The following is a 43,206-nucleotide window of genomic DNA, read 5'->3' as shown; positions in this document are numbered from 1 at the left end:
TCGCCCTTTGCCATCGCCTTTGCGACCATCTGCGCCATCTCGTAACGCGTGATGTTGCGGTCGCCGCGGAACGTGCCATCGCCGTAGCCCTCAACAACGCCGTCGGCGGCGAGCTGGGTCACAGCGTCGTATGCCCAGTGATCACGAGGTACATCGGAGAACGGGTTTGCAGCAGCGAACGTCGTGCTTGCTGCGCCGACAACAAGAGCCGTTGCCAGTGCGGATACGAGAGTCTTCTTCATGAGAAACTCCTCCTTCTGATCCATAGAATCTGATCGTGTTCCAAAATGATTACAGGTCAGCGGCAGTGTCCTTATTTCCCTATCGCGAACCATTCTCATCCTCTTGGAATGTTTTCATCATAGCACGTGAATTAATAAATTGCAAGCATTTCTATGTAAAAAATTTTATACCAGACTATAATTTTCACCTTATTTTCAGTTGAATGTGACTCTGTGTCCGTCAACAGACAGCAAAAATCCCCCTCCCTAAGGAGGGGGATGGATTTTGCGATATCCGCTCCGACCGGTGCCGGATGCGGGTTAGAACATGAACTGTACGCGGCCGAAAAGCTTCTGCACCTTGTCATTCTGCTGTGCTTCAATGGTCTTGCCGTTGAAGTACTTCGCAGAAAGTACAACGTTCTTGAACGGCGTATAGTTCGTACCGATCTCAAGCCCCTTCGAGCCAATGAGCGCGCCGTCGTCCGTTGCAAAGATTGACGCGCCGCCGAGGTAGCGATACGCTGCGTATGCGCCCCACGAGCCTTTATCCGCAGCATCGGCACCCTTGTACTCATAGCCGAACTGATAGGACTTCTTGTTCTTGCTGCCGTCAATATCGTTGTTGTTGGCATATGCACCGGAGAGCATACTGTTCTTGTCAAAGCGATAGCCAAGGTTCGCCGCCCAGATATTCATCTTATCCTTGCCGTTCTTCGTCACAGCAGTGAAATTGTCCGATCCGAGACGGTAGTACGCGGCACCCGCCATGAGACCGCCCTTGTTGTACTGGAGTTCCGCACCCTGATAGTTCGCGGTATCGCTGCTCCCGAGCTGATTCGTTTTAACGCCGTCATACGCGCCGTCGAGGTTCAGGCGGCCTGCCTGAAGTTTCAGCTTGACATCTCCGCCAAAGCTCGCCTCTGCACCGGAGAACTCTTTATCAAATACAAGGGCACCCGGAGCCGCATAGCCCTCTGCAGAATAGAGCTCCATTTTACCGAGCTTGACGTCGAAGTTGTCATAGGCACCCTCTGCCCATGCGCGCTTGAGTTTGACATTGCTGTCGCTGTTGTTGCCGGACGCGTCGTCTTTCATATTCGTAGAGGCATCAAGACGTGCGTTCACGTGCCAGTGGTCATTGATCTCAGCGGACGGGTCGAGACGGAACAAGAGGTTGTTGTCGTTCTTGCGATCCTGTCCCTCAAGGCGATTGCTGGTGTAGGTATAGCGGAGCTGTCCTCTCCACTGCACCATGTCGGCATTGCGCTCGAGGTTGGAGACACGGACGCCGAGGTTGTTGAGTTCATCGGCGAACTCAGCGGCAAGGCGGTCAACGAGCGCGCGATCCGACGCGGACATATCGCTCTTTGCCATCGCCTTTGCGACCATCTGTGCCATCTCGTAACGGGTGATGTTGCGGTCACCGCGGAATGTACCGTCGCCGTACCCCTCGACAACGCCGTCAGCGGCAAGTTTGGTTACGGCATCGTATGCCCAGTGGTCACGGGGCACATCGGAGAACGGATTGGACGCGGCGAACGTTGTGCTTGCTGCACCGACAACGAGTGCCGCTGCAAGTGCGGATACGAGAGTCTTTTTCATGATAAACTCCTCCTTTTGATCCATAGAATCTGATCGTGTTCCAAAAGGATTGCCGGCCGCGAAAGTGTCCTTGTTTCCTTTTCGCACCTTGTGCTTTCCTCTTGGATTGTCTTTATCATACCCCGTGATGTTTGGAAATACAATGTTAATCGGATTAGATTTTTAGTACTAGGTAATAATTTTTCTGTTATTTTCAAGAGAAGATGCTCACGCCTGTTTTATATGAACAAATGTTTTTCAAACCACAAAAAGTAAAAACCTCCGCCGCACCTTGTATTCTCTAGGTGCAGCAGAGGTTAAAAGCGGATGCGCGCGGTCAGAAGGCAGTGGTTATCCGCGGAGGCATATTAGGTGAACGCACTATCATGCGAGCAGCACAACAGGAGGCATCTTCTACGCAGAAGTTCTGAACTTCGCACTAGTCTTGCAGCATTGCGGCATACTTCGACCGGTCACCGGCAGGAATTTTCAACACGACCATAGCTTTTTCCAAGGTCAGGTTTAGTCCCTCCATGATATTGCGAAGCGCATTTATCTGCCCTTCTTCACGCCCTTCAGCAATTCCCTCTGTGCGCTCTCTTTTCATTTCTTTTTTCAGTTCCAAGAAGAATGACATATACTCTCGCCTCATTTCTTTGGTTGCACACGCATAGATTGAAGGAGGACACGAAGGAAGTCGTAGTTAAGAGCTACGGTCCTTCGCAGTGTCCGACGATATGACACGGCAATGCGCGTCCCCCCCCCCCGCATCCTCCTAAAGCCGTAACCTGAGTGACGCGGAAGTTTCGATGCATAGCTAGGAATTGAGGTGAACGCGAGGAAGGCGTAGCCAAAAACCTACGTCGACGAAGCGTTCGCCGAAAATGACGACGCTAGGCGCGAAAATCCCGCGTCACACTAAAGAAACGGGGGACGGCACACGCACTCCTAGGCTGTTCGTAAATATCTCCACCCGCACGCCGAATACGTCCGCGATCCGTTCCTCTGTGAGGACGTCGGCGGGCGCCCCTGTAGCGACGATCTCACCTTTGCGCATGAGCACGATGTCGTCGGCGTACTGCATGGCGTGCGCCATGTCGTGCAGTACCATGAGGATGGTGATGCCGCTGTCCCGGTTGAGGTTCGTGATGATCTCCATGACGCGCAGCTGATGCGCGACGTCGAGATAGGTGGTCGGCTCGTCGAGCAGGAGCAGGCGCGGCCGCTGACTGAGCGCCATGGCGAGGTAGACGCGCTGCCGCTCGCCGCCCGAGAGGGTATGCACCTCGCGCTCTGCAAAGGCATCAACATGTGCGGTCTCCATCGCCCACGCGACCGCCGCGCGGTCTTCCGCTCCGTCACGCGCCTGAAAAACACTGCGATGAGAGAACCGTCCATAGGAGACGAGCTGCTCTACCGTCAGCCCCTGCGCCGCGCCGCGCTCCTGCGGCAGGATGGCGCGCACGCGTGCGAGTTCTTTTTCCGAGTAGCTCCCCAGCTCTTTGCCGCCCAGCATGATCTCTCCGGTATAGCGTGCGTTCAGCCCCGAGAGGGCGCGCAGGAGCGTCGTTTTCCCCGCGCCGTTGGGGCCGATGATGGCGGTGCGCCGTCCCGGTGCGACGGAGACATTCAGTCCGTGCAGGATCTCTTTGCCCGCGATCCTGACGGAGAGGCTGCGCGCCGTAACCCCCGCGCTCATAGCTGCCTCCGGAGGAGATACAGGAAGAACGGCGCGCCAAGCGCCGCCATGATGATGCCGACAGGCAGCTCCATGGGCGAAAAGAGCAGCCGTGCCACGGTGTCGCTGAGGGTCAGCGTCGTCACGCCGAGCAGCGCCGCCGCAGGCAGGAGGAACCGATAGTCCGAGCCAATCATGAGACGCGCGGCGTGCGGAACGATGAGCCCGACAAAGCCGAGCAGTCCGACGACCGAGACCGCGCTCGCGGCAAGCAGGGCGGCAAGGGCGGTCAGGAGGATGCGCGTGCGCTCCACGGCAAGCCCGATGCCGCGCGCCATATCATCCCCGAGCTGGAGGATGTTCAGACGCTGTGCGGCACAGAGGGTGAGCAGTCCCGCCCCAACGGTATACGGCAGAAGCATGTCGACATGCGGCCATGTGCGCGCGGAGAGCCCGCCGACCATCCACATGAGTGCGCCCTGCACGCGGTCGCTGTAGAGGATCATCATCGCCGAGATGCCCGCGCCGAGGAACGCCGAGACCGCAACGCCCGCGAGGATGATGCGGGTCGGGCGAATCCCGTCCTTCCACGCAAGGATATAGATGAGCGCGGCGGCGATCATCGCCCCCACGAATGCGCCCGGCGTGATGAGCAGCGCCGCCCCCGGCAGGACGAGCATGATAAAGATGCCCGCAAGTCCCGCCCCCGAGGAGATGCCGATGATGTGCGGATCGGCGAGCGGGTTGCGCAGGATCGCCTGCAGGATCGCGCCCGAGAGCGAGAGGTTGATGCCGACGAGCGCGGCGACGATCGTGCGCGGCAGGCGGATGTTCCAGAGGATCTGCGCGTGCGCCGTATCGCGCGTGCCGCCGAGGATGGCAAAGATTTCCTCAAAGGGAATATCCGCCGTCCCCTTTGCCGTCGAGATCAGGATCGAGACTCCCGCGAGCACGGCAAAGAGGACGAGGAGTGCGAGACGCTTCTTCATGGGTAAACGAGATGCGCCATGTAGCGCACTGCCGCGGGGAAATCAATGCCGGGGCTGAAGAGGAAGAGCGCCTGCGGCAGGTAGTACACCTTATTCTCGCGCACGGCGGCGACGCTCTGCCACGCAGGGCTTTCATTGAACATCGCCTCCATCGACGCGCGGATCTCCGCCTCTTCGCCCATGCTCGTGACGAAGATGATGTCGGGGTTCTGCGCGACCAGCGCCTCCATGCTGTAGGGGGCGGCATCGGGGTTCTTGTCGAGCGCCGTCATCCCGCTCGCCGTGTTCTCCCACCCGAGCATGTTCGCGATCGAGCCCGCGATGCTGCCGTCGAGCTGGACGGAAAGCCCCTGTCCCGTGCTGTGGATGATGGTGATGCGCTTCTTCTCGTGCGGGATGCTGTTCTTGACGTCCTCAATATCCGCATCCATCTTTGCGATGAGTTCCGCGCCTTTATCCGGATGGCCTGTAAGCGTGGCAAACGTAGTCAGTGTGCGCTTCACGTCGTCATAGCTCTTCATGTCTATGACGATGCTCTTAATCCCGTTCGCATCGAGCGTGTCGATGAGCTTTTCGTTGATGCCCTTGATGATCATGACGAGATCAGGTTTGAGCGAAATGACCTTTTCCATATCGATCTGATAGACGGGACCGATCTCTGCAGCACTTGCCGCCTCAGCAAGTACCTTCGCCTTCGTCGTGGGGCGCCCGACCACCTCGCCGCCGACGGCATAGAACGGCGCGAGATAGGAGGCGGACGTAACGACGACGCGCTGCGGTTTCTCCGCAAAGGTCACCGTCCGCCCATTATCGTCCGTGATGGTCGCAAATGCGGCGTTTTCCGCCGCCGTTGCCGCCGGTTTCTCGTTCGGTGCGCCGCACGCGGAGAAGAGAAGAGTGGATGCCGCGAGGAATGCGGCTGCGCATTGTTTGAACATGATTTAACTCCTTCGTGTCAAGATAGTGGAAAGGTAGTTCAGTTTCTCATCTGCATGTTCTTCCAGGTTCTCAATGATGCGTTCGTCGTCCAGCCCCGCACGGCTGACGAGCACCGCCTGCTCTGTCATGTTGTTGCGGTGCAGGAGATCGACGATCTCGGGGTAGTTGCGGTAGACCTTCATAATGACGGCGCTGGATGCGGCCTTCATAATCTCCTCGAGCCGCTCCTTCGGCGCGGTCGCCGGGATGATGGCGAGCACGTCGTTGCCCTCGACGATGGGGCGCCCGATGCGGCTGCCGATCGCCGCAAACGCCGGCACCCCCGGGATGGTCACGATGTCGATGTCCTCATGCTCGAGCAGACGGAACACATAGATATAGGTGCTGAAAAACATCGGATCGCCGAGTGTCAGGAACGCGACGTTCTTGCCTGCATTCAGGAGCGCCAGGATTTCCTCCTTGTTCGCCTCCCACGCGTCCGTGTTCTCGGCGAAATCCTTGACCATCGGAAACACCTGATAGACGATCTCTATGTGTTCCTTGAGGTAGGGGCGTGCGATCTCGAGCGCGACGCTCCCCTCCTTCTTCTCCGTCTTGGGCGCGATGAGGACGTCCACCTTCTCGATCGCCTTGATCGCCTTGACCGTTAAAAGTTCCGGATCCCCCGGTCCGACGCCAATGCCAAAAAAAGTTCCGCGCATATATTTCCTTCCTTCCAAACCAATGATGTGCCTGCCGGATGCGCTGCCCCATGGCGCAAAAACACCGGAGGAATCAAAAATCTTCCTCCATATTAGCCGTGAAGCGTTTTTTTGTCAACCTTACGGAAAAGGAGATATGCCGCCATATGGAGTTACAGGGCACGGCGGCGTGAACCGCCTGTCTCCGGTGATACATTACGCCGCATAAAGAGCCACAGGGCGCAGCAGCGCGCCTGCATATTTTCAATATTCCCATGCCATCAAAAAAGGGACTCCGTACTTCGTACGAAATCCCTTAATCAGCAATGTATGCCGAATTACATCAGCATTGCAAGCATCGTGCCCGCTGCAACAGCGGTACCGATAACACCGGCAACGTTCGGTCCCATGGCGTGCATGAGGAGGTAGTTGCCCGGCTTTGCCTTGATGCCGACGATCTGGCTGACGCGCGCCGCCATCGGAACGGCGGAAACGCCCGCGGAGCCGATGAGCGGGTTGATCTTCCAGCCCGTCGCACGGCACATGATCTTGCCGAGCCAGACACCTGCAGCGGTACCGAAGATGAATGCGACAAGACCAAGGAAGATGATCTCAAGCGTCTCTTTGACAAGGAAGCTCTCGGCGCTCATCGTGAGACCTGTGCCGAGTGCAAGGAAGATCGTGACCGTGTTGATCAGCGAGTTCTGCGCCGTGTCGGAGAGACGATCCGTCACACCGCTCTCACGGAAGAGGTTGCCCAGCATGAGCATACCGAGCAGGGCTGCGATAGACGGGAGGAGAAGGCTGATGAAGATCGTCGAAACGATCGGGAACGCAATGCGCTCGAACTTCGTAACTTCGCGTGCCTGCTCCATCACGACTTCGCGCTCTTTCTTGCTCGTGAAGAACTTCATAACGGGCGGCTGAATCAGCGGAACGAGCGCCATGTAGGTGTACGCTGCCACCGCGATCGCGCCGAGCAACTCCGGCGCCATCTTAGAAGCGAGGTAGATGGAGGTCGGGCCGTCCGCACCGCCGATGATCCCGATCGCACCCGCCTGCTGTGCGGTGAAGCCGAGCACCATCGCACCGAGCAGCGCAATGAACACGCCGAACTGCGCGGCAGCGCCCATGAGCAGGCTCGAGGGACGGGCAATCAGCGGACCGAAGTCCGTCATCGCGCCGACGCCAAGGAAGATGAGCGGCGGGAAGATTTCATACTTGATACCGAATCCGATGGCGGACATGACGCCCATCTCATCGTAGAATCCCGTGAGAGGGATGTTTGCGAGAATACAGCCGAATGCGATCGGACTGAGAAGCAGCGGCTCGAAGTCCTTTGCAAATGCGAGATAAAGGAGCACGAGACCAACAATGATCATAATCAGGTTGCCGCCGGTGAACGCCGAAAATCCGCTGCTCTCAGCGATTGCCTGCAGCGAGACAGAAAACGCGCTAAAAAAGTCCATTGTGTCAATACCTCCCCGTCATCACGAGCGCATGCCGCTGACGCGACCAAAGCCCGTCCATGCAGGCTGCTCAGCGGGACGAATCGCCTGAATCTGGTCTGCGCTGCATCCGCACGCACTGACAGCTGCCGCAATGACGGCGACCGTCTCTGCGTTCAGACCGCCGGTCTTAGCAGCGGGCGCAGCCGGAGCGGCGGGAGCCGCACCGCCTACGGGCTGTGCCGCAGGAGGATCCGATTTCTTCTTGGTCGGGTCGATCATGTGCGTGATCTCAATCAGTCCCCATACTGCAGTGAGCACGGCGAAGACGATGACCATGTTGATGAACATGATAACTAGTGGGTCATTGGTTACCGGTTGATGCATAAACTCACCTCATCCTTAGATTTTAGGAACTCTCAGATTTATTTGATAGTTCCTCCTATACATGCTCTCTCCACGGAGCAATATGCTTAATATTATGCTTTATTTCAGACGATTTTACAAGTAGTTTTTTCATTTTTCTTTCATGAAAAATATGCATAATTTTTATGCATAAAAGTTTTAGCTCTTTGTTATGGCGTCAAAAGCAACACGTACCGCCGCGAGAATCGTCTCATAGTCGTGTCCCGGCTGCGCTTCGTAGTATTTTTCGCCGCCGACGAAGAGGCTCGGAACGTAGTAGTACATGCCGGCATACGGCTTCGTGCGCTCGGGCTCGGCGTTCTCGTCAATGTATTCGACAGGGACATCCGCATAGGCGCCGCCCTCCGCCTGCAGCGCCTGTATGGCGCGCCGGGCGTTCGCGCAGTACGGACAGCCCGCCATCTCGATCATGGTTAGTGTTTTCATATGGATACCTCTTTCTGTAATTCGTGTATCGGCACCGTTCGGAGACTGCCTTGCCAAAAAAAGCGGGGCTTAAAAATGGCTGCGGCAGGCATCCGAACGGCACAAAGAAAAAGCGTCTTGCAGACGCGAAAATCCTGCGTCGCTGTGACGCAGAAGTTTCGATGCATAGCGAAGCATTCGACGATATGACAAAGCTAGGCGCCAAGATCGTGCGTCCCAATCATAGCATATTTTTTTATGCTACGACAACAAAAATTCCGCAAACACCTCGTTCCCATATTTCATACCAAGAGGTGTGAGTGCGGTGAACCCGTCCGCGCGTTTCAGCAATCCCTTTTCAATAAGGCGCGGCAGGACTGTGCCGTAGACTTCCTCGAACGGCACGCCCCATGTGCGGTGAAAATCCGTCTCGTCGATGCCCGCAGCGGTGCGCAGGGCGAGGAACGCATACTCCTCCATCGCCGCCGTCCGCGTGCGTTCTCCATCCTCTGCGCGGCGCACATCCTCCCCCGCCATCACCCTGCGGATATAGGCGGCGGTGTCGCGCTCGTTCTCCCAACGGACATTATCGACGTATCCGTGCGCCGCCGCGCCGACGCCGAGATACGGAACGCTTCGCCAGTAACCGAGATTGTGACGGCTCTCAAAGCCTCGCCGCGCAAAATTCGAAATCTCATAGCGCAGATAGCCGCGCGCAGGCAGCTCCGCCATGAGATAGTCGTACATCTCCTCCGCCGTCTCCTCCGGCGGCAGGTCGAGCCGTCCCGCCGCCTGTGCCGCGGCAAAGGGCGTCCCCTCCTCGACGGTCAGCCCGTAGACCGATATGTGTTCGGGCACGAGCGCAATCACAGCGCGGACACTCTCCTGCAGATCGTGCAGCGTCTGCCCCGGCAGTCCGTACATAAGGTCAATGCTGATATTCGTAAAGCCCGCGGCGCGCGCCGCACGAAACGCCGCGCGTGCTTCCTCCGCCGTGTGGATGCGTCCGATGCGCCCGAGGAGCGCGTCGTCAAAGCTCTGCACGCCGAGACTGATGCGGTTCACGTCTGCCGCACGAAGCTGCGCAAAATATTCCTCGTCTACCGTCCCCGGGTTCGCCTCAACGGTCAGCTCTGCGGGCGTTCCTGCCGCCGCGCGCAAGGTCTCAATGAGTCCGACAAGCAGATGCGCGGGCAGAGCGGTCGGCGTGCCGCCGCCGAAGTAAACGGTCGCCGCGTCTCCGAAGCGCGCGAAAAGCGGCGGCGCCGTGCGCAAAATCTCCGCGCGCAGCGCCGCCGCATATTGTTCCTGTTCGCGCGCTGTGTCCCCCCCCATCGACGTGGAAGCAAAGTCACAATACGCGCATTTTTTCACACAATAGGGAATGTAGACGTAGACGCCCCACGCCCTTTTTTTATTCGTCAATTTTCAGCACCGCCATGAACGCTTCCTGCGGGAGCTCGACGCTGCCGACCGCCTTCATGCGCTTCTTGCCCTCTTTTTGCTTTTCGAGGAGTTTGCGCTTGCGCGTGATGTCGCCGCCGTAGCATTTTGCAAGGACGTCCTTGCGGCGGGCGCGCACGTTCTCGCGCGCGATGATCTTGCTCCCGATCGCGGCTTGGATGGGGATCTCGAACATCTGCTGCGGGATGATGCCCTTGAGCTTCACGGCGAGCTGACGCCCGCGCGCCACGGCGCGGTCCCGGTGGACAATGGTCGAGAGCGCGTCTACGGGGTCGCCGTTGAGGAGAATGTCGAGCTTCACGAGACTGCCCGTCCGATAGTCGATGAGTTCGTAGTCGAGCGAGGCATAGCCGCGCGTGGTGGATTTCAGCCGGTCGAAATAGTCGTAAAGGATCTCGTTGAGCGGGATTTCGTAGATGATCATGACGCGCGTCGCGTCGAGGTAGTCCATGGTCTTAAAGATGCCGCGCTTTTCCTGCGAAATCTCCATGACCGCGCCGACGTAGTCCTTCGGCACGATGACAGTCGCCTTGACATACGGCTCCTCAATGTGATCAATCTCGGTCTGCGGCGGCAGGTCTGCGGGGTTGCTGACCTCGCGCATGGTGCCGTCCGTGCGGTAGACGTGGTAGACGACGGACGGCGCGGTCATGATGAGTCCGAGGTTGTACTCGCGCTCAAGCCGCTCCTGTATGACGTCCATGTGCAGGAGTCCGAGAAATCCGCAGCGGAAGCCGAAGCCGAGCGCGATGGAAGTCTCGGGTTCAAAGATGAGTGCGGCATCGTTGAGTTGGAGCTTTTCGAGTGCTTCACGCAGATTGTCATAGTCCTTGCTGTCCTCGGGGTAAAGCCCGCAAAAGACCATCGGCGTCACGCCGCGGTAGCCGGGCAGAGCCTCGGCGGCGGGGCGCTCCGCGCTCGTCACGGTGTCGCCGACGCGCACGTCGCGCACGTCCTTGAGTGCGCCCGCGATGAAGCCGACTTCGCCCGTGCCGAGCGCCCCCGTATCCACGGGCTGCGGACGGAAACACCCGACGTCCGTCACCTCAAAGGTTTTGCCCGTCGCCATGAGCTTTAGCTTCATGCCCTTTTTAATGACGCCCTCTTTCACGCGGACGTTCGCGATGACGCCCTTGTACGAGTCAAAGTAGGAGTCGAAGATGAGCGCGCGCAGGGGCGCGTCCGCGTCGCCCTCGGGCGCGGGGACGTAAGCGACAATGGCGTCGAGGATCTCCTTGATGCCGACGCCGGTCTTTGCCGAGGCGAACACCGCCGTGCTCGTATCGAGCCCGATGGTATCCTCGATCTCATGCGCGACGCGCTCGGGTTCGGCGCTCGGCAGGTCGATTTTGTTGATGACGGGGAGGATTTCGAGGTCGTGTTCGAGTGCGAGATAGACGTTCGCGAGCGTCTGCGCCTCCACGCCCTGCGCCGCGTCCACGACGAGGAGTGCGCCCTCGCACGCAGCAAGGCTGCGCGAGACCTCATAGTTAAAGTCAACGTGCCCCGGCGTGTCGATGAGGTTCAGCTCGTACATCTCGCCGTCGGCGCCGCGGTAGTCGAGCCGGACGGTCTGCGCCTTGATGGTGATGCCGCGCTCCCGCTCAAGCTCCATGCTGTCAAGCACCTGCGCCTCCATCTCGCGCTCGCTGAGCGTGCCCGTGTACTCGATGAGACGGTCGGCGATGGTCGATTTGCCGTGATCAATATGGGCGATGATGGAAAAATTGCGGATATGCGTCCGGTTCATGGAACTCCCCTTCTCCTCTGCGATAGCTTTTCGTGATCGTTTCTTACTATATTATGTAATCACTTGAAAGACGTCCTGCTGTCTGTTTGTGATAAAAATCTCAATCTCCTCGTGCTCGTTCTCAAGTTCCGCGCGCAGATGCCCCGCGAGAACGGAGACGACGGGAAACTCCGTGCCAAAATGCCCGGCATCGATAATGTGCATCCCCTGCTCAACGGCGCGCTGGGCATCGTGGTACTTCACATCCCCCGTGACGTAGACGTCCGCGCCGCGGATCACCGCCTTGTCGATGAACTCCGCGCCCGCGCCGCCGCAGACCGCGACGCGCCGCACGGGACGGTCGGGAACGGCGGCAAGGCGCACATGGGAGACATGGAGCGCATTTTTTACATGGTCGGCAAATTCCTCGATGGAGACGGGCGCGGGCAGTGTGCCGATGCGCCCGAGGCTGTCCACCTCGCCGTCCAATTCTCCTGTCACGACGAACGCGGCGAGTTTTTCGAGTCCGAGGTGCGCCGCGAGAACGTCGTTGACCCCGCCGCGCGTGATGTCGAGATTCGTATGCGCGGCGGCGACGGCGACGTTATGCGTCACGAGTTTCGCGAGGCGCCGCCCGAGCGGGAGGTCGGTGCGCAGATGTTTCATGCCGCGAAAGATCGCGGGATGGTGCGCGACAATCATGTCCGCCCTGCGTTCGATCGCCTCTTCCACGACGGCATCGTCCACGTCGAGCGCGACCATGAGGCGGTGTACTTTCTGCGCAAAACTCCCGACGAGGAGCCCCGGATTGTCCCAGTCCTCGGCAAGGCGGCGCGGCGCGATGCGTTCGAGGGCGTTCATGATGGTTTGACAGCTTAACATATTTTCTCCTTTACAGTGACGCGGGATTTTGGCGCATCGCTGTGTCATTTTGTCGACCGCTTCGTCGACGTAGGTTTCATCTACGCCATCCTCGCGTTCACCTCAATTCCTGGCTATGCATCGAAACTTCCGCGTCACTTAGGTTACGGTGTTAGGCGGCGGGATTTTCGCACATTGCTGTGTCATTTTGTGCAGCGTAGGACGGTATGTTTTCCGTTGAACGGATATGACGTTACATATCATCTTGCTGCGAGCCGCGCGGCATTTGCCGCAGCGATTTTTAAGCCCCGCTTTTTTCGCAAGGCAAATGCCAAGCGGCAATCATCATATGGTTGTCATTTTGTACGGCGTAGGACGGTATGTTTCCCGTTGAACGGATATGACGTTACATATCGTGCGGCGAAGGGGATGCGTTCTCACGCCGCTTAGCACTCCCCGCAGGGGCGGCGCAGTCGCGTTCACGGCATATCTCACGCGCGCGTCGTTTGCGCCGCGGCGTGAAATGTGCCCCTGAGCCGCCCCTTAAAACTACATCACACCGTTTTCAAAATCCCTTCAAGCGCCTCGATTCGCTCCAGCACCGCGCTATATGCGGCGCTCGTACGTGCCAACGCCCCTCGCTCCATGCCGGATGCCGCGCGGCTCAGCTTTTCGATCTTCTCCGTGACAAACGCTCTGAGCAGCGGATCGCGGCGCGCGAGGAGTTTTTCCCCCACATGTAGGAACACGTCCGCGGGCATCGCCGCGTGCCCCCGCTCGGCGCGGATCACCTCGTAGATGCGCCCGCCCGCGCGTGCCAGCGTCTCGTCCGCTGTATGCCACCCGTTCTCATAGAGCCACGCGCGGAGCTTTGCCCCCGCATTCATCGGCTGGAGGACGAGCGCCTTTACATGCGCGAGCACATCGGGACTTTGCGCCAAAATCTGCACGATGAGCGCGCCGCCCATCCCCGCAATCACGACCGCCTCCGCCTCGCCAGGCACGAGCACCGAAAGCCCGTCGCCCTGCCGCACGGCGATGCGGTCAGCGAGCACGCGCGCCTCCACCGTCCGCCGCGCCGCCGCACACGCACCCGCGCTCAGATCGCCGACGACCGCACGCGGCGCATGTCCTTCCTTGACCAATGCCGCCGCAAGATAGGCATGATCCCCGCCAATATCCGCAAACGACATCCCCGCGGGAACGAACGCCGCAATCGCCGCAAGACGCGCATCCAGTTGCATCATAGCCCCTCAAAATATAACAACAGATAAAAAAGAAAGGGTGTAACGCTGCGTTACACCCTCGCATATACAAATGGCTCCTCGAACAGGACTCGAACCTGTGACATTCTGATTAACAGTCAGACGCTCTACCGACTGAGCTATCGAGGAATGTGTCAGACGCGCTTATTATAAAGGCAACGCGCCGTCCTGTCAAGGAAAATTATAGGGAAGCCCCTTTACTTCACCCTGGCGCCGTCGAGCGCGCTGCGGACACTCTTTTGCGCGCGGCACAGCTTCTCCATCTCCTCCTCCGGCAGGCGCACCTCAAAGGAGCGCACAACGCCCTCCCGCGTGAGCATCCGCGGAATGGAAAGAGCAATATCGTTCATGCCGTACTCGCCCTTCATCGCGGCGGCGCACGGCAGGATCGTGTGCTCGTTGAAGAGGATCGCCTTGATGAAGCGGCAGACGACCATCGCGATGCCCGTATTCGTATAACCCTTGAGATTGATGACGTCGTACGCGGTCTGAATCAATCCCTTTTCGACGTCCTCGCGGCACAGTTTTTCCTTTGCGTGGAAATACTCGTCGAGATGATCGATGCCAAAGCCCGCGCAGTTGACGGTCGACCACGCGACAAAGGCATCGTTGCCGTGTTCGCCGAGGACATAGCCGTGGATGTTCTTCGGATCCATGTCGTAGTGTTCGGCGAGGATATAGCGGAACCGATAGGTCTCGAGCATCGTGCCCGTGCCGAGAATCTTTTCGCGCGGATAGTCGAACTCGGTCGAAACGACATAGGTCGCCACATCGAGCGGATTCGTGACCATGATGACCATGGCTTCCTTCGTCTGCTTTGTGATCTCGCTGAAGATGGAGCGCATGATCTTCGTGTTCGTGCTTGCGAGCTTCAGCCGATCGGGCGTCTGCCCCGGCAGGATGGACGGCCCCGCCGTGATGACGATGAACGCCGCGTCTTTGCAGTCCTCATAGCTGCCCGGATGAATCTTGATATTCGTGCTGTAGGGCGAGGACATCGCATGACTCGTGTCGAGTGCCTCACCGCGCGCACGATCCATGTCGAGATCGATGAGCGCAATCTCGGATGCGAGCTGAAAATCCGCAATCTTGTTGAGCACGGCGGAGCCGACATTGCTCGTCCCGATGATGACGATCTTCCCCTGATTGACTGCCATAAAATTACCCCCTTAAAAAATAATAAAACCCGACCGCACACAGTTTTGTGGAGTCGGGTGTCGTAAACGAAATATCAATGGTAAAAAGCATCGCGCAGCATTTCTTTTCGGCAGACGCCGCAGGATCCCCTGCATAGTCATCGTAGCACCTTGCTGCGCGCTTGTCAACGGCTTTTTATTCTAAGAAATCCCGCAGTACTTTACTGCGGCTCGGATGACGCAGCTTGCGCAGCGCCTTCGCCTCGATCTGACGGATGCGCTCGCGCGTGACGCCGAAACTCTGTCCGACCTCTTCAAGCGTGCGCGATCGCCCGTCCTCGAGTCCGAAGCGCAGGCGAAGGACATTCTTTTCACGGTCGGTGAGCGTTTCGAGCACCTCTTCGAGCTGCTCTCTGAGGAGCATAAACGAGGCGGCTTCGGCGGGCGCGGGCGCTGCCTCATCCTCGATGAAGTCGCCGAGGTGGGAGTCCTCCTCCTCACCGATCGGCGTCTCGAGGGAGACGGGTTCCTGTGCGATCTTCATGATCTCATGGACACGGGCGACACTGATGCCCATCTCCTTTGCGATTTCCTCGGGGCGCGGGTCGCGTCCAAGCTCCTGCAGGAGCTGCCGCGAGATGCGTACGAGCTTGTTGATGGTCTCGACCATGTGGACGGGGATGCGGATCGTACGCGCCTGATCCGCGATGGCACGCGTGATCGCCTGCCGGATCCACCAGGTCGCATAGGTGCTGAACTTATATCCCTTGCTGTAGTCGAATTTCTCGACTGCCTTAAGGAGACCGAGATTCCCTTCCTGAATGAGGTCAAGAAAGAGCATCCCGCGCCCGACGTAGCGTTTTGCAATGCTGACGACGAGCCGCAAATTTGCCTCCTCAAGGCGATGGCGCGCCTCCTCGTCCCCCGCCTCCATGAGCTGCGCGAGCTCAACTTCCTCCTCCGCCGTGAGGAGGGGAACATGCCCGATTTCCTTGAGGTACATGCGGACGGGGTCGTCGAGGCTGACGCCCTCGGGAATGGAGAGGTCGATCTCGACCTCTTCTTCTTTTTCAGCCGGCTCTTCAGGTGCGGGTTCATCCGCCGCCGAGGCCTCGTCTACGATGTCGACACCCTCGTCGGTGAACCGCTGGTACATATCGTCCATTTCGTCGGGGGACATATCCTGTTTTTGGAGTGCGTCGATCAACTCGCCGTATGTCAGCGAGCCGCCGTTCTTTTTGCCCTTTGCAAGCAGGCGTTCAATGATTTCGGTGCTCGGCGCCTTTTTTTGCTCCGTCCCCTCTGCCATAACGCTGTCCTCCTACCGTAAATTGGTTCCGTGTAAAATCGCTCTATTGCCGATCCAATGTCAAAATTCAAAATTTCCCTGCAGTTTTCGCAGACGCACAGGATGGCGCAGTTTGCGCAGCGCCTTTGCCTCGATCTGGCGAATACGCTCACGCGTGACGCCGAAGCTCTGTCCGACCTCCTCAAGAGTACGGGAGCGTCCGTCCTCGAGACCGAAGCGCAGACGCAGCACCTCCGCTTCCCGCGGAGCAAGCGTCTTTAATACCTCAGAGATCTGCTCTTTCAGCAGCATCATCGACGCCGCGTCTGCAGGATCGAGCGCCGCTTCGTCCTCGATAAAATCGCCGAGATGGGAATCCTCCTCCTCGCCGACCGGCGTCTCGAGAGACACGGGTTCCTGTGCGATCTTCATGATTTCGCGTACGCGCACGACGCTGAGCCCCATTTCCTTGGCGATCTCCTCCGCTGTCGCGTCGCGCCCGAGTTCCTGCAGCAAGCTGCGCGAAACACGCACGAGTTTATTGATGGTCTCGACCATATGCACGGGGATGCGGATCGTCCGCGCCTGATCGGCAAGCGCACGCGTGATTGCCTGACGGATCCACCATGTCGCATAGGTGCTGAATTTATAGCCTTTGCTGTAGTCGAATTTCTCGACTGCTTTGAGGAGGCCCAAATTCCCCTCCTGGATGAGATCGAGAAAGAGCATCCCGCGCCCGACGTAACGCTTTGCAATGCTCACGACGAGACGCAGATTCGCCTCCTCGAGCCAGTGCCGCGCACTCGCGTCGCCCGCCTCCATGCGCCGCGCGAGCTCGACTTCCTCCTCCGCAGTGAGAAGCGGCACGCGCCCGATCTCCTTGAGGTACATGCGGACGGGATCGTCGAGCGCAACGCCCTCAGGGACGGAGAGATCGATCTCGACCGCTTCCTCCTGCTCCATATCTGCATCGTCCGCCGCGAGACTCTTGGCATCCTCCGCCGCCATTGCTTCCATATCCGTATCGTCGACAATCTCGACGCCGAACTCCTGGAAGCGCCCGTACAAATCATCCATCTCATCGGGGGACATATCGCTTTTTTCCAATTCTTCGATGAGTTCGCTGAACGTCAGTGTACCGCCGTTCTCTTTGCCTCTCTTGAGCAGTTCGTCAATCCGCCCGATAACGCGGTCTTCTTCCTGCACGCGCTGTGCTGCTGCCTGCATTTTGTCCCCTCCTTTCGGTTCTCTCTTGCCGTATGATCAGCGTATATTGTCTATCGTCTATGTGCCCGGATTCCTAAAGGGCGGAAAGTTCGTCTTGTATCTTCTTCACTTCGTTTAATTCGTCAATGTATGCCTGTTTTCCTTCTTGCATCATTTCTTCCGCGCGCCTCGTATGCAGGGCGAGCCGCGCCGTCAGATGCATCCGGTGAAATGTCCGGAGGGCGTCTTGAAAACTTTCTTCGGATCGTCCCTCCTCAACGAGTGCGCGTGAAATCGCCGCGCCCGCCGCCGCAGGGAGTCCCGCGATAAAATCCGCATCGAGCGCGCCGCCCGCCGCCGTATGCTCCGCCGCCGCCCGCAGAATATCTCCGAAAAAGGCATCGGGAAATTCCGTCAGCGGGACTGCAGCATCGATCTCCGCGAGCGTCGTCACATCCCGCCAGACGGCGGCAAGCAGTTCACGCCCCGCGCGCTCCGCCGCAGTGCCGCGCTCGCGCCGCACGGGACGCTGCGGGACTGCGCCGCTCTGCGCCCGCGGCGCCGGCTCCTCCGTACCGCCGTGCATCCGGAACCGACGCAGGGCATCTCCGATCACGCCCTCGTCGAGAAAGAGTTCCGCCGCCGTGCGGCGCACATAGGCGGAGCGCGTTACATCATCAAGCTCTGCGAGCACGGGCAGCATCTCCCGGAGTGCCGCGCGCTGTCCCTCCGCCCCCGGCGCCATCCGGGCGGCGATGTGGCGCAGCCGGTACTCGGGCACAGGCAGCGCCGCGTCGATGAGCGCGCGGAACGCATCGGCACCGTGTGTGCGGATATATTCGTCGGGATCCTTGCCGTCCGGGAGCAGCAGGACGCGCAGCTCCGCCGCACGTCCGCGCACCGCGGCGAGCGCACGCAGCGTCGCCTCCTGCCCCGCCGCATCGCTGTCATAGCAGAACACAATGCGCGGCGCGCGGCGCAGGAGGAGCGCCGCATGATCCTCCGTGAACGCCGTGCCAAGCGTCGCAACGACGTTCGCCACGCCCGCCTCGGCGACCGCGATGGCGTCCATGTACCCCTCGACCACAACGGCATAGCCCTCATGCGCGATGGCACGGTGCGCGCGGTCGAGTCCAAAGAGAAGCTTCCGCTTGTTAAACACGGGGGTCTCCGCCGTGTTCAGATATTTCGGCGTCCCGTCCCCGAGCACGCGCCCGCCAAACCCGACGATGCGCCCGCGCTCGTCCGCGATCGGGATCATCACGCGATTGCGAAACCTGTCGTAGATGCCGCCGCTGCGCTCGCGTGCGGAGCAAAGCCCCGCCTCAAGGAGCAATTTTTCCGAGATGCCGCGCTTTTGAAAGGCGTCGGCGAGCTTTGACCACGCGCCGGGCGCAAAGCCGATGCCCCAGCGCGCGATCGTCTCCTCCGTCATGCCGCGCCCTGCGAGATACGCTTTGCCCGGCGCACCGTAACGCGTCATCGTAAGGCAGTTGTGGAAGAAATCGCGCGCGAGCGCATTCACGCGGCGCAGATCATCGAGCGCGCGCAGACGTGCCTCTTCGCGTGCGTCGCGTTTTCGCTCGGGGACAGGGATACCCAGCTGCTCCGCCTGCCGTTTGATCGCCTCGAACGGCGTGATGTGCTCCATGAGCGATATGAACTTGAATGCGTCGCCCCCCGCGTGACAGCCGAAGCAGTAGAAAAATCCCTCGGCGGGCACGACGGAGAACGACGGCGTCTTTTCGCTGTGGAACGGGCAGCAGCCCCAGTAACGTCCACCCTTGCGCCGGAGCGGCACATAGCTCTGCACGACGGCGAGGATGTCGGTCGCTGCGCGCACCTGCTGCACGAACGCCTCCATCCTCGGGTCTTTCATGCGGTACTCCTCTATATTGGCTGTATACTCATCTCGCCGACGGGCGGCACAAAGATCTCGTGAAAGAGCGCGACTGCATAGCTGTCCGTCAGCCCCGCCACATAGTCGACGACGCTCTGCTCTTTACCCCAGCGCTCGGCGCGCACAATGAAGGCGCGCGGAAGCGCATCAAAATGCTCCATAAAATGTGTCACCAGCGCCCGCAGGACAAATCCCGCCTGTTCGCGCTCGTGGGCAAGCGTTTTGGAGTGATAGATGCGCTCAAACATAAAGCTGCGGAACAGATCCATCACACGCTGCATCTCCTCCGACAGCCCCGCGTCGCCGCGCTGCTCGGAGGTCACAATCATATCCGATACCATGCGCGTGATCATCGCGGACGTATCCGCGCCAAAGCACTCGATCACCTCGCGCGGCAGGTCGCTCGCATGGAGGAGTCCCGCGCGCAGACTGTCGTCATAGTCGTGGCAGAGGTAGGCAATGCGGTCGGCGATGCGCACGATGCGTCCCTCGAACGTCGACGGCATCCCCTTTCCCGTATGGTTGAGGATGCCGTCGCGCACCGCGCCGGTCAGGTTCAGGCCGCGCCCGCCGCGCTCCAAGATCTCGACCATGCGCAGGCTCTGCTCGTTGTGGGCAAAATGCCCGATGATCTCCGCCATCACCGCCTCGCCCGCATGACCAAAAGGCGTATGCCCCACATCATGCCCGAGCGCGATCGCCTCCGTCAGATCCTCGTTGAGCCTGAGCCCTCGCGCAATCGTGCGTGAGATCTGCGCCACCTCGAGGCTGTGCGTCATGCGCGTACGGTAATGATCCCCTGCGACGATGTAGACCTGCGTCTTGTGCTTGAGCCGACGAAACGATTTGGAATGCAGGATGCGGTCACGGTCGCGTTGGAACTTCGTGCGGAACGGACACTCCTCCATCGCGTGGCTGCGCTTTGCATCACGGCTGCGCGCCGCCAGCGGCGAGAGAAGTTCGTCCTCCTGCGCCTCAAGACGCTCCCGGACGGTCACGGCGTCACCTACTTAATCACCATGACGGGAATCTTCGATTCCTCAATGACCTTTTGGCTGACGCTGCCGATAAAGACCCCTTTGAGGAGACCGAGCCCGCGGCTGCCCATGATGATGATGTCGCTGTGCTCCTCCTCCGCAACGGCGAGGATGGTCTTAGCGATATTACCCGTCTTGACGTGCTTGCGTGCGGCGCGTCCCGCGGGAATCTTCTCCCAGATGCGGTCAAATACGATATGGCTCGGAATATCCTTGTTGATGTTGCTCGCAACGTAGACGAAATCAAGCTCTGCATCGCATTTCTCCGCAAAGAACAGCGCCTCGTCAACCGCTTTGCATCCGCTTACGGAGCCGTCCACGGGCACGAGGATCTTTTTGATCTCGCTCATCATAATCCCTCCTAATCGTTTCTTCATCTGCATTGATAAATAGGGTTTATCAGTATATTTCGATGATTAGGGCGTGAAATCCTCTCTCCTCGAAAAAAAACTGTACTTAAATCAAACCGTGCTCGGCAAAGCTGTAATATCCCTCGCTTCCGAGCACAATGTGGTCGACCACAGGGATCGAAAGCAGCCGCCCCGCTTCCACGAGAATACGCGTGATGCGGTGATCCTCGGCGCTCGGCATCGGATCGCCGCTCGGGTGGTTATGCACGAGGATAACGCGTGCGGCGGCGCATCGGATCGCGGGAACGAACACTTCGCGCGGGTGGACAAGCGTCCGTGTGAGCGTCCCTCTTGATACTTCCGCCTCCATGATGATGTCGTTCTTCGACGTCAGCGGGAGCACGAGAAAATGCTCGTGAATCTCCGTACGATACCGCGGCAGGAGGAGATCGGCAACAACCTGCGCCTCGTCCACGCGGATGCGCGCGCCTGCACGCCGCTGCGCCCTGCTGCCGAGCTCGAGCGCGGCGAGCACCGTCGCCGCCTTGGCTAGACCGAGCCCGTCGATGCGCGCAAGCTCCTGCGCGGGCATGTAAAGCAGCGCCGATATGCGCTGCTCAGGCAGCTCGCTGATGATGCGGCGCGCCATGTCGAGCACATTCTCACCCCGCCGCCCCGTCCGAAAGAGGATCGCCAGCAGCTCCGCATCGGTGAGCTCTTGCGCTCCCTTTTCGATCAGCCGCTCACGCGGCATTTCTCCCGCCGGGAGCTCACGCATCTGCATGATCGTCATAGAGGCTGATGCCCGCCTCCCGCGCCAGCGCCGCAACATTTTGCAGCGGCAGGCCGACCACATTGGAATACGATCCGTGAATCTCCTCGATATACATTGCCGCCCGTCCCTGGATCGCATAGCCGCCCGCCTTGCCCATCGGCTCGCCCGATCTGACATAGCGTTCGATCTCCGCGGGGGGCATCGGTGCGAACTGCACTATGGTCTTCATCACATCCGTATACGCGCGCCCGCGATAGACCCACGCCACGCCCGTATAGACCTCATGCCGCCGCCCCGCGAGAAGCCCGATGACGCGGCGCGCATCGGCGAGATCGTGCGGTTTGCCGAACGCACGGCCGTCCACAACGACCGCCGTGTCCGCACCGAGCACCGCGTGCTCCGGATACTCAGCCGCAACCGCGCGCGCCTTCGCGAGCGCATTGCGCACAACCGCCTCATGCGGCACGGCCTCCTCCAGCGACTCCTCGGCACCGCTCGTCACAGCGGCAAAGTCAGCCCCGATTTGAAGCAGCAGATCCCGCCTGCGCGGCGAAGCAGATGCAAGAATAAACATGAGCCCCTCCTGAACTCTGAAAAAAATAAAGCCGCCGAAATTCGGCAGCTTCGCAAATTTCTATATTTTCTATTCGCCTTCCGGAATATTTTTCCTGCAAGGAAGTTCGTCCCTTTTTTTACAGAAGATATCGCAGATAGACGTATACGGTCGAGAGCACGATTGTCAGCAGCATCAGCGGGAAACCGATCTTAAAGTAACGCACGAACGAGATGCGCACGCCGCGCTCGGACGCCATGCCCGCGACAATGAGGTTTGCCGACGCGCCGACGAGCGTACCGTTGCCGCCGAGACATGCGCCGAGGGCGAGCGACCACCAGAGCGGCTCGAGATGCTCGATGCCCATCGCGCCCATGCCTTGAATGAGCGGAATCATCGTCGCCACAAACGGAATGTTGTCCAGCACGGAGGAAACGATCGCGCTCATCCAGAGGATCAACATCGACGTCGCCGTGAGATCGCCGCCCGTCGCCGCCACCGCGTGCTCGGCAAGCTCTGCGATGATGCCCGTCTCAATCAGACCGCCGACTGCGATGAACAGCCCGATGAAGAAGAATATCGTCGGCCACTCCACGGCATGCATCGCCTTTTCGACGAGCTGCTCGCTCCCGCCCGCGAGCAGGAGGAGGAGGAATCCGCCCGTGAGCGCGATCAGAGAGGACTCGATGTGCGTGAAGGAGTGCGTGAAAAATCCGAGGATCGTCAGCCCGAGCACGAAGAGCGCGCGTTTGAGGAGGGCGTGATCGCGGATCGCCGTCTTTTCGTCCATGCGCATGAGTTTTTCCCGGCGCTCCGGCGTCGTCACAAGATCTTTATGATAGATGCGCTCCATGATAAAGAGTACGGCGAGCATACAGATGACTGCAATCGGCGCGAGGTGCTCGATGAACATGACGAACGTCAGCTCCTTCACCGCACTGCCGATCATGATGTTCGGCGGGTCGCCGATGAGCGTCGCCGTGCCGCCGATGTTCGACGCGATGATCTGCGTCAGGAGGTATGGCATCGGATCGAGCCGCAGGATGCTCGTGATGCTGAACGTCACCGGCACCATGAGAAGTACCGTCGTCACATTGTCGAGGAACGCCGAGAACAGCGCCGTGATGAGACAGAGATAGACGAGGATGCGGCGCGGCTCCGCCTTTGCCGACTTTGCCGCCTTGATCGCCACGTAATCAAAGAGCCCCGTCTCCTTCGTCACGCCGACGAGCACCATCATGCCGACGAGCAGTCCGAGCGTCTCAAAGTCCACATGATGCAGCGCCGTCTCCTGCGAGAGAATGCCGAGCAGCATCATGAGCACCGCGCCGATCATTGCCGCGACCGTTCGGTGAATCTTCTCCGAGACGATCACCATATACATGACGACGAAAATAATGCCTGCAATTGTTGCCATCAAAACGCCTCCTTTGGCAGGGGGTGTGATATGCACGGAACCGGCGGTATATCGCCCGAACCTGCATGCGACTTCGTTCATTTTATCACATGGAAAGAAAGTATGACAAGTTTTTTATAATGTACAATTTGCTCATTCGTATTTTGCAGGCAAGCAAAAAGCGCTCCCACGACGGCATCTGCCGCACATAAGAGCGCATTCTCTCTTTTTCTCTATCCGGTAGTTCGTCGAGCCGCAGCTCACTTCGTCTTCTTCGCATCGGCATGGTTCAGCTCGACCGCATACGGATCGCCGAAGATCGCGCGCGACGCCGCCTTGTGGATGTCCTCGTCCAGCGAGTCCAGCGAACGCGCAAGATTTTCGATGTCGACCCGATACGCCTCGCTGTCCATACGATCCAGACGGCGAATCTGCTCCCGATACGAAAAATGCTCCGCGCGCATGTTCTCGAAGAGCGCGTCGTCCTTCGCAGGAGACACCGCCGCAGCACGCACCATCGCATAGATCGGAATCTGTTTTGCCGGATCGTCGAGCACCGACGCAAGTGATAATACCGACATCACTGCCACCTCATTTCCTTATGAGTATGTGTGAAGGGCGTCCGCCCTTCGGATGAGACACTTCCCTTGTCTCCCATGTATTATAAAGTGTTTCTCCGTTCTTGAACATAGTTCATTTTTCCTATTTTTTTGTATTTCGGCATTTTCTCCTGAAATTTTTATGAAAATATTTTTATTAGGGTATTGATTTTCATTCTCTTAAGTGCTATAGTATCTATAGGCTTTCGTTAGAGATCGTGTCCTGCGGATAGGATGCGGTTTTCCAAAGCTCTCCTAAAATATAATACACAGCAAAAATAACCCGCATCTGCTCATTGCGGGTTATTTTTGTGGCGTGACGCGCGATCTTGGCGCCTAGCGTCGTCATTTTCGGCGAACGCTTCGTCGACGCAGGTTTTTTACTACGCCTTCCTCGCGTTCACCTCGATTCCTAGCTATGCATCCAAGCTTGCGCGTCACGCCTCGCACGTCATCGGTTCGTCGAAAACTTTAAGGTTCAGTGCGTAAGTAAACGGACGCACGGTTCTGTTTTCCCTAAGCACGCCGCTTGGCATCGCCTTCATGCGCGCGGTAATCGTGTTCTCGGACTTATCGAGCATCCGCATGAGTTCCTTTTTACTGACGCCCGCACCGGAGAAGATCGTTGCTTGGAGCAATACATCGTACAGCTCCTTGAGCGTACGGTCGACCTCTAATTTTTGGATGCGGCTATAATAAACGTCATAGCGGCCTTTCTTTTCTCTCAGATTTTTTCCGTACCGCTGACGGCGGCATTCACAAATTCGAGCGTTCCCAATATAAACGGCGTGAGGTCGCCGCAGTTGATCGAGGCGTTTGTCATGGCGAAGAGGTCGTAATACCTCTTTTTATTTTGCTTAAGCAGGATAGAAAGCCGCAGTGCCACCGTCGGATGCAGTGTGCGCGCGAGCATGTACGAGGTAATGAAGCGTGACATGCGCCCGTTGCCGTCATAAAACGGATGAATATAGCCGAACAGATAGTGAAACACGGCGATCCGGACGAGTGCGGGCATCGACGCGTCATGCAGTATGAGGAGCGCCGCATCCATCGCATGTATGATTTGGGGTTCCGGATAGATACCGCGGTGGATCACCTTCTGCGTACCCGTGATAATGTCCACGCTTTCTTTGCGAAAGAGCATACCGTCCGGGAGGTTCTTCGGATCGCTGCGCCCAATTTCTTCGGCGAGGAAGGAATCGAATAGAACGCGCATATCACGGCTGTTTTCCATCGCAATATGCGCCCCGTCTATGATGCGCGCATATTTATCGACGATACCGCCGAGACGCATCCGCACGCGCGCGGCATCTCCGGCAGTAAGCGCGCTGCGGATCTCTCTGCGCGTACTTCGAACTCCCTCAATATCGTTGCTTGCCTTGATTTCATCAACAAGGCAGTCGTGAAGATATTGATCAATCCCCGCCTGAGGAATGTTCAGCAGCGTTTTTTGCAGAGCGGCGAAATCGATCATAATACGCTCCTGCCGGAGCGACATATCTTCACAGTAACAGAAAAAGCCGTCGTAACCGTTCGAGCGATTGTACTCTTTGATACGAATCCCGAGATGCTTTGTAAACGGACTGCCACAGCGCGCGCGATAGACTTCCTCCCATACCGCGGGACTTTTACGATAAAGACGAAAAAGGCTCTCGTAGGACATTTTTACCTCCTTTCCAAAATTTTGATACCTCAAAAAACACGATTTTTGAGGTGTCCGACAATTCAAACCTCAAAAAACGCAATTTTTGAGGTTTGGGGGGAGGGTACGAAAATCCCGCGCCCTATTGCCGTAACCTGAGTGACGCAGAAGTTTCGATGCATAGCTAGGCATGAGGAGAACCCAAGCGCCGGCGTAGTTAAAAGCTACGTCAAGCGCAGGATTCGACGAATAACGACGCTAGGCGCGAAAATCCCGCGTCACGCCTGAGCCTTGGGGATGCGGCAGTCCATCCCCTTAATATGCCCAAACAACCACCGCGCCAGGAAATCCAATATCTTCAACAGTTCTTCCTGCTGGTTCTCGTCGATGGCATCGAGATCGAGGCTGTCGACTTTTTGTATGAAGCGGAGGTGCTGATACCGCTCACTGAAGCGCTTGTCGTAGTTGATCTTCTCCATGTACGCTTCTTCGTTCGCAAAATGCGTCGCGGCGTAGTCGCGCAGCTCGCCGAGCAGGGCGACGATTTGGTCGTACTTATCCTCGGCAGCGCTCTCCATGACGAGCTCGTAGCATTCGTTTGTGAGGTCAAAGAGTTTTTGATGCTCGGCGTCAATCTCGTCAATCCCGGTCAGATAGTCTTTCGTAAATTCGTATTTCATCTTTCGTTTCTCTCCTTTTTCGCAATTAGTCCCAGCCCTGCAATGCCCAGTAACGCTCGGCGCCGTCGACGAATGCGTAAAAGCCGTTGTCCGAGCGGTCACTTGTTTCAATTTGAACGAGTTTCCAATGCCCCGTGTCCTGCTTCTCCAGCACGAGCCGGACATTGCCCTCGGGCATCAGGCGTCCGTAAGTACTCTCATCCCCCCGAACGCTGCACAGATAGACGGCGTGCGCTTCGTCCGCGGCAGTCAGCGCGATCGATGCGGCGGTATAATGCGCGGCAAACACGCGCATCTCGTCCGCGCCCCAGCGTGCGGCGCCGTCTTCACGCGTGACGGGGACGCGTTTCTCATCGAAATAATAGTCCAGCATGGCGCGCGCCGACGCGACATCGCGTGTGCGCCGCTCCGCCATATAGCGTGTCATAAAGGCGGCGTCGTGGCGGAAAAACCAATCGTCCGGGTACCGCTCGTGCAGTGCGTCAATATGCGCGGCAAGGAGTTCCGACGCGTTCTCGTGCATCCCGTAAAGAACGCGCTCCACGTCGACGTACTCTGCAAAACCCGCGGCGTCCTTTTTCTCGATCGCCGCACGAATCTGCATCAGTGCATATTCGTGTGTGTGCTCCTTCCAATAGCTCTTCGCGCAGACAAAACCGCCCACGGCAATCACCACGAGCAGGAGTGCCGCACACAGATATTGTTTCTTCATAAAGTCCTTCCGGAGGACACGCCGTTATTTGCCGTCCTCCGCTGCGGCGGCTGCCTTTCCCCGCTGCGCATGATGCAGCGCCTCATAACTTGCCCACTCGAAGTGCTCGCGCAGATAGAGATCAACCTGCTCGCCGATGTATTTTTTCCCCATGAGATCGGGATGCAGTCCGTCCGTTGTGTACGCCTCCTCGAGCTGCCCGTTCGCATCGGAGAGCGCGGTCGCGACGTCGATGCAGTATTCCTGCTGCATGACCCAGTTGTTGATGTAGTCGCGGTGTGCCCACCAGTCGGACGGCGGCGCCATGATGTCCATGCGCGCGCGCATGAGCGCGGGGCGAATGGGGGGTGCGGTGAGAAAAATCGGCGTGATGCCGTGCGCCGCGCACCGGTCGCGCAGGGCGGCGAGATTGCGGACGCTCTCCGCACCGTAGACACCCGATCGATAGTCGTTCACCCCTGCCATGATGATGAGCACATGCGGGGCAAAGGGGAGCACATCGCTGTCAAACCGTGCAAGGAGATCGGCAGTCGTGTCGCCGCTTCTGCCGAGATTTTTCACCGGCACGGCGCAGTAGGTCTCCCAGTCATATAGTGTATAGGACGGCGGCAGGGTAATCGCGCCGCCGCCGTGCGTGATGCTGTCGCCGAGGGCGGCAATCGGCGTGTTGCCCGCAACGTCAAAGGAGCCCTCCTCCGACCAGTCCGAGAGCGGCGCGCCCGCAGCTGTCACGCCGCGTACGCGGTAAACGTAATGCCCCGGCGTGCGGTAGGCGCGATCGTCGTAGACGTCATATTCCCCCGCGCGCAGTGTGCTCACATGGACGCTCCGCGCGCCGTCCCGCCGCTCAACCTCCACCTCGTGATGCTGCATCCCGGGCAGGGGGATCCACGAGTACACCGGGTAGAGCGGTGCGTATGCCATCGCATCAAACTCTGTGGTTAGAAGCGGCGCGGTCGGATTCTTCTCCTCCTGCGAGAGTGCACGCGGCTCGCTCTCACGCCCGATCGGCGTGCCGTCGTAGGAGAGCGGCTGCACCGTCCAGTACAGCTCCGCCGCATCGCCATACGCCGCAAGAGGTACGGCAACGCCCGTCGTATAGACGCGGCTGAGCAGAGCGACCTCTTTCATCCCCGCGCTCGGACTGCCGCGCAGGATGCGCACAGCGTAGCGGACTGCCCCCGCAAAGGGCTTCCAGTGCAGCCGCACGGATGTTATTTTTTTCTCCGCCACAGGATTCACCTGCGCTGCTCCGCGCGGCACCTGCCTTGCCGCGGCGTCTGTATGCACTGCGCCGCATAAAACAAGAACGGCAAGGAGCAGATAGGTGCCCCGCCGCAGTATCTCAAATCGCATTTAGTCCTCTTCCACATATTTGATATACTCTGCGCCAATCGCTTCTTTCGCGGCGGCAACGGTCGGCGCCATGAGGGCGCGCCCCTCCTCGTGCGTGGGGGCGGCGGCGGTCACGCGCACGAGCACGCCGTCCTCCTTCGCATAAGTCGCAACGGTCGGGTTCGCTCCGTCCACGAGTGCGCCGAGCCGGTCGGCGACAGGCGACTCTCCGACGAGCAATCCCTTTTCCGCCATTGTGAAGAGTTTGATATTCATGGATACGAATACCTTGTCGCTCTTTGACCGGAGAAAAACGCTGCACGCCTCATCGAACATCGGGATCATCTCTTTCGGCGGTCCCGGGAGCATGATGCACGCGCGCCCATCCTTCTCGATGATGACGCCGGGGGCGGTGCCGTTGTTGTTCTGGAGGACGATCGCCCCTGCGGGAACAGTTGCCTGCTTGCGCATACTCTCCGTGAGCGGGACGCCCCGACGCGCGGCGCGCTCCTCGAGACGGCGCAGCGCCTCCGCATCCTCGGTCGGGGTGCAGCCGAAATAAGAGAGCAGCATCTCCTTCGTCAGGTCGTCCTTCGTGGGGCCGAGTCCGCCCGTCGTGATCACACAGTCACAGCGCGTAAAAGCCACGTCAAGAGCGGCGCGCAGACGCTCCGGATTGTCCCCGACAACCGTCTGATAGTATGCATCAAGCCCCAAATGAGCAAGCCGCCGCGCGATGTGGCACGCATTCGTATTCACGATGCTGCCCATGAGGAGCTCCGTCCCCACACTGACGATTTCAACGACCATATCGTTCCCTCCGTGCATTTTAATTCCACGTTATTTTACTATATCGGGCGCAGGGATACAAGAGGGACAGGACGTTAGAAACGGGCTGCTGCACACATTTGTGCAGCAGCCCTTTTTTAAGGGATTCCCTATCCCTCGAGCTTAATGAGTCCCGGCTGCTCGATGTGCCACTTGTCATTTTTCTGCGAGAAGAGCGCGGGCATATCGACCGTGAGCTTCTCGTAAATCTTGCCGTCCTCGTAGCGTGCTGCGAAGGTCTCCTTCATGCCCCCTTCGTCGTGCATATGCTTATCGTACGGGAACATGGGGCTCGGCACGACGGCAAAATCCCCCGGCTGCCCCGGGATGCCATATGCCCAGAACGTCGCCTCGCCGATATCCTCAACCGTCTCGAATTTCGGCATATTCTTGCCGTCCTCCACCGCCGCGTGATCGCTGCACACAAGCAGATGCAGCCCGTATTTGGCAATCAGCGGCAGGCAGAGCTCCGTGCCGCGCTCGGCGGAAAATGTCTCACGCAGCGCGTGATAGTCGTCGAGAAATTCCTGCCAAATCGGCTTGCTCTCAAGGAGCGCATCGAGATCGATCTCCTCCTCCGGCTCCGGGTCGGGGGCGGGCGGCGGGGCAGGCTCCGGTTCGGGTTCCGGCTCCGGTGCGAGCGCCGCAGGAGGACGCTCCTTCAATTCCGCAACGTCCGTATCAATCTGCGCGATGCGTGCGCCAAGGCTTTCAATTTCATCTCTGAGCGACTGCACCTTTGCCGCGGTTTCCGAATCCTTTTGCACGGACGCCTGTATCTCCGCCGAAAGGCGCTCTGCCTCCGTGCGCAGCCACGAGACATGTCCCTCAATCGTATCCACCGTGCCGCCCGTCTGCCGCCACGCGTAGTATGTCGCGACGGAGGCGATCCCAACACTCGCCACGACAAGGACAAACGACAGTATCGTCATCACATCCGCCATGACGGGGTGAATGAACCCAACCGCCTGCACAGCGCTTGATGCTGCCTCAGTCTCCATAGATGTTCCCCTTCCCGATTCCCTCATATCTCTCATATGTGATCAGCCGCAGCAGGACACTACGGCAAAATGCACAAAATACTTGGTATATATTTCGCCGGCCTCCTTGAAAAATCCTCCACAGATGAGACACAAAAAAGAGCCGCTCCACGCGAAGCGACTCTTTTCCCTATGTGCGTCTATGGCTTAGAGTGCGCCGGCAAGGGCAGCGCCGAGGTTCTTGCACCCCTCCATACCCTCGTCATCCGGCTCGTTCTCTACAATGAACGTATCGACGAGTTTTGCGCCGGCATCCGTCGTGCGCTCTTTCCACGTCTCCATCCAAGCGCCTGCGCCCCAGCCCCACGAGCCGAAGAGCACGACCGGCTTGCCGGAGAGCTTTCCGCTGTCGACGGCGCCTGCAAAGAACGGCTCAAACGAACCTTCCTCGAGCTCCTCGGCACCCATCGAGGGGCATCCGAGCGCGAGACCGTCAAAGCCGTCAATCTGGTCGACGGAGAAGCTGTCCACCTCGAAGAGCTCAACCTCCGCGCCTGCACCTTCGATACCTGCGCGAACGCCCTCCGCCATCTTTTCCGTGTTGCCCGTGCCCGACCAGTACACAACCGCTGCTTTTGCCATGTGAAATCCTCCTCAAAAGAACTGCGAAGCGCGATGCGCTCCTGCTAAACCGCCTGCACCAGCTCTGCGAGCGGACGTCCCGCCTCGAGCCGCGTACAGAACTCCTGCGTGCAGGCAGAGTACCGCTCAAAGAGCGCACGCGCCTCTGCCTCGTTCGTGTAGACCTTCCAATATCCGCTGTAAAGAAAATCCTGTCCCCGCCGCGCAATAAAAGCCTGCACATCCTCCGGCGGATAGCCGAGGAACAGCCCCACCTCCGGCGGCAGCGTCTTGCGCACACGCATCCGCAGGCGCAGGAACTCCAGTCGGTCTTCCATGCTGTCCGTATCGCGGTAGCCCGCGCCCGCAAGGATCTCCTTTGCCCCGGGTGCGGCGAGCGCACGCTCCGCCAGCTCCGCCCGGTAAAAGAGAATGAGGACGTACTCCGTCCCCTCCGCAACGCGGAACGTCGAGATACCTTTGCAGGAAAAACAGGGCTCATAAGAGGCGAGCAGCCCCTCAAAATCCTCAAACCGGCTCTTTTGGAACGACAAGAGACTCCCTGACGTCAGCCCTGCGAGCAGGGGTGCGGCATGATAGCCAAGCAAATGCTCAAAGTCCGGGCAGCGCACGAATATCTCCCCCTTTTGCTAAATGTGCACAGTAAAGCGGCGCACATCAATAAAATCCCAGTCTCTCGCTATTATAGCCGAAGTGATTCTCATTAGCAATAGGTCAATTCGTCACAGGAGTATCCGAATATTGGTCCTCTCCTATTATAGCGAAGTTTTTTTACCATGACAACAGGTCGCAGTATAATCTTTTCCTATGTGAAACGAAAGAATCCTCACATGATATTGTATAAAAGCCTATCGTTTCAGTTCCTTCAACGCTTCTTCTACGTCCGTATAACGCACTACCGCAGGGTCATTAACAATTTGTTCCGCCTCATACAACGCGTCTATCGTATCCTTATTGGGCTCCTCCTCACACTTCTGATTCCTGCTCGAACCCGCCGCATAGGGAAGGAGCGGGTCCGTGAGCTCGAACTCGTAGGTCTCGCGGTCGACGCGCCCGAGAATCTTGTCGTTGTCGTAGAGCCTGAGGAGGAAGTCCGCCATCTGCTCCGCCGTGTGATAGGTGCCGAACCGCGCGTTGTAGTCGTAGGTCTCCACGTCGTTGGCGACCTTGCCGAACTCGGTTGCGGTCGCCGCGGGCGCGAGTACCTTCGCGCGCAGCTTTGCGCCCGATGCGATGAGTTCCTGTGCCAGCCCCTCTGTGAACGCGCTCACATAGAACTTCGTCGCGCAGTAGGTGACCGCCGTCGGCACGATCGTATAGCCGCCGCAGGAGGAGATGTTGATGAGCTGCGCGCCCGCCGCATCGCGGTAGTCGTGCACAAAGAGGGTCGAGAGAATCGTCAGCGCCTCGATGTTGAGCCGCAGAATGGATTCGATTTTTGTGAGATTCTGCTCCGCGACGCTCCCGTAGCTGCCGAATCCCGCATTGTTCACCCACGTCTCGATCCCATAGGCGCGCAGCTCGTCATAGAGCCGGTGCGCGTTCTCCGGTACGGACAGATCCGCCGTCTTGACGACGACTTCTACGCCGGGATGCGCCGCCATGATCTCGTCGCGCAGGCTGGCGAGCTGCGTCTCGCGCCGCGCGGTGACGATGAGGTTCTTGCCGCGTGCCGCGAACGCCTTTGCCGCCGCATAGCCGATGCCGGAACTCGCGCCCGTAATGACCGTATATTTTTTATCGCTCATTTGAAAAACCTCCTTTGCTTCATTTTTATCATATACCTTGGCGTTTGCTTCATGTCAAGTTTTTTCATGCGCCGATGCCCGCAGCTTCAGGAGCGTGCAGTGCGAATGTCGGCGGGGCGGTGCGGACGGGCGCGCCGCAGTCCGCCCAGCCAAGTGCCGCGCGCGCGGCGTCGATGTCCTCGATGATCTTTGCCGCGAGTGCCTTCGGGTCGGTGTTGACGGTCATGACCGCACCGAGCGTCTCCGCCGTGTCGCGCTTAAGAAAGTTCTCGACGTTGGTTGATCCCTGTACGGGCGGTTCGACACAGTGATAGGAGTTGATGCCGAACAGGCGGAACGCGAGCGATGCGTCGAGCCCCTTTTCGTTCGCCCACTCGGGGCTGGTGAACGCATACGGCATGTCCTTGATATCGATGCCCGCAGCGGCTGCCGTCGCGCCGAGGATGGTCGATGCGCGCGTGTTGTCCACGCACTCGCCCATGTGCCAGACGGGCGGCTGATCGGCGCCGAGGAAGGCACGCAGTCCCGCACCCGTCTTGTCGAGCGCTGTGAGGCTGCAATAGCCGAGTTTCAGCAGGGGGAAGGACGCGCATCCGTTGGTAAAGATGAGGATGTCGTTTTTGATGAGCGCCTCGGCGATGTCCACAATGGCGCGCTCGTAGACGACGCGCGGGTTGTTGCACCCGACCATGTTGACGATGCCGCGAATCTGCCCCGATTTGAGCGCGTCTGCGATCGCGCCGAAGCCCCGGTACCGCGCCCCTACGGACTCCGCGCTGAACCCGATCTCCGCCGTCACCTCGTACGCGGGGATAAAGACGGGTACGTCGCGCCGTGCGGCAAAACTCTCGATGGCGCGCGTGACGATCTTCTTCGCAATGTTCTCGGTCTCGCCGATGTTCGAATGGTAATGGTCATAGGCATAGTGCTCCGCGCCCGGCAGGCGTGCGGCATCGCTCGTCGTGACGACCGTGGTCTTAAAGCAGCGCGCGACATCCATAATCGACGGGAATACGTCCTGCACGTCCGCAACCCAGAGATCTAGCGCGCCCGTGCCGAGGACAAGCTCCGCGCCGACCGCGTTCGAGAGCGGAATGACGCCCTCGTAGCGGTACATCGCCGCAAGGCAGGAGCAGCAGATGCCGTAGAACTGTATGCCCTCCGCGCCGTGCTCCTTCGCGAGTGCAGTCATCTCCGCGGAGCGTCCGATACGGACGATCTCGCTGACGAGCGTCGGCAGATGCCCGTGGACGGCGATGTTGACCCAGCCCTTTTTGAGCGCGCCGACGTTGACCTTCGAGGTGGCGCGGTGTCCGACGCCAAAGAGCGCGTCCGTCGCAATGTTTGCTGCGACGACGCCCGTATAGCAAAACGCGAGCCCGCAGCGCAGGAACTGTTTCATAACGCTCTCCCAGTCGCCGTCCGTGCCGCAGCCCGTGCGGTGAAAGGCGTCGAACACCTCATTGTACGCGCTGATGGGGAGGATGTCGAGCTTCTTCCAAACCTTTTTCCGCTCGGCGGGCGCGAGCGCGGCGATGGAGCGGTACTCCTCGGGGAGCGCGCGCGAAAGATCTGCGAGGAGGACGTCGGCGAGTTTGCCCGCGAGCCGCTTTGTGCTCTGTCCGCGCGTCGTGATGCCAAAGGCATGGGCGACCTCGCGGATGCGCTTGGCGCCAAGCAGCGGCAGTTTCAGTTTCCCCTCGGCGGCAAATTTCAGCGAGAGGAGCACCTCGCGCGCATGTGCGCCGTGCTGTGCGACGCCGCCCGCCGCGCTGCGCAGGAGGTTGCGCGCGACGATGAGGTCGGCATCCGCGCCGCAGATGCCGCGCGGGCTCTTCGGCGTGATCTTGCAGGGCCCCATGTTGCAGTTCTTGCAGCAGACACCCGCCATGCCGAACGCGCACTGCGGCTGCTGCTTGTCGAACCGATCGAACGCCGTGTCGCAGCCGATCTGCTCCATGTAGAGCAGCATCTCGCGCACCGCGGGGTCGGGCGTCTGCTCGAGCACCTGCTGACGCGACGGGAACGTCTTGCGGTACGCCGAGATCGCCTGCATGTAGTCGTTCACGCCGCCGTGCGTATGCGGATGCGCCGCGTCATGCGTGTGTGCGTGCCACTTGTCCTGCACGTGCTCATGATCATGCGGATGATCATGATCGTGCGTGTGGTCATGTCCGTGATCGTGCGCATGGGTGTGGTCATGCCCATGCGTGTGGATGTGCTCATGTCCTGCTTCTCGTGTCGCAGCCATCGTCATCTCTCCTAACATTTTCAAACATATAGTTTTACTATGTATCATGCACTTTATAACATATATGTTTTTCTGTCAACTGTGTTGACAAAGAAAATAACGGTTCTCAATGTACACCTTGCCAAAGTATTTGCGCTCTGCTAGAATACAAACGGAAGCAACGGTGAACCGATGGGAGGCAATCATGGTACGGAAGAACTACGCACAGTGCGTGCGCACGGCGTTTGCCGCGCTGCTCTTCGGACTGCTCGCAGTGACGAGCGGCTGTTTCAGCGGCGACGTGAACCTCGTCGTCAACGACGACGGCAGCGCGGATCTGAAGACGACGCTCGTCAGCGTGCCGATGCTCGCGGAGATCGTAGAGCAGAGCAAGGCGGCGGCGGTGGAGAAAAATCCGGATGCGCAGGTGACGCCCGTGACGAAGGACAACAATATGTCGGGCTACGAGATCTCGGAGCATTACGCGACACTCGATAAGCTCTCCGACGTGGACTTTTTCGCCGCACACGAGGGGAAAAACGTGGGGATTACGGCGGCAAAGTCGTTTTTCTACGACGACTGGAATTTTGATCTCATCTTCAGCGGGACGGAGAGCGGCGGCGGCGCGGGTGCGTTCGCGAGCAACATCACGTTCACCTATGAGATGACGCTGCCGGTCACGCCGACCTCCTCGAACGCCGACCGCATTTCCGATGACGGCAAGACGCTGACGTGGAACCTCGGCAAGACGCTCACCACGGGCGAATCTACAAAGATCGAGGTCGCGTTCCGCATGTGGCACAAGCCCGCCCTCATCGGCACCGCCGCCCTCCTCTTTCTCCTCGTCGCCGGCACGGCATACGCCGTCCTGCGCCGGAAGAAATCGCCGGCGGATACGGCAGACGGCGCATCACAAAACGCATGAGAACGCAAAAAGAGCCGGAGTGAGATTGTGTAAAATACAGTCTCGCTCCGGCTTTTTTATTGCCGTCATCCCCTCTTGGAGATACGCGCGCATTATTTGCAAGAGGGCACGGCACGCCGTGCCCCTACAAGGCGCGCATATGTCGATAGTTTTCCCACGATGTAATGACAGGGCGATGCGCAAAAATCGCACGCCAAACCGTAACCTGAGTGATGCGGAAGTTTCGATGCATAGTTAGGAACTCCAGTGAACGCGAGGAAGGCGCCCTCTTTACGAAATCCGATCAACCCATGCCGCCCCCGTAGGGGCACGGCGTGCCGTGCCCTCAAACGATTTAGGGCGGCGTAACGTATCGCGCCGTACGAATAACGACGCTAGGCACAAAAGCCCGCGTCACTCAAACCTCCGTGTGATACCAACTTCATGCACGAACAGAACTAACGTCTATGATGGCGCACAGTTCATATTCTATCAACATTATCTGCTTGTAAAAAAATCCCCCGCCGATGCATCGCATCGCCGGGGGGGGGCAGGTGTTACCGCGCTTCGTTTTTCAGAATGCCGCTTGCCTGCGGCGCGCGTCGGAAGGACTTCATGTCTTTGAGCGGCAAGGGGTTCTTTCGGCTCTGTCCCACTTGCCTGATGTCCGTCTCCGCATGTACTGCGTTCTCCGTGCTGTAAAATGGAACCGTCGCCGACGAAGCCCCTTTCACGTCACCGGTTTTCCCCTTCCCAATGACCGTCTGTGCATGTGCCACTCCCCTCACCCCTTTCATGCATCATATGCGCATATCATAGCACACAAATGCCGCTATGGCAAATCATTTGTTTCAAAACGACGATTTTCCTCCATAATTAAAAAACAAGCGCTGTCGCCGGTCGGATGCGCCTGTTTTCATATTTATTCGCGATTTTTTCTCTTTTTCCGCAGATTCTGTATCACAAGTATCGCGGCAAAGAGAACAAGTCCGATCATATCGGTCGTACTGCCGGGCTTGATCATCAGCAGCCCCGCCATGACGAGCAGAACGCGCTCATAAAGCTTGCAGTCGTCCGCAAGGAATCCGCAAAGTGCGGAGCTGACGGCGATCATGCCGACGAGCGCGGTGAGCGTCGCCGTGACGAGTGCGAACGGCGTCGCATCCACCATGAGAATGACGGGTGAGAGCACGAAGATGTACGGGATGATAAACGCCGCGACTGCGAGTTTCGACGCGTGGACGCCTGTTTTCAGAGGATTGCCGCCGCTGATCCCCGCGCCTGCATAAGCAGCAAGTGCGACGGGCGGCGTGACGTCCGCAATGATACCGAAGTAGAACACAAACATGTGTGCGGCGAGGATTGGCACGCCCATCTGCACGAGCGCGGGCGCGGCGATGGTCGAGGTAATGACGTAGTTCGCCGTCGTCGGCACGCCCATGCCGAGCACGATGGCGGTGATCATCGTGAAGAACATCGCGGGGAGCAGCATCCCGCCCGCCGCATCAATGAGCCCCGAGGCGAGGCGCAGCCCGACGCCCGTCTTGGTCACAACACCGATGATGATGCCTGCCGCTGCGCACGCGATGAGGACACCGAGGACAGCCTTTGCCCCGCGCTCGAGGCCATAGACAATCTCCATCGGCTTCATCCGTGTGGAACTCCGCAGCATGGCGCAGATGATGGAGAGCACGATCGCGACGAGCGCCGCGCGCATCGGCGTATAGCCGGAGACGAGGAGGTAGACGATGACGACGAGGGGAATAGCGAGGTGTCCGCGCTCCTTGAGCAGGGTCAAGGGATTCGGCAGCTCGCTGCGCGGGATTCCCTTGAGGTTTTTGCGCTTTGCTTCAAAGTGGACGCCGAGCCAAACGCCTGTGAAATAGAGGAGTGCGGGGATCGCCGCCGCCTTGACCACCTCAATGTAGGGTACGCCGACGAACTCCGCCATGAGGAACGCCGCCGCCCCCATGACGGGCGGCATGAGCTGTCCGCCCGTGGAGGCAGCCGCCTCGACAGCGCCCGCGAAGTTCGCATCGTAGCCGAGTTTTTTCATCATCGGAATCGTGAGCGAGCCCGTCCCGACGACGTTGGCGACCGAGCTGCCGGAGACCGTTCCCATAAGACCGCTCGAGAGGACGGCCACTTTCGCGGGGCCGCCGCTCGCCCAGCCCGCGACGGCATTGGCAAGGTCGATGAAGAATTTCCCCAGCCCCGTACTCTCAAGGTACGCACCGAAGAGGATGAACAGGAAGATGAACGTAGAGGAGACGCCGAGCGGGATGCCGAAGATCCCCTCCGTCGTGAAGTAGAGATGCCCGACGAGCTGTTCGAGCGTCAGCCCGCGATGTGCGAGGACGCCCGGCATATAGGGACCGAGGAACGCATATGCGAGGAAGAGGAGGACGACCGTGACCATCGGCAGCCCCACAACGCGACGCGCCGCCTCGATGACAAGCAAGATCCCAAGCACGCCGACGACTGTATCCACCCCCGAGACAGAGCCCGCACGCGTTACGAGTTCGCGGTACTGGATGACGATGTACGCGGGTGCCGCCGCACCAAGGACGGCAAAGAGGACATCGATCGGGTGAAAGAACGCATCGCGCGTCCATTTTCTCCGGAATGGATAGAGCAGATACGCGAGCGCAAGTCCAAAACCGAGATGCACCGCGCGCTGGAGCTGTGCGTCGAGTACGCCGAACGTCGCCGTATAGAGCTGGAATACGGAGAACGTGATCGCAATCGCGGCGATGATCTTCTTCGGAATCCCTTCGTAATGCACGGTATCCGACTCGCGGTCGTATTTTTTCAGGATCTCATCCGTGTTCACTGTATTCTTATCGTTCATACGGCATCATTCACTTCCTTTGTGTATTTTTTAGCGCAGCAAATAATCATGAAATCACGGGATACCAGACGCCCCTGTTATCGGTGCGCATGGAGAGCTGCATTTACCCACGATGTAAGGCGCGCGTTGATTGATCAAGGGCACGGGCACGGCACGCCGTGCCCCTACCATACGCGCGTATTTGGTAATCTCCCCCACGATGAAAGAACTCCTATAAGTGCCAAAATCCCGTGTCACGATCCATGCCGCCCCCGTAGGGGCACGGCGTGCCGTGCCCTGTAACGATATACGGCGGCGTAACGTGTCATTGTGACACAGCTAGGCGCCAAAATCCCGCGTCACACCTAAATCATGCTGCATCTGCTCCGAGATTAAAATATCCCCCGATACAGCGGCGCGACAAACAGGTCTACCTTCGTCCCCGGCGCATACATTTCATAGAGCGGAATCTCGCGCCCCGCCGCCTCGATGCGCAGCTGCGTCCCGACACCCGTTCGGAGACTCAGTGACGGGTAGTCGCGCTCCATATCGAGGACAAAATAGTCGCCTTCGCGGCGAAACTGCCCCTCCTCGGGGAGGAAGGGCAGCCCGACGCCGTGTGATTGATAGCGCGTCCCCGTCAGGTGAAAATGCCCGTCCGCGTGTACCGTCAGGAATTCCTCGACAGGCGTTTTCTGTACCGAATGGATGAACCGGATCGTGAGCGGTACCTCATCCTTCACCTGTGCCGTGAGCACCTCCCGATGCCCGTCCACCTCCATGAGGAGTGCGGGCGCCGAAAGGATGTCAAACGCGACCAGCCCCGCCGCAGCAAGGAGCGCGATCAGATAGGCTCTCATTTACTCGCCGAAATACTTCTCCGCGCCCGCGTTCATTGGGAGCGACATGCCCGCTTTTGCAGTTTCTTTCGTAATCTGCTTGCCGACGGCGTGCGCGCCCTGCAGGCGGTCGAGATGGGTGAAGATCGCTTTCGTGATGTCGTACCCCATCGCCGCATCGACCGAGGGTCCCGCCACGAGCATCGCCATCACGGAGACGCTCGGCACCGCCTCGTCAAAGCCCGCGTATGTCCCTGCAGGGATGACGGTCTTGGTATAGAACGGATACTTGGCGATGAGCCCGTCCGCAACGTTCTCCTCCACGGGGAGCAGGCGCACCGGGTTCTGCGAAGCGATGTCCTGCACCGACGCCGTCGGGTAGCCGGCCGTCAGGACGGCAACATCCACGTTGCCGTCCTTGAGTGCGCTCGCGCCCTCAGCAAACGAGAGAAACTGCTCGTCGATGTCATCATAGGTGATGCCGTATGCCGCGAGGATCTGGCGCGCGTTCGCCTCAACGCCCGAACCCGCCGCACCGACCGCGACGCGCTTGCCCTTCAGCTCGCTGAGACTCTTGATACCGGACGATTGGAGCGTCACGAACTGGCAGGTCTCAGGGTAAAGGGATGCAATCCCCTGCAGCCCCTCCACCTTTTTCCCCTCGAACATCTCCGTGCCGTTCACGGCGTAAAAGGTGATGTCGTTCTGCACTGTCGCGAGATCGATGGACTTATCTCGCAGCATATTGATGTTCGCGACAGATGCGCCCGTGCTCTGCGCACTCGCATTCATGCCCGGGATCTCCTTGTTCAGTATCTCGGCGATCGCGCCCCCGATGGGGTAGTACGTCCCCGCCGTTCCGCCCGTGCCGATGTTGAGGAACTTCTTTTCTCCGCCGGCGGAGTCCCCGCCGCCGCAGCCGACGAGCAGCGCCGTGGAGAGTGCGGCAATCGCACCCGCCGCAAGGATTTTCTTTACGGTAGAAATGTTCATGGTCTCTTCCTCCTGTACGCAATACCAACATCATCGAAAGTCCCGCTCCCCGCGCGGAATAATGTGGATATTCTAACACAAAGCGTCCCATGCCCGCAAGACAAGGAACGCTTAGTATACAAATATACATGAAGTACGTTTAATTTTTCACAAAATCCGTGGACGTACCATCCGCTTTTGCGCGGGCAATGAGTTCCTTCAGCCGCACGATGTTCTTTTTATGCAGATCCATGGCAAAGCGGATGCGCTTCTTCTCCTCCTCGGTGAACTCCGGCTTTTGGTACGCTTCGCTGATGCGCACGAGCCGCGCCTCCACGTCGCGCAGCTCGTCCTCCATCGGACGCACGTGCATGAGCGCAAGACCGTAGACGGCGCGCATCTGCTCCTCGATGTAGGCGGCATAGCCCGGCTCTCCGGAGGTATGCTCGAGCCACTGTGCGACATGATAGATGATGTCGTACGGCGACTCGCCGCCGTGGATCATGCCCGCGATCTCCATCTTGACCTGCTGTTCACCGCCGTGCGGGAGTTTGCGCGCGGGCTCCGTGTCCGCCATCAGATGATCTTCTCTCCGTGATAGCGTTCGCCGCCGATCTCGGGATAGACGCCGTACTCGACCGACCACTCGCATTTATATTTCAGCGCCTGCGCGTGGATCGTTGCGATGCGATCCATGTTCTCACGCACGATCTTGCCCGGCACGCCCGCCACGAGCGAGTTCGGTGGGATCACCGCGTTCTCCTTGACGACCGCGCCCGCAGCGATGATCGAGCCGCGCCCGATCTTTGCGCCCGTCAGCACCGTCGCGCCCATGCCGATGAGGACGTGATCCTCGATCTCACAGCCGTGGATGCACGCGCAGTGTCCGACCGTCACATAGTCGCCGATGATGCAGGGCTTGTTGTCCGCCACATGCAGGCAGGTCAGATCTTGAATATTGGAGCACTCTCCGACCGAGATATAGTCCACATCGCCGCGCGCCACGACCCCCGGCCAGAGACTCGCGTATTTTGCAAGGCGCACATCGCCCGAGAGAAAAACCTGCGGGGCGACGAACGCCTCTTCGTCAATCTGCGGCGTGATGCCGTGAAAGCTTGGAAATTGATCACCTTTGAATGTATACATAGCAGTTCCCTTCCATAATAATAATCTGTCGCTACCCGCGCATACTGAAAAATTCCTTAACCTGCGCCGTGTGGTAGTACCGCTGCGCCGCCATGAGAATCTCAGCGGGCGTGGGTGCGGGACGCAGTGCAGGGGCATTTTCGCTGTGCGGATATTTTTTGCGCTTTTTGTCGAGCTCCTTCTTTGCCGCGTCGAGCGGCGTGTCGGGCAGCTCCTTGTACGCCTTCGAGTTCGAATACTCCATCCACTCGCGCTGATAGGCGCGCAGTTGATAGACGTGCTCCGTATCGAGCGGCGTGAGCTTTGTCCCCGTCAGCGCGGAGCGGCGCAGCTCATCCTTTTCCGCAGGCGTGAGCGCGCGGTGTCCGCCAAACGCCTGTGTCGCCTGCGGCATTTCCTCGCGCGGGGATTCCTCCGTGCCCGGCGCATCCGTGTCCGCACGCTGCGCCGCGGCATCCGGCGCGGCATCCTTGCCGATCGCGTCGCCCGCGATCGCGGCGTTCATCTCCGCGCTGCTCGGCTCTGCCGGCATATCCAGAGCGGCGGCTTCTCCGCCCGTATCCGGCACGCCGTCAGCTCCTGCGGTAGACGCAACAGATGTCCCCGCCGCAGCTGCACCGCCTCCGCCGCCCTGCACCGCACTCCGGAGACTCGGTGCCTCTGCACCGCCCGTCGCGCGCATCTCCGCGAGCACCGCGATGTTCGCAAGCGTGACTGCACGCAGTGCCTCCTCCTTCGTCTTGGCACGCTTTAAGGCGCGGGCGAGTTCCTCGCGGCGTTCCTCAATACGCGATACCTTCTCATAGAGATCGGGATCGTGATCCCTCAGGTACTCCTTATCCGCGCCCGAGAGCTTTTGCCCCTGCCGCAGCTTCTGCCGGATGCGCATAGAGCGCAGCTCATCGCTCTCCTGCACCTGTGGGAGGAGCGCGGCGGACTGCGTTTTCTTCATGTCCTGCGGCATCCCGAGCGCCTGCGCCAAACTCTGTCCCGTACGCAGACGGTAGTTCATATCACGCCGCAGGTTTTTCATCCGTGTGTAGTCGCCGATGCGGCCGATCGTTTCAAACATATGCATATGCTTACCTCCGTGTAATGCAAAACGCAATATTTCTCTATGATATTATCGGCGCAAGCGCCTAATAGATAAAGCATCTCAGCGCTGTATCCCCTATTTTACCCCATTTTGGGCAAAAAGAAAAGCCGGTCGCCCGGCTCGTACTCCCTGCGTCTCCCTTTGGTCGTCCATGCACTCTATTCTTTCTTAATAAAAAATTGCAGTGTGCAGACACTAATCCCCCCGCCAAGTCCCGAATGCGCGCATTCACCAAGGCGGACAAATCGTTCCGAAGGCATATGATTCATCCACGAACCATATGACAGACAGGAAATTTACGGGTGTTAATGTAACACATTTATCATTCTAATGCAAGTGATATTGTGAACAAAATTTCATTTTTTTCATTGCAGGTGAAATTTCAATGGTTCATGGTAAAATGAAGTGGGACAGAAAAAAAGGACAGGCAGCGCTCAATGTGTTACAATGTTTTCACCACAAAAACAGAACAGAAGGTGCTGCCATGTCCCATACTCATTCTACCACAACCACGCGCTCATATAAACACCTAGACCCATATCGGCGCGGACAAATTTTTGCCCTCCTATCCACCGGTATGTCAAAGACTGACATTGCAAAGCAGGTGAAGATCTCCCGCTCTACCTTGTATCGGGAGATTACACGCGGCACTGTGACACAAATGCGCTCAGACCTTACCACATACCAAAAGTA

The 43,206-nt window shown here is 58.9% G+C and carries 44 protein-coding genes and 1 tRNA gene; 2 read left to right on the top strand and 43 right to left on the bottom strand.

The window, feature by feature from the left end; translation table 11 throughout:
• The 36 genes from HMPREF1147_RS03825 to cooS form a co-directional block, all read right to left on the bottom strand.
• A partial coding sequence (locus HMPREF1147_RS03825; protein WP_198002972.1) for an S-layer homology domain-containing protein occupies positions 1-266 on the bottom strand: 266 nt, incomplete at its 3' end.
• A 276-nt stretch (positions 267-542) separates the two neighbouring features.
• Positions 543-1,826 (bottom strand): S-layer homology domain-containing protein, encoded by a 1,284-nt coding sequence (locus tag HMPREF1147_RS03820; RefSeq protein WP_037351112.1) that lies wholly within the window; start codon positions 1,824-1,826, stop codon positions 543-545.
• A 418-nt stretch (positions 1,827-2,244) separates the two neighbouring features.
• A complete protein-coding gene (locus HMPREF1147_RS03815; protein WP_009657752.1) occupies positions 2,245-2,442 on the bottom strand; it encodes a hypothetical protein in 198 nt (65 codons plus the stop codon).
• Positions 2,443-2,718: 276 nt separating this feature from the next.
• Positions 2,719-3,504 (bottom strand): ABC transporter ATP-binding protein, encoded by a 786-nt coding sequence (locus HMPREF1147_RS03810; RefSeq protein WP_009657759.1) that lies wholly within the window; start codon positions 3,502-3,504, stop codon positions 2,719-2,721.
• Complete coding sequence (locus tag HMPREF1147_RS03805) at positions 3,501-4,472, bottom strand: iron ABC transporter permease (protein ID WP_009657746.1); 972 nt, start codon at positions 4,470-4,472, stop codon at positions 3,501-3,503. The genes HMPREF1147_RS03810 and HMPREF1147_RS03805 overlap by 4 nt, the downstream gene beginning before the upstream one ends.
• Positions 4,469-5,410 carry an ABC transporter substrate-binding protein gene (locus HMPREF1147_RS03800; RefSeq protein ID WP_009657753.1) on the bottom strand — a complete coding sequence of 314 codons (942 nt, stop codon included), beginning with the start codon at positions 5,408-5,410 and terminating at the stop codon, positions 4,469-4,471. The genes HMPREF1147_RS03805 and HMPREF1147_RS03800 overlap by 4 nt, the downstream gene beginning before the upstream one ends.
• Positions 5,411-5,413: 3 nt before the next feature.
• A complete protein-coding gene (gene cobI, locus HMPREF1147_RS03795; RefSeq protein WP_009657755.1) occupies positions 5,414-6,112 on the bottom strand; it encodes a precorrin-2 C(20)-methyltransferase in 699 nt (232 codons plus the stop codon).
• Positions 6,113-6,429: 317 nt separating this feature from the next.
• Complete coding sequence (locus HMPREF1147_RS03790) at positions 6,430-7,560, bottom strand: sodium ion-translocating decarboxylase subunit beta (RefSeq protein WP_009350377.1); 1,131 nt, start codon at positions 7,558-7,560, stop codon at positions 6,430-6,432.
• Between the two features lie 21 nt (positions 7,561-7,581).
• Entirely contained in the window at positions 7,582-7,926 is a 345-nt protein-coding gene (locus tag HMPREF1147_RS03785) for an OadG family protein (protein WP_026762052.1), read from the bottom strand.
• Positions 7,927-8,103: 177 nt separating this feature from the next.
• The gene (locus tag HMPREF1147_RS03780; RefSeq protein WP_009439353.1) at positions 8,104-8,391 is read right to left on the bottom strand and encodes a glutaredoxin; all 288 of its coding nucleotides are present in this window, start codon (positions 8,389-8,391) and stop codon (positions 8,104-8,106) included.
• A gap of 240 nt (positions 8,392-8,631) precedes the next feature.
• Complete coding sequence (hemW, locus tag HMPREF1147_RS03775; RefSeq protein WP_009657734.1) at positions 8,632-9,795, bottom strand: radical SAM family heme chaperone HemW; 1,164 nt, start codon at positions 9,793-9,795, stop codon at positions 8,632-8,634.
• Positions 9,785-11,584 (bottom strand): translation elongation factor 4, encoded by a 1,800-nt coding sequence (gene lepA, locus HMPREF1147_RS03770; protein WP_009350382.1) that lies wholly within the window; start codon positions 11,582-11,584, stop codon positions 9,785-9,787. The genes hemW and lepA overlap by 11 nt, the downstream gene beginning before the upstream one ends.
• A gap of 51 nt (positions 11,585-11,635) precedes the next feature.
• A complete protein-coding gene (locus HMPREF1147_RS03765; RefSeq protein WP_009657747.1) occupies positions 11,636-12,445 on the bottom strand; it encodes a Nif3-like dinuclear metal center hexameric protein in 810 nt (269 codons plus the stop codon).
• A 533-nt stretch (positions 12,446-12,978) separates the two neighbouring features.
• The gene (locus HMPREF1147_RS03760; protein ID WP_009657740.1) at positions 12,979-13,671 is read right to left on the bottom strand and encodes a class I SAM-dependent methyltransferase; all 693 of its coding nucleotides are present in this window, start codon (positions 13,669-13,671) and stop codon (positions 12,979-12,981) included.
• 71 nt (positions 13,672-13,742) lie between these two features.
• Positions 13,743-13,818, bottom strand: a tRNA-Asn gene (locus HMPREF1147_RS03755).
• A 68-nt stretch (positions 13,819-13,886) separates the two neighbouring features.
• Complete coding sequence (locus tag HMPREF1147_RS03750; protein ID WP_009657748.1) at positions 13,887-14,846, bottom strand: L-lactate dehydrogenase; 960 nt, start codon at positions 14,844-14,846, stop codon at positions 13,887-13,889.
• Positions 14,847-15,021: 175 nt separating this feature from the next.
• Positions 15,022-16,134 carry an RNA polymerase sigma factor RpoD gene (gene rpoD, locus HMPREF1147_RS03745; protein WP_009350656.1) on the bottom strand — a complete coding sequence of 371 codons (1,113 nt, stop codon included), beginning with the start codon at positions 16,132-16,134 and terminating at the stop codon, positions 15,022-15,024.
• A 60-nt stretch (positions 16,135-16,194) separates the two neighbouring features.
• A complete protein-coding gene (gene rpoD / locus HMPREF1147_RS03740; protein ID WP_009657735.1) occupies positions 16,195-17,340 on the bottom strand; it encodes an RNA polymerase sigma factor RpoD in 1,146 nt (381 codons plus the stop codon).
• A gap of 73 nt (positions 17,341-17,413) precedes the next feature.
• Positions 17,414-19,198: a DNA primase gene (dnaG, locus tag HMPREF1147_RS03735; protein WP_009657750.1), complete on the bottom strand. Its 1,785-nt coding sequence runs from the start codon at positions 19,196-19,198 to the stop codon at positions 17,414-17,416.
• A gap of 11 nt (positions 19,199-19,209) precedes the next feature.
• A complete protein-coding gene (locus tag HMPREF1147_RS03730) occupies positions 19,210-20,217 on the bottom strand; it encodes a deoxyguanosinetriphosphate triphosphohydrolase (RefSeq protein ID WP_009350653.1) in 1,008 nt (335 codons plus the stop codon).
• A gap of 8 nt (positions 20,218-20,225) precedes the next feature.
• A complete protein-coding gene (locus tag HMPREF1147_RS03725) occupies positions 20,226-20,609 on the bottom strand; it encodes a universal stress protein (RefSeq protein ID WP_009439433.1) in 384 nt (127 codons plus the stop codon).
• Between the two features lie 103 nt (positions 20,610-20,712).
• Positions 20,713-21,399, bottom strand: a complete 687-nt coding sequence (radC, locus tag HMPREF1147_RS03720; protein ID WP_009657742.1) for a DNA repair protein RadC — start codon at positions 21,397-21,399, stop codon at positions 20,713-20,715.
• Positions 21,377-21,955: a nucleoside triphosphate pyrophosphatase gene (locus tag HMPREF1147_RS03715; RefSeq protein ID WP_009657751.1), complete on the bottom strand. Its 579-nt coding sequence runs from the start codon at positions 21,953-21,955 to the stop codon at positions 21,377-21,379. Before HMPREF1147_RS03715 ends, radC begins: the two co-directional genes overlap by 23 nt.
• A gap of 118 nt (positions 21,956-22,073) precedes the next feature.
• A complete protein-coding gene (locus tag HMPREF1147_RS03710; protein ID WP_009439540.1) occupies positions 22,074-23,351 on the bottom strand; it encodes an SLC13 family permease in 1,278 nt (425 codons plus the stop codon).
• 239 nt (positions 23,352-23,590) lie between these two features.
• Positions 23,591-23,911, bottom strand: a complete 321-nt coding sequence (locus tag HMPREF1147_RS03705) for a hypothetical protein (RefSeq protein WP_009350648.1) — start codon at positions 23,909-23,911, stop codon at positions 23,591-23,593.
• Between the two features lie 455 nt (positions 23,912-24,366).
• Entirely contained in the window at positions 24,367-24,567 is a 201-nt protein-coding gene (locus HMPREF1147_RS12245) for a hypothetical protein (protein ID WP_009657736.1), read from the bottom strand.
• A gap of 86 nt (positions 24,568-24,653) precedes the next feature.
• The gene (locus tag HMPREF1147_RS03695; protein WP_009657744.1) at positions 24,654-25,592 is read right to left on the bottom strand and encodes a Fic family protein; all 939 of its coding nucleotides are present in this window, start codon (positions 25,590-25,592) and stop codon (positions 24,654-24,656) included.
• Positions 25,593-25,849: 257 nt separating this feature from the next.
• Positions 25,850-26,251 (bottom strand): bacteriohemerythrin, encoded by a 402-nt coding sequence (locus HMPREF1147_RS03690; RefSeq protein ID WP_009350645.1) that lies wholly within the window; start codon positions 26,249-26,251, stop codon positions 25,850-25,852.
• Positions 26,252-26,276: 25 nt separating this feature from the next.
• Entirely contained in the window at positions 26,277-26,963 is a 687-nt protein-coding gene (locus tag HMPREF1147_RS03685; protein WP_009439410.1) for a hypothetical protein, read from the bottom strand.
• Between the two features lie 24 nt (positions 26,964-26,987).
• Positions 26,988-28,319, bottom strand: a complete 1,332-nt coding sequence (locus tag HMPREF1147_RS03680; RefSeq protein WP_009439503.1) for a GDSL-type esterase/lipase family protein — start codon at positions 28,317-28,319, stop codon at positions 26,988-26,990.
• The gene (locus HMPREF1147_RS03675; RefSeq protein ID WP_009657737.1) at positions 28,320-29,108 is read right to left on the bottom strand and encodes a molybdopterin-binding protein; all 789 of its coding nucleotides are present in this window, start codon (positions 29,106-29,108) and stop codon (positions 28,320-28,322) included.
• Positions 29,109-29,236: 128 nt separating this feature from the next.
• Entirely contained in the window at positions 29,237-30,127 is an 891-nt protein-coding gene (locus tag HMPREF1147_RS03670) for a hypothetical protein (RefSeq protein ID WP_009657738.1), read from the bottom strand.
• Positions 30,128-30,313: 186 nt separating this feature from the next.
• A complete protein-coding gene (locus HMPREF1147_RS03665) occupies positions 30,314-30,748 on the bottom strand; it encodes a flavodoxin (RefSeq protein ID WP_009350639.1) in 435 nt (144 codons plus the stop codon).
• Positions 30,749-30,792: 44 nt separating this feature from the next.
• Positions 30,793-31,359 (bottom strand): DUF3793 family protein, encoded by a 567-nt coding sequence (locus HMPREF1147_RS03660; RefSeq protein WP_009657758.1) that lies wholly within the window; start codon positions 31,357-31,359, stop codon positions 30,793-30,795.
• Between the two features lie 237 nt (positions 31,360-31,596).
• Complete coding sequence (locus HMPREF1147_RS03655) at positions 31,597-32,496, bottom strand: SDR family oxidoreductase (RefSeq protein ID WP_009657756.1); 900 nt, start codon at positions 32,494-32,496, stop codon at positions 31,597-31,599.
• A gap of 64 nt (positions 32,497-32,560) precedes the next feature.
• Positions 32,561-34,747, bottom strand: a complete 2,187-nt coding sequence (gene cooS / locus HMPREF1147_RS03650) for an anaerobic carbon-monoxide dehydrogenase catalytic subunit (RefSeq protein WP_009657749.1) — start codon at positions 34,745-34,747, stop codon at positions 32,561-32,563.
• A gap of 184 nt (positions 34,748-34,931) precedes the next feature.
• On the opposite strand from cooS, the gene HMPREF1147_RS03645 reads away from it, so the two are divergent.
• Entirely contained in the window at positions 34,932-35,651 is a 720-nt protein-coding gene (locus HMPREF1147_RS03645; protein WP_009657732.1) for a hypothetical protein, read from the top strand.
• Between the two features lie 536 nt (positions 35,652-36,187).
• Here HMPREF1147_RS03645 and HMPREF1147_RS03640 read toward each other — a convergent pair.
• From HMPREF1147_RS03640 to HMPREF1147_RS03610, 7 genes are all read right to left on the bottom strand, one after another.
• Positions 36,188-36,409, bottom strand: coding sequence for a hypothetical protein (locus HMPREF1147_RS03640; protein ID WP_009657733.1), 222 nt, complete (start codon positions 36,407-36,409; stop codon positions 36,188-36,190).
• A 143-nt stretch (positions 36,410-36,552) separates the two neighbouring features.
• Complete coding sequence (locus HMPREF1147_RS03635; protein ID WP_009439366.1) at positions 36,553-38,481, bottom strand: TRAP transporter permease; 1,929 nt, start codon at positions 38,479-38,481, stop codon at positions 36,553-36,555.
• A 371-nt stretch (positions 38,482-38,852) separates the two neighbouring features.
• Positions 38,853-39,320, bottom strand: a complete 468-nt coding sequence (locus tag HMPREF1147_RS03630; RefSeq protein ID WP_009657741.1) for a DUF1850 domain-containing protein — start codon at positions 39,318-39,320, stop codon at positions 38,853-38,855.
• The gene (locus HMPREF1147_RS03625) at positions 39,321-40,292 is read right to left on the bottom strand and encodes a TAXI family TRAP transporter solute-binding subunit (RefSeq protein ID WP_009657745.1); all 972 of its coding nucleotides are present in this window, start codon (positions 40,290-40,292) and stop codon (positions 39,321-39,323) included. It abuts the gene before it with no gap.
• Between the two features lie 139 nt (positions 40,293-40,431).
• Positions 40,432-40,848 carry a hypothetical protein gene (locus HMPREF1147_RS03620; RefSeq protein WP_009657754.1) on the bottom strand — a complete coding sequence of 139 codons (417 nt, stop codon included), beginning with the start codon at positions 40,846-40,848 and terminating at the stop codon, positions 40,432-40,434.
• A complete protein-coding gene (locus tag HMPREF1147_RS03615) occupies positions 40,848-41,417 on the bottom strand; it encodes a gamma carbonic anhydrase family protein (RefSeq protein WP_009350628.1) in 570 nt (189 codons plus the stop codon). Before HMPREF1147_RS03615 ends, HMPREF1147_RS03620 begins: the two co-directional genes overlap by 1 nt.
• Before the next feature lie 31 nt (positions 41,418-41,448).
• The gene (locus tag HMPREF1147_RS03610; protein WP_009657760.1) at positions 41,449-42,495 is read right to left on the bottom strand and encodes a hypothetical protein; all 1,047 of its coding nucleotides are present in this window, start codon (positions 42,493-42,495) and stop codon (positions 41,449-41,451) included.
• A 403-nt stretch (positions 42,496-42,898) separates the two neighbouring features.
• Here HMPREF1147_RS03610 and HMPREF1147_RS12395 point away from each other — a divergent pair.
• The coding region (locus HMPREF1147_RS12395; protein WP_156791295.1) for a helix-turn-helix domain-containing protein at positions 42,899-43,206 on the top strand (308 nt) is incomplete at its 3' end.

The sequence above is a fragment of the Selenomonas sp. FOBRC9 genome (genome assembly GCF_000287655.1).
GTDB lineage: Bacteria > Bacillota > Negativicutes > Selenomonadales > Selenomonadaceae > Centipeda > Centipeda artemidis.
This window is presented reverse-complemented; position numbering and strand designations above follow the sequence as displayed.

Coding starts and splice junctions, on each gene's coding strand:
- HMPREF1147_RS03670 (WP_009657738.1), bottom strand. CDS start 30,127: ATGGAGACTGAGGCAGCATCAAGCGCTGTGCAGGCGGTTGGGTTCATT.
- HMPREF1147_RS03760 (WP_009657740.1), bottom strand. CDS start 13,671: ATGATGCAACTGGATGCGCGTCTTGCGGCGATTGCGGCGTTCGTTCCC.
- HMPREF1147_RS03620 (WP_009657754.1), bottom strand. CDS start 40,848: ATGGCGGACACGGAGCCCGCGCGCAAACTCCCGCACGGCGGTGAACAG.
- HMPREF1147_RS03705 (WP_009350648.1), bottom strand. CDS start 23,911: ATGTCGGTATTATCACTTGCGTCGGTGCTCGACGATCCGGCAAAACAG.
- HMPREF1147_RS03780 (WP_009439353.1), bottom strand. CDS start 8,391: ATGAAAACACTAACCATGATCGAGATGGCGGGCTGTCCGTACTGCGCG.
- lepA (WP_009350382.1), bottom strand. CDS start 11,584: ATGAACCGGACGCATATCCGCAATTTTTCCATCATCGCCCATATTGAT.
- HMPREF1147_RS03615 (WP_009350628.1), bottom strand. CDS start 41,417: ATGTATACATTCAAAGGTGATCAATTTCCAAGCTTTCACGGCATCACG.
- HMPREF1147_RS03665 (WP_009350639.1), bottom strand. CDS start 30,748: ATGGCAAAAGCAGCGGTTGTGTACTGGTCGGGCACGGGCAACACGGAA.
- HMPREF1147_RS03790 (WP_009350377.1), bottom strand. CDS start 7,560: ATGGACTTTTTTAGCGCGTTTTCTGTCTCGCTGCAGGCAATCGCTGAG.
- HMPREF1147_RS03765 (WP_009657747.1), bottom strand. CDS start 12,445: ATGTTAAGCTGTCAAACCATCATGAACGCCCTCGAACGCATCGCGCCG.
- HMPREF1147_RS03685 (WP_009439410.1), bottom strand. CDS start 26,963: ATGAAGAAACAATATCTGTGTGCGGCACTCCTGCTCGTGGTGATTGCC.
- HMPREF1147_RS03635 (WP_009439366.1), bottom strand. CDS start 38,481: ATGAACGATAAGAATACAGTGAACACGGATGAGATCCTGAAAAAATAC.
- rpoD (WP_009657735.1), bottom strand. CDS start 17,340: ATGCAGGCAGCAGCACAGCGCGTGCAGGAAGAAGACCGCGTTATCGGG.
- HMPREF1147_RS03820 (WP_037351112.1), bottom strand. CDS start 1,826: ATGAAAAAGACTCTCGTATCCGCACTTGCAGCGGCACTCGTTGTCGGT.
- HMPREF1147_RS03630 (WP_009657741.1), bottom strand. CDS start 39,320: ATGAGAGCCTATCTGATCGCGCTCCTTGCTGCGGCGGGGCTGGTCGCG.
- cobI (WP_009657755.1), bottom strand. CDS start 6,112: ATGCGCGGAACTTTTTTTGGCATTGGCGTCGGACCGGGGGATCCGGAA.
- HMPREF1147_RS03710 (WP_009439540.1), bottom strand. CDS start 23,351: ATGGCAACAATTGCAGGCATTATTTTCGTCGTCATGTATATGGTGATC.
- radC (WP_009657742.1), bottom strand. CDS start 21,399: ATGACGATCATGCAGATGCGTGAGCTCCCGGCGGGAGAAATGCCGCGT.
- HMPREF1147_RS03645 (WP_009657732.1), top strand. CDS start 34,932: ATGGTACGGAAGAACTACGCACAGTGCGTGCGCACGGCGTTTGCCGCG.
- HMPREF1147_RS03625 (WP_009657745.1), bottom strand. CDS start 40,292: ATGAACATTTCTACCGTAAAGAAAATCCTTGCGGCGGGTGCGATTGCC.
- HMPREF1147_RS03695 (WP_009657744.1), bottom strand. CDS start 25,592: ATGTCCTACGAGAGCCTTTTTCGTCTTTATCGTAAAAGTCCCGCGGTA.
- HMPREF1147_RS03805 (WP_009657746.1), bottom strand. CDS start 4,472: ATGAAGAAGCGTCTCGCACTCCTCGTCCTCTTTGCCGTGCTCGCGGGA.
- cooS (WP_009657749.1), bottom strand. CDS start 34,747: ATGGCTGCGACACGAGAAGCAGGACATGAGCACATCCACACGCATGGG.
- HMPREF1147_RS03750 (WP_009657748.1), bottom strand. CDS start 14,846: ATGGCAGTCAATCAGGGGAAGATCGTCATCATCGGGACGAGCAATGTC.
- HMPREF1147_RS03810 (WP_009657759.1), bottom strand. CDS start 3,504: ATGAGCGCGGGGGTTACGGCGCGCAGCCTCTCCGTCAGGATCGCGGGC.
- HMPREF1147_RS03725 (WP_009439433.1), bottom strand. CDS start 20,609: ATGATGAGCGAGATCAAAAAGATCCTCGTGCCCGTGGACGGCTCCGTA.
- HMPREF1147_RS03800 (WP_009657753.1), bottom strand. CDS start 5,410: ATGTTCAAACAATGCGCAGCCGCATTCCTCGCGGCATCCACTCTTCTC.
- HMPREF1147_RS03690 (WP_009350645.1), bottom strand. CDS start 26,251: ATGAAATACGAATTTACGAAAGACTATCTGACCGGGATTGACGAGATT.
- HMPREF1147_RS03655 (WP_009657756.1), bottom strand. CDS start 32,496: ATGAGCGATAAAAAATATACGGTCATTACGGGCGCGAGTTCCGGCATC.
- HMPREF1147_RS03675 (WP_009657737.1), bottom strand. CDS start 29,108: ATGGTCGTTGAAATCGTCAGTGTGGGGACGGAGCTCCTCATGGGCAGC.
- HMPREF1147_RS03785 (WP_026762052.1), bottom strand. CDS start 7,926: ATGCATCAACCGGTAACCAATGACCCACTAGTTATCATGTTCATCAAC.
- HMPREF1147_RS03815 (WP_009657752.1), bottom strand. CDS start 2,442: ATGTCATTCTTCTTGGAACTGAAAAAAGAAATGAAAAGAGAGCGCACA.
- HMPREF1147_RS03610 (WP_009657760.1), bottom strand. CDS start 42,495: ATGCATATGTTTGAAACGATCGGCCGCATCGGCGACTACACACGGATG.
- rpoD (WP_009350656.1), bottom strand. CDS start 16,134: ATGGCAGAGGGGACGGAGCAAAAAAAGGCGCCGAGCACCGAAATCATT.
- HMPREF1147_RS03715 (WP_009657751.1), bottom strand. CDS start 21,955: ATGTTTATTCTTGCATCTGCTTCGCCGCGCAGGCGGGATCTGCTGCTT.
- HMPREF1147_RS03680 (WP_009439503.1), bottom strand. CDS start 28,319: ATGCGATTTGAGATACTGCGGCGGGGCACCTATCTGCTCCTTGCCGTT.
- dnaG (WP_009657750.1), bottom strand. CDS start 19,198: ATGAAAGACCCGAGGATGGAGGCGTTCGTGCAGCAGGTGCGCGCAGCG.